General features: G+C 63.5%; 52 protein-coding genes (2 of these 52 only partly in view). 23 read left to right on the forward strand and 29 right to left on the reverse strand.

Annotation, left to right across the window (positions count from 1 at the left end):
• Positions 1-971, forward strand: the final stretch of a protein-coding gene (locus ACODSR_RS01200) for a S9 family peptidase (protein ID WP_489072941.1). Its footprint begins 988 nt before the window's first position; only the last 971 of its 1,959 coding nucleotides appear in the window; the start codon falls outside the window, past its left edge; it ends in the stop codon at positions 969-971.
• A gap of 127 nt (positions 972-1,098) precedes the next feature.
• Here the strand turns inward: ACODSR_RS01200 and wrbA are convergent, their stop codons facing one another.
• Both wrbA and ACODSR_RS01210 read right to left on the reverse strand, forming a co-directional pair.
• On the reverse strand, positions 1,099-1,698 hold the full coding sequence (gene wrbA / locus ACODSR_RS01205; RefSeq protein WP_489072943.1) for an NAD(P)H:quinone oxidoreductase: 600 nt from the start codon (positions 1,696-1,698) through the stop codon (positions 1,099-1,101).
• A gap of 106 nt (positions 1,699-1,804) precedes the next feature.
• Positions 1,805-2,524 (reverse strand): pirin family protein, encoded by a 720-nt coding sequence (locus ACODSR_RS01210; protein WP_489072945.1) that lies wholly within the window; start codon positions 2,522-2,524, stop codon positions 1,805-1,807.
• Positions 2,525-2,630: 106 nt separating this feature from the next.
• On the opposite strand from ACODSR_RS01210, the gene ACODSR_RS01215 reads away from it, so the two are divergent.
• The 3 genes from ACODSR_RS01215 to ACODSR_RS01225 all read left to right on the forward strand — a co-directional run bounded on the left by ACODSR_RS01215 (position 2,631) and on the right by ACODSR_RS01225 (position 5,528).
• Positions 2,631-3,524, forward strand: coding sequence for a LysR family transcriptional regulator (locus ACODSR_RS01215; RefSeq protein WP_489072947.1), 894 nt, complete (start codon positions 2,631-2,633; stop codon positions 3,522-3,524).
• 209 nt (positions 3,525-3,733) lie between these two features.
• Positions 3,734-4,441 (forward strand): response regulator transcription factor CtrA, encoded by a 708-nt coding sequence (ctrA, locus tag ACODSR_RS01220; RefSeq protein ID WP_037488316.1) that lies wholly within the window; start codon positions 3,734-3,736, stop codon positions 4,439-4,441.
• Between the two features lie 136 nt (positions 4,442-4,577).
• Entirely contained in the window at positions 4,578-5,528 is a 951-nt protein-coding gene (locus tag ACODSR_RS01225) for an alpha/beta hydrolase (protein WP_489072949.1), read from the forward strand.
• Positions 5,529-5,633: 105 nt separating this feature from the next.
• Here ACODSR_RS01225 and ACODSR_RS01230 read toward each other — a convergent pair whose 3' ends face one another.
• Both ACODSR_RS01230 and ACODSR_RS01235 read right to left on the reverse strand, forming a co-directional pair.
• A complete protein-coding gene (locus tag ACODSR_RS01230) occupies positions 5,634-6,218 on the reverse strand; it encodes a hypothetical protein (RefSeq protein ID WP_489072951.1) in 585 nt (194 codons plus the stop codon).
• Between the two features lie 100 nt (positions 6,219-6,318).
• The gene (locus ACODSR_RS01235; RefSeq protein ID WP_489072953.1) at positions 6,319-7,596 is read right to left on the reverse strand and encodes a S8 family serine peptidase; all 1,278 of its coding nucleotides are present in this window, start codon (positions 7,594-7,596) and stop codon (positions 6,319-6,321) included.
• An 89-nt stretch (positions 7,597-7,685) separates the two neighbouring features.
• Here ACODSR_RS01235 and ACODSR_RS01240 point away from each other — a divergent pair, with 89 nt between their 5' ends.
• Positions 7,686-8,174, forward strand: a complete 489-nt coding sequence (locus ACODSR_RS01240) for a sigma-70 family RNA polymerase sigma factor (protein WP_489072955.1) — start codon at positions 7,686-7,688, stop codon at positions 8,172-8,174.
• Positions 8,171-8,860 (forward strand): anti-sigma factor family protein, encoded by a 690-nt coding sequence (locus ACODSR_RS01245; protein ID WP_489072956.1) that lies wholly within the window; start codon positions 8,171-8,173, stop codon positions 8,858-8,860. The genes ACODSR_RS01240 and ACODSR_RS01245 overlap by 4 nt, the downstream gene beginning before the upstream one ends.
• 105 nt (positions 8,861-8,965) lie before the next feature.
• On the opposite strand, the gene ACODSR_RS01250 is transcribed toward ACODSR_RS01245, so the two are convergent.
• The 7 genes from ACODSR_RS01250 to ACODSR_RS01280 all read right to left on the reverse strand — a co-directional run bounded on the left by ACODSR_RS01250 (position 8,966) and on the right by ACODSR_RS01280 (position 18,133).
• On the reverse strand, positions 8,966-12,109 hold the full coding sequence (locus ACODSR_RS01250; protein ID WP_489072957.1) for an amidohydrolase family protein: 3,144 nt from the start codon (positions 12,107-12,109) through the stop codon (positions 8,966-8,968).
• Between the two features lie 2 nt (positions 12,110-12,111).
• A complete protein-coding gene (locus tag ACODSR_RS01255; RefSeq protein WP_489072959.1) occupies positions 12,112-14,868 on the reverse strand; it encodes a TonB-dependent receptor plug domain-containing protein in 2,757 nt (918 codons plus the stop codon).
• Between the two features lie 263 nt (positions 14,869-15,131).
• Positions 15,132-15,914 carry a metallophosphoesterase gene (locus ACODSR_RS01260; protein ID WP_489072961.1) on the reverse strand — a complete coding sequence of 261 codons (783 nt, stop codon included), beginning with the start codon at positions 15,912-15,914 and terminating at the stop codon, positions 15,132-15,134.
• 21 nt (positions 15,915-15,935) lie between these two features.
• Positions 15,936-16,490 carry a dCTP deaminase gene (gene dcd, locus ACODSR_RS01265; protein WP_217675064.1) on the reverse strand — a complete coding sequence of 185 codons (555 nt, stop codon included), beginning with the start codon at positions 16,488-16,490 and terminating at the stop codon, positions 15,936-15,938.
• A gap of 7 nt (positions 16,491-16,497) precedes the next feature.
• A complete protein-coding gene (locus ACODSR_RS01270) occupies positions 16,498-16,956 on the reverse strand; it encodes a cytidine deaminase (protein WP_489072963.1) in 459 nt (152 codons plus the stop codon).
• A complete protein-coding gene (locus tag ACODSR_RS01275; protein ID WP_489073154.1) occupies positions 16,953-17,621 on the reverse strand; it encodes a GH25 family lysozyme in 669 nt (222 codons plus the stop codon). Before ACODSR_RS01275 ends, ACODSR_RS01270 begins: the two co-directional genes overlap by 4 nt.
• Positions 17,622-17,650: 29 nt before the next feature.
• Positions 17,651-18,133, reverse strand: a complete 483-nt coding sequence (locus tag ACODSR_RS01280) for a UPF0262 family protein (protein WP_217675067.1) — start codon at positions 18,131-18,133, stop codon at positions 17,651-17,653.
• A 122-nt stretch (positions 18,134-18,255) separates the two neighbouring features.
• Between ACODSR_RS01280 and ACODSR_RS01285 the strand changes: the two genes are divergently transcribed.
• The gene (locus tag ACODSR_RS01285) at positions 18,256-19,743 is read left to right on the forward strand and encodes a replicative DNA helicase (RefSeq protein ID WP_489072965.1); all 1,488 of its coding nucleotides are present in this window, start codon (positions 18,256-18,258) and stop codon (positions 19,741-19,743) included.
• Between the two features lie 154 nt (positions 19,744-19,897).
• On the opposite strand, the gene ACODSR_RS01290 is transcribed toward ACODSR_RS01285, so the two are convergent.
• The 9 genes from ACODSR_RS01290 to ACODSR_RS01330 form a co-directional block, all read right to left on the reverse strand.
• Positions 19,898-21,697, reverse strand: a complete 1,800-nt coding sequence (locus ACODSR_RS01290; protein ID WP_489072967.1) for a DUF885 domain-containing protein — start codon at positions 21,695-21,697, stop codon at positions 19,898-19,900.
• Between the two features lie 36 nt (positions 21,698-21,733).
• On the reverse strand, positions 21,734-22,645 hold the full coding sequence (locus ACODSR_RS01295) for a beta-1,6-N-acetylglucosaminyltransferase (RefSeq protein WP_489072969.1): 912 nt from the start codon (positions 22,643-22,645) through the stop codon (positions 21,734-21,736).
• Positions 22,646-22,996: 351 nt separating this feature from the next.
• Complete coding sequence (locus ACODSR_RS01300) at positions 22,997-23,782, reverse strand: phosphoadenylyl-sulfate reductase (RefSeq protein WP_489072971.1); 786 nt, start codon at positions 23,780-23,782, stop codon at positions 22,997-22,999.
• Complete coding sequence (locus tag ACODSR_RS01305) at positions 23,775-24,215, reverse strand: DUF934 domain-containing protein (RefSeq protein ID WP_489072973.1); 441 nt, start codon at positions 24,213-24,215, stop codon at positions 23,775-23,777. Before ACODSR_RS01305 ends, ACODSR_RS01300 begins: the two co-directional genes overlap by 8 nt.
• Positions 24,216-24,334: 119 nt before the next feature.
• Positions 24,335-25,966 carry a nitrite/sulfite reductase gene (locus ACODSR_RS01310; RefSeq protein WP_489072975.1) on the reverse strand — a complete coding sequence of 544 codons (1,632 nt, stop codon included), beginning with the start codon at positions 25,964-25,966 and terminating at the stop codon, positions 24,335-24,337.
• A gap of 3 nt (positions 25,967-25,969) precedes the next feature.
• Positions 25,970-26,266 (reverse strand): DUF2849 domain-containing protein, encoded by a 297-nt coding sequence (locus ACODSR_RS01315; protein ID WP_294131405.1) that lies wholly within the window; start codon positions 26,264-26,266, stop codon positions 25,970-25,972.
• Complete coding sequence (cobA, locus tag ACODSR_RS01320) at positions 26,263-27,075, reverse strand: uroporphyrinogen-III C-methyltransferase (protein ID WP_489072977.1); 813 nt, start codon at positions 27,073-27,075, stop codon at positions 26,263-26,265. The genes ACODSR_RS01315 and cobA overlap by 4 nt, the downstream gene beginning before the upstream one ends.
• A gap of 75 nt (positions 27,076-27,150) precedes the next feature.
• Positions 27,151-28,584 carry a succinylglutamate-semialdehyde dehydrogenase gene (astD, locus tag ACODSR_RS01325; protein WP_489072979.1) on the reverse strand — a complete coding sequence of 478 codons (1,434 nt, stop codon included), beginning with the start codon at positions 28,582-28,584 and terminating at the stop codon, positions 27,151-27,153.
• Positions 28,585-29,022: 438 nt separating this feature from the next.
• Positions 29,023-30,408 (reverse strand): protein adenylyltransferase SelO family protein, encoded by a 1,386-nt coding sequence (locus tag ACODSR_RS01330; RefSeq protein WP_489072981.1) that lies wholly within the window; start codon positions 30,406-30,408, stop codon positions 29,023-29,025.
• 37 nt (positions 30,409-30,445) lie between these two features.
• On the opposite strand from ACODSR_RS01330, the gene ACODSR_RS01335 reads away from it, so the two are divergent.
• From ACODSR_RS01335 to ACODSR_RS01360, 6 genes are all read left to right on the forward strand, one after another.
• Positions 30,446-31,315 (forward strand): alpha/beta fold hydrolase, encoded by an 870-nt coding sequence (locus ACODSR_RS01335; RefSeq protein ID WP_489072983.1) that lies wholly within the window; start codon positions 30,446-30,448, stop codon positions 31,313-31,315.
• Positions 31,308-32,441: a glycosyltransferase gene (locus ACODSR_RS01340; RefSeq protein WP_489072985.1), complete on the forward strand. Its 1,134-nt coding sequence runs from the start codon at positions 31,308-31,310 to the stop codon at positions 32,439-32,441. Before ACODSR_RS01335 ends, ACODSR_RS01340 begins: the two co-directional genes overlap by 8 nt.
• A 93-nt stretch (positions 32,442-32,534) precedes the next feature.
• Positions 32,535-33,938 carry an NAD(P)H-dependent flavin oxidoreductase gene (locus ACODSR_RS01345; protein WP_489072987.1) on the forward strand — a complete coding sequence of 468 codons (1,404 nt, stop codon included), beginning with the start codon at positions 32,535-32,537 and terminating at the stop codon, positions 33,936-33,938.
• Entirely contained in the window at positions 33,938-34,150 is a 213-nt protein-coding gene (locus tag ACODSR_RS01350) for a DUF2093 domain-containing protein (RefSeq protein WP_489072989.1), read from the forward strand. The genes ACODSR_RS01345 and ACODSR_RS01350 overlap by 1 nt, the downstream gene beginning before the upstream one ends.
• 366 nt (positions 34,151-34,516) lie before the next feature.
• Positions 34,517-34,897, forward strand: a complete 381-nt coding sequence (locus ACODSR_RS01355) for a VOC family protein (protein ID WP_489072991.1) — start codon at positions 34,517-34,519, stop codon at positions 34,895-34,897.
• 206 nt (positions 34,898-35,103) lie between these two features.
• Positions 35,104-35,259, forward strand: a complete 156-nt coding sequence (locus tag ACODSR_RS01360) for a hypothetical protein (RefSeq protein ID WP_489072993.1) — start codon at positions 35,104-35,106, stop codon at positions 35,257-35,259.
• Positions 35,260-35,266: 7 nt separating this feature from the next.
• On the opposite strand, the gene astD (ACODSR_RS01365) is transcribed toward ACODSR_RS01360, so the two are convergent.
• Both astD (ACODSR_RS01365) and ACODSR_RS01370 read right to left on the reverse strand, forming a co-directional pair.
• Positions 35,267-36,667: a succinylglutamate-semialdehyde dehydrogenase gene (gene astD, locus ACODSR_RS01365; RefSeq protein ID WP_489072995.1), complete on the reverse strand. Its 1,401-nt coding sequence runs from the start codon at positions 36,665-36,667 to the stop codon at positions 35,267-35,269.
• 2 nt (positions 36,668-36,669) lie between these two features.
• Positions 36,670-37,686, reverse strand: a complete 1,017-nt coding sequence (locus tag ACODSR_RS01370) for a 2-oxoadipate dioxygenase/decarboxylase family protein (protein WP_489072997.1) — start codon at positions 37,684-37,686, stop codon at positions 36,670-36,672.
• 86 nt (positions 37,687-37,772) lie between these two features.
• On the opposite strand from ACODSR_RS01370, the gene ACODSR_RS01375 reads away from it, so the two are divergent.
• Complete coding sequence (locus ACODSR_RS01375) at positions 37,773-38,672, forward strand: LysR substrate-binding domain-containing protein (protein WP_489072999.1); 900 nt, start codon at positions 37,773-37,775, stop codon at positions 38,670-38,672.
• A gap of 3 nt (positions 38,673-38,675) precedes the next feature.
• Here ACODSR_RS01375 and ACODSR_RS01380 read toward each other — a convergent pair whose 3' ends face one another.
• On the reverse strand, positions 38,676-39,728 hold the full coding sequence (locus ACODSR_RS01380) for an SPOR domain-containing protein (RefSeq protein WP_489073001.1): 1,053 nt from the start codon (positions 39,726-39,728) through the stop codon (positions 38,676-38,678).
• Between the two features lie 199 nt (positions 39,729-39,927).
• On the opposite strand from ACODSR_RS01380, the gene ACODSR_RS01385 reads away from it, so the two are divergent.
• From ACODSR_RS01385 to ACODSR_RS01400, 4 genes are all read left to right on the forward strand, one after another.
• The gene (locus tag ACODSR_RS01385; protein WP_006949984.1) at positions 39,928-40,647 is read left to right on the forward strand and encodes a ParA family protein; all 720 of its coding nucleotides are present in this window, start codon (positions 39,928-39,930) and stop codon (positions 40,645-40,647) included.
• Positions 40,648-40,659: 12 nt separating this feature from the next.
• A complete protein-coding gene (locus tag ACODSR_RS01390) occupies positions 40,660-41,175 on the forward strand; it encodes a hypothetical protein (RefSeq protein ID WP_489073003.1) in 516 nt (171 codons plus the stop codon).
• 19 nt (positions 41,176-41,194) lie between these two features.
• Positions 41,195-42,544 (forward strand): SPOR domain-containing protein, encoded by a 1,350-nt coding sequence (locus ACODSR_RS01395; RefSeq protein WP_489073005.1) that lies wholly within the window; start codon positions 41,195-41,197, stop codon positions 42,542-42,544.
• Positions 42,545-42,697: 153 nt separating this feature from the next.
• Positions 42,698-43,729, forward strand: coding sequence for an NADP-dependent oxidoreductase (locus ACODSR_RS01400; RefSeq protein WP_489073007.1), 1,032 nt, complete (start codon positions 42,698-42,700; stop codon positions 43,727-43,729).
• Positions 43,730-44,019: 290 nt separating this feature from the next.
• Here ACODSR_RS01400 and ACODSR_RS01405 read toward each other — a convergent pair whose 3' ends face one another.
• Positions 44,020-45,198: an aromatic ring-hydroxylating oxygenase subunit alpha gene (locus tag ACODSR_RS01405; RefSeq protein WP_489073009.1), complete on the reverse strand. Its 1,179-nt coding sequence runs from the start codon at positions 45,196-45,198 to the stop codon at positions 44,020-44,022.
• Between the two features lie 189 nt (positions 45,199-45,387).
• On the opposite strand from ACODSR_RS01405, the gene ACODSR_RS01410 reads away from it, so the two are divergent.
• Positions 45,388-46,155, forward strand: coding sequence for an SDR family NAD(P)-dependent oxidoreductase (locus ACODSR_RS01410; protein ID WP_489073011.1), 768 nt, complete (start codon positions 45,388-45,390; stop codon positions 46,153-46,155).
• A gap of 90 nt (positions 46,156-46,245) precedes the next feature.
• On the forward strand, positions 46,246-47,664 hold the full coding sequence (locus ACODSR_RS01415) for an aromatic ring-hydroxylating oxygenase subunit alpha (RefSeq protein WP_489073013.1): 1,419 nt from the start codon (positions 46,246-46,248) through the stop codon (positions 47,662-47,664).
• Between the two features lie 302 nt (positions 47,665-47,966).
• Here ACODSR_RS01415 and ACODSR_RS01420 read toward each other — a convergent pair whose 3' ends face one another.
• Complete coding sequence (locus tag ACODSR_RS01420; protein WP_489073015.1) at positions 47,967-50,237, reverse strand: TonB-dependent receptor; 2,271 nt, start codon at positions 50,235-50,237, stop codon at positions 47,967-47,969.
• Between the two features lie 212 nt (positions 50,238-50,449).
• On the opposite strand from ACODSR_RS01420, the gene ACODSR_RS01425 reads away from it, so the two are divergent.
• The 3 genes from ACODSR_RS01425 to ACODSR_RS01435 are packed head-to-tail and all read left to right on the forward strand — an operon-like array spanning position 50,450 to position 53,728.
• The gene (locus tag ACODSR_RS01425; protein ID WP_489073017.1) at positions 50,450-51,517 is read left to right on the forward strand and encodes a phosphotransferase; all 1,068 of its coding nucleotides are present in this window, start codon (positions 50,450-50,452) and stop codon (positions 51,515-51,517) included.
• A gap of 11 nt (positions 51,518-51,528) precedes the next feature.
• Complete coding sequence (locus ACODSR_RS01430) at positions 51,529-52,689, forward strand: acyl-CoA dehydrogenase family protein (RefSeq protein WP_489073019.1); 1,161 nt, start codon at positions 51,529-51,531, stop codon at positions 52,687-52,689.
• Between the two features lie 43 nt (positions 52,690-52,732).
• Positions 52,733-53,728 (forward strand): NADP-dependent oxidoreductase, encoded by a 996-nt coding sequence (locus ACODSR_RS01435; RefSeq protein WP_489073021.1) that lies wholly within the window; start codon positions 52,733-52,735, stop codon positions 53,726-53,728.
• 35 nt (positions 53,729-53,763) lie between these two features.
• Here the strand turns inward: ACODSR_RS01435 and ACODSR_RS01440 are convergent, their stop codons facing one another.
• The 4 genes in view from ACODSR_RS01440 to ACODSR_RS01455 are tightly spaced (at most 31 nt apart) and all read right to left on the reverse strand, a layout consistent with a single transcriptional unit that may run on beyond the window.
• Positions 53,764-55,206 (reverse strand): dihydrolipoamide acetyltransferase family protein, encoded by a 1,443-nt coding sequence (locus ACODSR_RS01440; RefSeq protein WP_489073023.1) that lies wholly within the window; start codon positions 55,204-55,206, stop codon positions 53,764-53,766.
• 7 nt (positions 55,207-55,213) lie between these two features.
• Complete coding sequence (locus ACODSR_RS01445) at positions 55,214-56,230, reverse strand: alpha-ketoacid dehydrogenase subunit beta (RefSeq protein ID WP_489073025.1); 1,017 nt, start codon at positions 56,228-56,230, stop codon at positions 55,214-55,216.
• Between the two features lie 18 nt (positions 56,231-56,248).
• Entirely contained in the window at positions 56,249-57,211 is a 963-nt protein-coding gene (locus ACODSR_RS01450) for a thiamine pyrophosphate-dependent dehydrogenase E1 component subunit alpha (RefSeq protein ID WP_489073027.1), read from the reverse strand.
• Positions 57,212-57,242: 31 nt separating this feature from the next.
• On the reverse strand, positions 57,243-57,256 hold the end of the coding sequence (locus ACODSR_RS01455) for an acyl-CoA dehydrogenase family protein (RefSeq protein WP_489073029.1). Its footprint extends 1,195 nt past the window's final position; 14 of the gene's 1,209 nt are visible here — the last part of the coding sequence; the start codon falls outside the window, past its right edge; its stop codon occupies positions 57,243-57,245.

Genomic DNA, 57,256 nt, shown 5'->3' on the forward strand with positions numbered 1-57,256 from the left:
CCATCGCGTCGTCACTGGTCGCATCGCTGGGCAAGGCGCTGGGTGGCAAGGCCATCCATATTGGCGACATGAGCAGTGATGGGCAGAAAGTTCTGGTGTGGGCAGGCAGCGATGTCGATCCCGGCCAATATTATCTGTTTGACCGCACGGCGCGCAAATTGTCACCACTGATGCCCGATCGGCCCGAACTGGCGGATCGCCAGCTGGCGACGATGCAGTCCGTGAGTTTCAAGGCAGGCGATGGCGTTATGATCCCGGCCTATCTGACACTGCCACCTGGCAAGGAAACGGCCAAGGGTTTGCCAGCGATCGTGCTGCCCCATGGTGGCCCGGAGGCGCGCGATGAATGGGGCTTTGACTGGATGGTCCAATATTATGCCGCGCGCGGCTTTGCCGTCATCCAGCCGCAATTTCGTGGATCGGCGGGCTTTGGTGAGCAATGGCTGATGCAAAATGGCTATCGGTCCTGGCGCAAGGCGATCAACGATGTGGTCGATGCCGGGCGCTGGCTGGTGGCGCAGGGCATTGCCAATCCGGTAAAGCTGACCATCGCTGGCTGGTCCTATGGTGGCTATGCAGCGCTTCAGGCGCAGGTGATTGATCCTGACCTGTTCAAGGCGGTGGTTGCGATTGCGCCGGTTACCGACTTTGGCGATCGGCTCCGGCGCGCGCAGTTTGACAGCAGCTATCTGGTGCAGCAACAGCGGATGGGCACCGGGCCGGAAGCCGAGGAAGCGTCCCCCTCCAGCCATGCCGCGCAATTTCGCGCGCCCGTCCTGATGTTCCACGGCACGGCTGACGGCAATGTCGACATCAGTCAGGCGAAGATCATGCAGGGCAAGCTGGAAGGCGCGGGCAAGCGTAGCCGTCTCGTCATCTATGACGGGTTGGCGCACAGCCTGAACGACAGTGATGCTCGCGCGGACATGCTCCAGCAAAGCGCGGACTTCCTGCTCGCGGCGGGGAAGTAGCCACGTAAAAAAGGAGGCTGGCGCACAGTCCCGGCGCGCCAGCCTCCTGCGGCTTGCCTTAACCTTTGGTACGACCCGGAGGCTCGGCAGGCTGCAATCTCTAGACGATTTGGTCAGCCGATAACCGTCAGCCGTGCAGCTTGATCGCGGTTTCGGCGATGCGGCGGCCCTGATAGCGGGCGCCGTCCAGTTCCTCTTGCGACGGCTGGCGGCTGCCATCGCCATCTGCCAGCGTGGTCGCGCCATAGGGCGATCCGCCGCGCACCTTGTCTACGCCCATCTGCCCCTGGAAACCATAGTCCAGACCCACGATGGTCATGCCGAAATGCAGCAGGTTGGTGATGATCGAAAAGAGCGTGGTTTCCTGCCCGCCATGCTGGCTGGCGGTCGAGGTGAAGGCACCGCCGACCTTGCCATTCAATGCGCCGCGCGCCCACAGGCCACCGGCCTGATCGAGGAAGGCGGCCATCTGGCTGGACATACGGCCAAAGCGGGTGCCGGTGCCGATGACGATCGCGTCATAGTCCGCCAGTTCTGCGACGGTCGCGACAGGTGCGTCCTGATCCAGCTTGAAATCGGCGTTCTTCGCGACTTCGAGCGGCGCGGTTTCGGGTACGCGCTTGATATCGACCTGCGCGCCAGCCGCGACTGCGCCTTCGGCAACGGCCTTGGCCATCGTTTCGATATGACCATAGGAGGAATAATAAAGAACCAGAACCTTAGCCATGATGCGTCTCCTTGAAGGAAGGGAAAAGGGGGTGCCGCCCGCGCCAGGGGAGGGGGGAGTGCGCGGGCGGCGGCCGACCCGTCCGGGGGAGGGACGGGCCGGTAACTTAGATGCTGTCGACCAGGACGATTTCGGCGTCCTCGATCGCGGTGATCGTGATCGGCTGGCCGCCGATGATGGCTGCGCCATCGCGTGCCTCGAACGTCTCACCATCGATGCTGATCCGTCCCGTGGCGGGCACGAGATAGAGGTGGCGGCCGTCGGCGCTGTCATAGGTCACGCTGTCGCCCGCCCTGATCGTGCCACCCAGCAGGCGGGCGTCGGCGCGGATGCGCAGGGCTTCTGCGTCCTCGTCATAGCCGCTTGCCAGCACGACCAGCTTGCCCGACCGGTCACCGCGTGGAAACGGCTTGGCGCCCCAGCTTGGACTGCCGCCGCGTGCGCGCGGGATGACCCAGATCTGGAACAAAGTGGTGGTCTCATCCTCCAGATTATATTCCGCATGACGGATGCCGGTGCCGGCCGACATGACCTGAACATCGCCCGCCTCGGTGCGGCCCTGATTGCCCAGGCTGTCCTTGTGGGTGATCGCGCCGGTGCGGACATAGGTGATGATTTCCATGTCGGCATGGGGGTGGGGCGGAAAGCCTGAACGCGGGCCGATTTCATCGTCATTCCATACGCGGATCGCGCCCCAGTTCATGCGGTCCTCGTCATGATAATCGGCGAACGAAAAATGGTGGCGTGCGTTCAACCAGCCATGGTCGGCATGACCCAGCGACGCGAAGGGGCGGCGCTCGATACGGCTTGCGGTGTGCGTGTTCATATCCTTGCCTTTCCAAATATCGACCGGACATTCCGGCTTGCTTTCCGCTAATCTAGTCATCAGGATCGTTTCCGAAACACGCGGCATTGAAACGGATTGTTTCCCCATGCGACTACCCGATTTTGAGGCCTGGGCGATGTTTGCCGCCGTGGTCGAACATCGCAGCTTTACCGATGCCGCCAAGGCGCTGAGCGTCTCTAAAGCCACCGTGTCAAAAGCGGTGACCCGGCTGGAGGAGCATCTCGACACCAGCCTGTTCAACCGCACCAGCCGCCGTCTGGCGCTGACCGAAAGCGGCAAAAGGCTGGCCGATCATGCCTATCGGATATTGGCCGAAGGGCAGGCGGCGGAGGAAGCCGCGCGGGAAGAAACCGCTGACCTGTCCGGCGTTGTCCGGCTCGGCGCGCCGATGAGCTTTGGCCTGCAACGCATCGCTCCGCTGATCGCCCGCTTCACCCAGGAGCATCCGCTGGTCGACATCGACCTGCATCTGTCCGACGCGCATATCGACCTGATCGAGATGGGTCTGGACGCCACCATCCGTATCGCCGACATGCCCGACAGTTCGCTGCGGGCGCGTCGTCTGGCCGATGTGCATATCCATCTCGTCGCGTCGCCCGCCTATCTGGCGGCACGGGGAAGGCCGGTGCATCCATCGGATCTCAGCGGCCATGACTGTTTATGCTATTCCAACGTCACGACGCCCGACGTGTGGCGCTTTACAGGGCCGGGGCAGCAAAATGTGGTGGTGCAGGTTCGATCGCGACTGACGGTCAACAGCGGGGACGCGATGTTGCCTGCGTTGCGCGCGGGGGTCGGTATTGCCCGGTTGCCCGATTTTATCGTCGGCGAAGCGCTGGCCAGTGGCGAACTGGAAGAGGTGTTGGTGGACTGGCGCGCGCCGCCCTTTGGCCTCCACCTTGTGACGCCGCCATCGCGGCTGCGCCCCGCCCGCGTCGATGCGCTGCTGGATTTCATCACCCGGCATCATGGGTGTTGAAAGCTCGTTTCGCAGGTGAATCTTTCTTGACTCGCCAGGAATCATTTCGGCCTCAACTCTTTGTAAACAGATTCGTTTTTAGGCGACTCGTGGATTTCTGCGGGTTAGCGAAAAATTAACCTTTGTCCTTCAGAAGTTTTTTGGTTAATGAATTGATGCGGACGCCGTTCTGGTGGGGTGAACGGACCTGCGACACAAAGGGGCTTCACATGCGCGTGCTGCTGATTGAGGATGAACCGACCACCGCCAAGGCGATTGAGCTGATGCTCACGACCGAAGGTTTCAATGTCTATACGACCGACCTGGGCGAGGAAGGTCTCGATCTCGGCAAGCTGTATGATTACGACATCATCTGCCTGGATCTCAACCTGCCTGACATGCACGGTTACGACGTGCTGAAAAAGCTCCGCGCTGCCAAGGTGCAGACCCCGGTGCTGATCCTGTCGGGCATAGCCGAGATGGATAGCAAGGTCCGCTCCTTCGGCTTTGGCGCCGATGATTATGTGACCAAGCCCTTCCATCGCGAAGAGCTGATCGCCCGTATCCATGCCGTGGTGCGCCGGTCCAAGGGCCATTCGCAATCGGTCATCCGCACCGGCAAGCTGGCGGTCAATCTGGACGCCAAGACGGTGGAAGTGGACGGCAATCGCGTCCACCTGACCGGCAAGGAATATGCCATGCTGGAGCTGCTGTCGCTCCGCAAAGGCACGACCCTGACCAAGGAAATGTTCCTCAACCATCTCTATGGCGGGATGGACGAGCCGGAACTCAAGATCATCGACGTGTTCATCTGCAAGCTGCGCAAGAAACTGGCGCTGGCGTGCAGCGGGGACAATTATATCGAAACCGTCTGGGGCCGCGGCTATGTGCTGCGCGACCCGGAAGAGGCGCTGGAAGAACAGGCCAAGGTCGCCTGACGCTTCGCGTCACACGCGCTTACCAGGGGGTGGAAAGGCCGATGATCCGTCAGGATCGTCGGCCTTTTCCGTTGTGGCGGGCCAAGGGCTGGCATAGGATAATGTTCGACAAGGATACAAATCTCCAGGAGAGACCATGACGACCCGCCATCTGATCGACCCGGAAATCGCGCCGGTGCTGGATATGCTGCCGGAACTGCAACTGAGCCACGAAGCGCTCCCGGCCATTCGAGCGAGCACCGCATCGCCGGTGGATTATCCGGGTCCGGTGGCTGTCCCCGACATCCGCATCATCCCCGCCCGTGTCGGCGCGCCCGATGTGCAACTCCATCTCTTCAATGCCGATCCTGCCCGGCCGGGTCGTCCCGCCATCCTGCATATCCATGGCGGTGGCATGATATTTGGATCGGCGGAGATGGCCAGTCGCTCGATCGGGCCGATGGCAGAGGCGATGGGCTTCGTCGCCGCCTCGGTCGATTATCGGCTGGCGCCCGAAACCGCGTTTCCGGGGCCGCAGGAGGATTGTTATGCCGCGCTCGACTGGCTGGTGGCACAGGCCGATACGCTGGGCATCGACCCGCAACGGATTGTGGTGATGGGTGAAAGCGCAGGCGGCGGACTGGCGGCGGCGCTGGCGTTGATGGCGCGGGACCGGGGCGACATCGCGCTGGCGGGGCAGATTCTCATCTATCCCATGCTCGACCATCGCACAGGCGGGCCGGACTGCCGCTGGCAATCGGCCAGCACGGGCGAATTCATCTGGACGCGCGCCTCCAACCAGTTTGGCTGGGGCGCATTGCGTGGCGACTATCGCTGTGACGACGCGCGCAAGGGGTGGTTCTCGCCCGCTCTGGCGGACGATCTGGCGGGCCTGCCGCCGACCTATGTGGCAGTGGGTGCGCTCGATCTGTTCCTGGACGAGGATCTGGATTTTGTGCGGCGGCTGGCCGGGGCAGGGGTGCCGGTGGAATGTCATGTTTATCCGGGCGCTATCCACGCCTTTGACATGATGGCGACCGCGCGGGTCGCGCAACGCGCCCAGCGTGATTTGTCCAATGCGATCGGGCGGATGCTTGTCCTCGACTGATGCAAAACGGGCCGACGATCCGGTCTGGATCGTCGGCCCGGTCAGGCGGCGGGGCGGGATGCGGTGGCTTGGAACGTGGCCGCCGCCCCCTTTTCCCCTGCGGGGTCAATCTTCCGCCTGACTTTCGGGAGCGGCACCGGTCGAACCGGCACCTTGTCCACCCCCAGAAACCTGGCCGCTGGCGTCGATCGATGCTGCGCCGTTCACAGCACCAGCGGCGCTGCCTACGGCCGATCCAGCCCGGTCCTTCGTTGCACTGACGGCGCCGCTTGCCCGATCCCGTACTGCGCCGACGCCGCTATCGGCCCGGTCACGCACATTGCCGACGGCATTGCGCGCATCGCCGGTGCCGAGCGTATCGACCGCCAGGCTGCCGCCCGCCGATCCGCTGGCCGAACCTGAAGCGCTGCCGCTGCGGCTCTTGTCCCTGCGGGTCAGCGAACCGCTGGCACCGCCATCGGCGCGGCCATTGCCCGATCCGCTCGCGCCGACCCGGCCATTGTCCAGGTCAATGCTGCGGTCGAGGCCAAGGCCACCGCTGCCTGACCCGCCCAGCGCGCCACCAAGGCTGCCGACCGATCCACCGAGCAGACCGCCACCGGCGCCGCTGCCGCCCAGCAACTGGGCCGAAGCGGGAACTGCGGTCAGCGTTGCGATACAGGCCGCCACGATCATGAACTTGCTCTTCATCGCTCATCTCCTTGTTGATTGTCGATGCAATGCAGGGAGAACGGGAGGGCGATGGCGTTTCATCCCGCGTGGGCGAGAAAAAATCGTAACCGACTAAAAATCAGTCATTATTTCTGCATGTGGCACAGATGATACCCCGGCCGAAGCCGCGTGCCTTGCCCTTTGGCGCTTCTGCTTCAGCCCGCAGCGCGGTCAGGCTACCCCGCACCAGCAACCGCCCGGCGACCAGCGGCGCGGCAAAGCTGGTGCCGCGCACCGCGCCCTTGCCGCCATCGCTTCGCGCCGCACTCATATCCGCTCCAGGCGCGGCGAAATCGACATGGGCGGCGCGCCCAGCTTCGGGCAATAGTCGCCCGCGCCCGTCAATCCCTGTGACCGCGATCACCCCGGCATAGGATGCGGGATAGGCGGGGGGTGCGGCCGGGCCGTCATTGCCGACGGCGGCTACCACGGTGACGCCCTTGTCGCGCGCCAGTCGGATCGCGCCTGCCAGCAGCGGATTGTCCGGCCCGACCAGACTGACCGTCACGACCGGTACGCCACGCGCCGCCATCCATCCCAGCGCTCGCACGATCGCAAAGGCGCCGCCGCCAACCGGATCGTCGCCATAGACGTCCGCGACCAGCAAAGCTGCGCCCGGTGCCGCGCCGCGCACGATGCCGGTCCCGCTGATGAGCGAGGCGACCGCTGTGCCATGGGCGCTGGCCCTTGGCGCCCCACGGGCAAAGCCGCGCTGTTCGACCGGCCCGCTCAGCGCCGGATGTCGCGCCACCCCGCCGTCGATCAACCCCGCCGCGCCGCGACCGACCGTGCCACTGCTCGCCAGCCCGCCCGCTGGCGCACCACTGGCCGTTCCGCCGGGAAAATAGAGATTGTCCGCACTCGCCTGCGCCGTTGGGGCGATCCGCCGCACATCCCTGAGCGCCCGCGCCAGGCTGCGGCCGTGCGGCACTTGTAGCCGCGCGATGCTGAGGTCCAGCCCCTCCACCGCCTCGCTCTGCACGCCAAAGCCTGCCGCCCTCAGCGCGTCCAGACTGGCGGCATCCGCACCCGTCAGCAAGATCAAGCCGCGCCGCGCCGGCTCGCGCCGGTCGTCCAGCTCAACCATATCACCATGCCGCCGGAGCAGATCGCCGATCCGCGCCGCCCGCACCGCCACCAGCCGATCGGCCAGCCGTGCCGGGGAAAGGCGCTCCAGCCCGCTGCCTTCGATGGCACCTCCGACCCGGTCCAGCACCTCCGGCACGACCTGGCCTACCGGACCGCCCAGCAATTGCGCCTGCGCGCCCGGCGCGATCAGCATCAGCCCGGCGATCATCCATGGGCGGGTCAGTCTCATGTCGTTGTCACCGGTCCTTTCGGGTGCATAATGATCCATCGCACAAATATTTCCGTTTTTTCTTGGGCTGTGGGATGAAACGACCGGGCAGGCTCGTTTCATCCCCGGAACATGCGATTGGAGGCCCGATGTCGTTCGAGCATGATGTGCTGGCGATCCTGCCCAGGCTGCGGCGCTTTGCCGCCAGCCTGTCGCGCGATCGTGCCGATGGCGACGATCTGTGCCAGGCCGCGCTGGAGCGGGCGCTCAAGGCGCGCGACCAGTGGCAGCCGGGCACCCGCCTCGACAGCTGGATATATCGGATCATGCGCAACCTGTGGATCGATGAAGCCCGCGCGCGTCAGCGTGCCGCCAAAACCTTTGCTCCGGCAGAAGCGGGCGAGCATGTCGGCCATGCCGGGGACCGCGATATAGAGGCGCATGTCCATCTGTCCGACGTCGACCGGGCGATGCAGGCGCTGCCCGACGAACAGCGCGAGGCCATTGCGCTCGTGCTGGTGGAGGGGCTGTCCTACAAGGAAGCCGCCGCCGTGCTGGGCGTGCCGATGGGGACGCTGACGTCGCGGCTGGTGCGCGGGCGCGGGGCGCTCATTGAACTGATGGGGGAAGCGGCATGACCGACATTGACGAAGCCATGCTGATCGCGCTGGTCGATGGCGAACTGGACGAAGTGACCCTCCGCCGCGTGGATCGCGCCGTGGCGGACGACCCGGCGCTGGCGGAACGGCTGGCGATGCACCGCCGGTTGCGGGATCGGCTGGCGGGCCATTACGCGCCGATCGCGCAGGAGCCGGTGCCGGGGGCGATGCGTGCGGTGCTGGAGGAGAGTGCGAAGGTGGTGCCGCTGATCCGCTCGACGCCGCGCTGGCGCGGTTGGGCTGTGGGCGGGGCAATCGCCGCCAGTCTGGTCCTGGGCCTCAGCATTGGTCGCCTGACCGGCGGAGAGGGCGGGCCGATCAGCCTGCACGATGGCGTGATGGTCGCGCAAGGGGAGTTGGCGCAGGCGCTCGACACCCAGTTGGCGTCGGCGCAGGGCGACGCGGCGATCCGTATCGGCCTGACCTTTCAGCGCAAGGGCGGCGGCTGGTGCCGCAGCTTCGACGGCGCGGTCGCAGGCGTCGCCTGCCGCGATGGCGATCGCTGGCAGGTGCAGCAGGCGCTGCCGGGGGCTGGACAGGAGGGTGCCTATCGTCAGGCTTCGTCCGCCGACGCGCGGGTCATGGCGACGGTTGACGCACTGATTGAGGGGGAGCCTATGGATGCAGCGGGGGAGGCGGCGGCGCGAGGGAAGGGGTGGCGTTAAGAACCATAACCCGTTCGCCCTGAGCCTGTCGAAGGGCTGTACTTCTTCAGAAAAAGGACAAGGCTTCGACAAGCTCAGCCCGAACGGAGTTTCAGTTCGCCCTGTTTAGACATGCGCCACCGCATGGCCTGCGCAACAGGCTGCGCGGCTCGCTTCCACATAGTCCGCATCATGCCACCAGATATGCTGGTGCGCGTCGGCCAGCATCGGCAGCACCGGGGTCACGTCCGCCTGCGGTTTCGCGCTCACGAACGGGGCCATCAGTGCGTCAGGCGTATGGACCATGCCGTTCGCCACCACCTGCCGGACATTGGCGACGGCGCTGACATCCTGTAAGGGATCGCCGTCCACCAAAATCAGGTCGGCGAGCATTCCGCGCGCGATCCGGCCGATTGGTTCGTTCAGAAATTCGCCCGACCAGCGCGTCGTCATCATCAGGGCGTCGAGCGGGGACACGCCGAACTTGACCATGCCGCGCAGGTTGAGGTGCAGGCTGATCGCGGTCAGGTCTATGGGGGCGTCGGTGCCGGACAAAGGGTGCCATCCTGCCGCCAGCATCTGCTTGATCTGCGCGACCTGCCGCTCCAGCGACGCCAGCATCACCGGGCCGCCTTCGCCCGACATCGCTTTCACCCGTCCGGTCAGCTTGGCGAATTCCCACGACGGATAGAGGGTCGTGATCCGTGGGTCGCGGGTGAAGCTGTCATCCAGCCCCAGCAGCGCGGTGGCGGCGAACAGGGTTGGCGTCCGCCCGGCCTTGGCGGCTGAGAACAGGTCATTGACGTCATGATAGCCGCCGCCCAGCGCGGTGACCGTGCGCGAATAGCCGTAGCGGTTGGTCGCGCCGGTATGTTCCATGCAATCCATGCCGCTATGGAGCGCGGGATAATGATAATGGGACGACAGGTGCATCCCCATGCGGTGGGAGGCGTCGACCACTTCCTTTTGCGTATCGTGGCGCAGGCGGACATAGGTTTTGACCATGTCATAATCGAGCAGTCGCGCCCGCTCCAGTTCCAGGGCCATCTGCCCCGGCTCGGTCACCGGACGCATGAAATTATAGAAGATGCGCCCGCCGTCTATGGCTTCGCCGGTGGCATAATGGCGCGCGGCGATGCGCTTGCCGCTCTGGATCGCCTCGCGATCCTCCACCATATGATAGGCGGGGCATCCGGGCGATCGGGTCGCGGTGATGCCCATAGCCAGCCACAGCCGCCCCATCCGGTCGCCATAGCCATAGCCCGCCATCTGCCGGTGGGTGTGCATGTCGATGAGGCCGGGCATCAGCGTCAGGTCCGGCGCGTCGATGAAGCGGGCGTTGGCGTCGGACGGCGCGTTTCCACCGTGCGGCGCGACCGCGGTGATGACATTTCCGTCGATCACGACGTCCACGCCGCTCTTGTAGGTCGGGGACAGGGCGTCCCAGACCCGGCCAGCCCTGATGACGGTGCGACCCGAAGGCTTGGCATTGGCCCATGTCAGGCGGCACGGCACCGTCTGCGGTTTCCCGCCGGCGACCGGCACGAGCCGCAATTTGCCGCCGCTCAGGTACAGGAGCGTGCGCGAATCCCCGCTCCAGCTTGGTGCGTCGGCCAGGTCCGTGCTGACCTGCCGTGGCGCTCCGGTGAAGCTGCCATCGGGCGCGACCGGCGCTACCCATAGGGTGCTGGCGAATATGAACGCCATCGCCTTGCCATCGGGCGACCAGACCGGCCCGTCATGGCCGCGAGTCCCCAGCGACTTGCCATCGAACACCGGGCGGTACGTGCCTTTGCCTGTGGCCAGATCGACCGACAAGATTTGGCTCGATCCCTCGCGATAGCGGCCCGTCACCGGCTTGAACGCGGCATAGGCGATGGTCTGGCCATCCGGGCCGAAACTGGGCCGCCCCGGTTCCCAGATCGCATCGAAGCGCTTGCGCACGGTGCCGGTCGCGACATCGACGGTGTGGAGCGCGCCCTCCTGATCCAGAAAGGCGATCAGCGTCCCGTCCTGCGACCAGCTGCCCCAGGCGACGGCCTTGTCAGGGATGTTGGTGAGTTGGCGTTCCTTGCCCGTGCTGACGTCATGCAGCCACAGGTCGAGCGTCCCGCCCCGGTCGCAGCTATAGGCGATGGTGCGGCCATCGGGCGACCAGGCCGGGTCGCATTTGTGGAACGCATCGCCCACGATGATCCGGGGCGCGCCGCCGACGGGCATCAGATAAAGGTCGTTGAGCGCGGCAAAGACGATCTGCTTGCCATCGGGCGAGAGCATGGGCGCGGCGATGCCGACGACGGGCTTTGGCGTGGTGGATGTGAAATCGCGCGCCTTTTTGGTATAATCCGGCGTCGTTACCGGCACTTGCGTCTTGAACGGCACGACAGTCGCCTCGCCATCGCGCCACCGGCGCAGCTTGCCGCCGGAGCCATAGAGGATCGCGCCGTCGGCGGTGAAAGCGGGGCGGAAGGGATAGAGATCCTCCCCCGCAACGACATCCTTGCCATCCACCACCAGCGTCACCGATCCGGGCTGGACGCGGGTATAGGCGATGCGACCGTCCGGCGCGAAAGCCGGGGCCATGATCGCCGACGGGTTGAAGCGGTCTGGGGAGGGCGGCACCGATGCGACGTCGCTGACCGCGCCTGTAGCAATGTCAATCGCGACCAGCTTCGTGCCGCCCGCGACATAGGCGATGCGCTGGCCGTCCGGCGACCAGCAGGGTTCGCTGTCATTGGTCGTGCCTTTGGACAGCGGCGTCACCCGCCCTGACGCCACGTCCAGCAGATAGATGGCATAGCGCCCGTCCGCCCGGTCGCTGGAAAAGGCGATGCTTTTGCCATCGGGCGACCAGCGCGGTTCGCGATCGTCGAGCAGCCCGTCCGTATGCTGGCGCATGTCGCCGCCATCGGCTGCGACCGACCAGATGTGGAAATGGCCGCTGCGATAGGATTGGAAGGCGATGCGCGTCCCGTCGGGCGACCAGTCGGGCTGGGCGAGATCGTCAAAATCCCCAGTCAGCCGTTTGAGCGGCCCGCCTGCGACCGGCATGGTCCATAATATGCCAAGCAGGTCGAAGGCGATCCGGCTGCCGTCGGGCGACAGGGTCAGCGCGACATTGGTGGCGTCCTCGACGCTCACCATCGTCTCCTTGCCTGCTGCCGGGGCGCTGCCCGATTGCGCCACCGACGCCGCGCTGCCCGCCGCAAACAAGCCGATCCCGCCCGTCGCGATCGCCTCGCGACGGCTGACGCCCGATCTGATCGTCATGCTTAGAACTCCAGATTCAGGCGGCCATAGTAAAAGCCGCCGCTGATGCCGTAAGGGGCATAAGTATTATAAAGGAATCCGACGAACTGGTTTACCGGCTTCAACTTGTTGGGATAGGTGTTGAGCAGATTGTTCGCGCCGACCGACAATTTGACGCCCTTGGTCAGTTTGTAACCGATTTCGAGATCGACGATGACCTTGGGCTTCAGCTTTTCATCGACAAAGTCGCGGAAGCAGACATCGCTCACGACATTGACCGCGCAGGCGGTGAACTCGGCAGTGTGGAACGCCGTTGCGTTTGCACGCTGCGTGATCTTGCCAAAGCGTGTCGCGCGCAGGTTCATGTTGAAATCATCCTTTTCCCACAGGATGTTGGCGATGAACTTGTTGCGCGGCGTGCCTTCGGTCAGATCGCCCTGCTTGGTGCGGCCGATCAGCGCGAGGCCTGATGCGGCGATCGGTCCGGGAACAGGGTCGATCTGGGTGAAGATGGTCTTGTTGAAATTTGCCGAAAGGCTGATCGTGGCGAGGCCCATATCGCCCAGCCCGGCGCGATAGGTGCCAACGATGTCGAGACCGCGTGTCCGGGTGTCGGCGGCGTTGGAGAAGAGAAGCCCACCGGCAATCCCGTAAATGCCCGCCGCTTCCAGCGCGTTGATGACGACCGGACCGCTCAATGTCTCGCTCAGCAGGATGCGATCCTTGATCTTGACCTGATAGGCATCGACCGTGATGTTGAGGTTCGGCGCGGGTGTCAGAACGATGCCGGCCGAAAAGTTGACCGACTTTTCAGGCTTGAGCGGCACCGCGCCAAGTGCCTTGGCCGCCGCGCCCTCGACCGGTAGCGCCTGCACCGGCAACAGGACGCTGACACCGTTCTGGACCACGCCGATGGTCGAGGATGACGCATAATGCTGCTGTTGCAAGGTCGGTGCGCGGAAGCCGGTGCTGGCGGTGCCACGGATGGCGAAACCGCGCATCGGTTCGATGCGGATCGACGCCTTGCCGGTATCGGTGGTGCCGAAATCGGTATAATCCTCGTGCCGCCCGGCAAGGCCGAATTCCAGCCCCTCGACGATCTTGCCTTCCACATTGGCATAGGCGCTCCAGTTGCTGCGGCTCCAACTCCCTGCACCTTCGGGAACGAATCCGGTCACGCCTTGCGCGCCGACACCGGTGCGTTGCCGCCCTGCAAGCCAGGCACCGGGCGGCGACACATATTTGCCGTCAATATAGGATTCTGGATCGCCCGCCCCGATCATGAATTTGTTTTTCTTATACTCGGCGCCCACCGCCAGCGAGAGCGGTCCGGCCAGACCGACATCGAACTCCTTGGAGAGGTCGAGATTGTTGGTCCATTCGTCGAACCGGATCTTGCCCAGATAGAAGTTGGTCGGGCTGGCCGTACCCATGGAGGGGTTGAGCGATGTCGTCTGCTTATATTTGACCTCGTCCTGCGAATAGGTGGAACTGATGTCAAACCTTACACCGCCGCCCAGTTCGCCCCGCAGGCCCAGCGCATATTGGAAATCTTCGTCATAGACATGGATGCGCGGGATATAGCCTTCCGGGTAGATTTCGATGATATTGTTGAGCGCGGCGGGGGTGCGATAGGTTAGCCAGCCTGCCGCGTGGCGTTTGGAATAGGTGCCAAAGCTATAGGCCTCCAGGCTGCCGCCTACCGGCATCATCGCGTCATAGCTGATATTGCCGCCGATGACTTCGGGCTGACCTGCCTTGCCGCGATACCGGTTCAGATTGGGATCATTATTTCGTGGGTCGCCGGTGGGATAATAAGTACCGGCGATGGGCGATCCTTTGACCAGCGTTCCGGCCTGCAACACGCCGTCTGCCGCCAGATGGATATAGCCGCCGTCCGGGCCGACCGCGAAGCCATTGTCGATCTGCCACCGGCCCTGTTCGCCGCCATTGTCCGCGGTACTGCCCAGCGTGAGCGCCGCGCCGCCCGCAGTGTCGTTTTTCAGGATGATGTTGACCACGCCTGCGATAGCGTCGGAACCATATTGCGCCGATGCGCCGTCACGCAGCACTTCGATCCGCTGGATCGCATTGCCGGGGATAAGGTCAAGGTCCGGCGGTGACTGGCCGTTCTGGACCGATCCGTTGATGAACAGGGTTGCCGAATTATGCCGCCGCTTGCCGTTGACCAGCACCAGCAACTGGTCGCCGCCCAGGCCGCGCAGCGACAGGGTGCGCACGGCCCAACTGGCCCCCGCGCCATTGTTCGACACGTTGATCGAGGGGACCAGCGTTCCGAGCAGGTCGCGGACGGACTGCTTGCCGCTCGATTCCAGATCCTTGATCCCCAACACGTCGATCGGCGCGAGGCTTTCGGCGACGGTGCGGTTGGTCGTGCGCGTGCCGGTGACGATGATCGGCGTTGAATCCTCGATCGGTTCGGGGGCAGGCGCTAGCGCTGCCGGGGCGACGCTGCCCGCGACGCTCGCCTGCGCGAACTGGAGCGAGAGAGGGCTGCGTCGCGCGACGCTGCGGTTGGCGGGGGCGGCCAGCGCGATGACGCCGACACCGGCCTGTTCCATCTTCAGGTCCGTACCCGCCAGCAGCCGCGCCAGCGCGTCCTGGGTTGACAGCCAGCCCAGAATCCGGCGGCTGCGGATCGCCGCCACCTCATCATAAGGGAACAGGATGCGCACGCCCGACTGGGTCGAAAGCTGGCGCAGCGCGCCGCTGAGCGGCTGGACGTGAATGTCGAACTTGTGGCGCTGGCTCAGCGCCAAATCCTGTTTTGCAGCTGCGAAGGCTTGGGAAGAAGGTACAAGGCAAGACGCCAGGCAAAGCCCGGTTAACGCATGAATAGCACGCATGATATGTTCCCCTGGATGGCAGCATTTGGGCCGCTCTGTCCCCTTGAAACGAAGCAAAGGTGCCAATCCGCTATGCTTTTCCCTGGGTCACAACCATGGAATGTTTCTCAACAGCTTATGACTGATGCAGGCGCTATTTGGCGATGCTGCAACGCAAAAGATTATAGCAGGCCAACTCAGTCGTTGGTCTGGAGAAACCAGCGCTCCGTGCCTTGCAGGCCAATCGCGGTCAGTCGCCCGGAATAATAGGCGCCCGTGTCTATGCCGATCCGGTTAGGCTGCAAATCGACATCATCCGTGATGCTGTGGCCATGCACGATCATCTTGGGATGCGCGCCACCATGATCCAGAAATTCGCGCCTGATCCAGCGCAGGTCCGCGCCGTTTTGCGCCTCGATCGGCACCCCCGGCCTGATCCCGGCATGGACGAACAGATAATCGTCCATTTCGACCTGATCGGGCAGGGCGTCGAGAAAGTCGACATGCTCGCGCGGCACATGGTTCAGCATCCATGTCGCAATCTCTTCATCGGTCATGACATGAAACAAGATCGGGTCCAGTCCGTAACTGGCCAGCGTGGCGGCGCCCTCCATCCGGCGAAAGACCGGCACCGCCCGCACTTCGCCCCGTGCCGCCAGAACGAAAATTTCCTCATGATTGCCCTTCAGGCAGCGCACATCGCCGCCCGACGCGACCATGGCCATCACCCGGTCGATCACCTGCCGCGAGGATGGACCGCGATCGACCAGATCGCCCAGCAGGACGATGTGCGGGGGCATGGCGCCCCGCTCGGCATCATCGCGTGCGATCAATATCAGCAGGGCGTCGAGCAGGTTGGCGCGGCCATGCACATCGCCAATCGCATAGACGCGGCGGTCGCCCACGCTCGGCGGGGGCGATGCCTCAGTCGGCGTCCCGCGCGCCAGCCCTGTCGCTAGCCATGTCCGCAACCATTTCATGGGTCACAGTCTGGCACGTCGTCACAGGCGCGGCAACGTCACGCCCTGTTGCCCCATATATTTCCCCGCCCGGTCGGCATAGCTGACCTCGCACGGCTCATTCCCTTTGAGGAACAGGAACTGGCACGCGCCTTCATTGGCGTAGATTTTGGCGGGCAGGGGGGTGGTGTTGGAAAATTCCAGCGTCACATGCCCCTCCCAGCCCGGCTCCAGCGGGGTGACGTTGACGATGATGCCACAGCGGGCATAGGTCGATTTGCCAAGGCAGATGACCAGCACGTCGCGCGGCACCCGGAAATATTCGACCGTCCGGGCCAGCGCGAAGCTGTTGGGCGGGATGATGCAGCAGTCGGTCTTGCGATCGACAAAGCTGTTGGTGTCGAAATTTTTGGGATCGACGATGGTGCTGTCGATATTGGTGAAGATCTTGAACTCGTCCGCCACCCGCGCGTCATAGCCATAGGAGGACAGACCGTAGCTGATACAATTGTCGCGCCGCTGGCTCTCCACGAACGGCTCGATCATGGCATTGGTCAGCGCCTGTTCGCGAATCCACTTATCCGACAATATCGACATGGGATGTTCAGTTCTTCCTGACAGGAGTGATGCCCAGGTCGGCGGGACCAAAGGCATGGGGCAGCAACGCTGCGACTGTATGTTCGACGATCTGCGCGCCATCGGGCGTGGCGCAATAAATGGCCAGCGGGCGTCCGGCCATCTGTTCGGCTTCGTTCATGACCTGACGGCAGCGACCGCAGGGGGTGACGATCGCCGCGCCCGCGCCGTCCATCGCCCCGCCGACCACGGCGATCGCGGCGACATCTGCGAAACGCCCCTGCGCATTGACGGTCGCCAGCGCGACCGTTTCGGCGCAGAGCGACAGGCCGTAGCTCGCATTCTCGAAATTGCAGCCGGTGACGATGCTGCCATCGGTCAGCCGCACCGCCGCGCCCACGGCAAAGCGGCTATAGGGCGCATGAGCATGGACCATCACCGCGCGCGCTGCCGTCACCAGTTCCGCAATCTCTGCCTCGCGCGTCATGGCGCCACCACATCCCATCTGACCGGACCGTTGATCCCGTCGATATGCCGCATGTCGCTGGCTGTCCACATCACCCAGCGCCGCGTAGCATAATCGGGCGGAAAGAAATTGCCGTCCAGCCACAGCGTCCGGTTGATGCCGGAGCCAATGTCATAGCGTTTGTCGAAATCCTCGCTCACGTTGAGCAGCACCGTCTTGCCCGCATGGCTTTCGACGAGATTGACCAGCGTGTTCAGCTCCGACAGCAACAGGTCGCGGCCCGGTCGTGCGGTGCAGGCCGGGTCGAACGCCAGCCGGATGACCGGGGGCAGGGCGGCATTGTCGCGCGGTACTGTGGTCATGAAGCGGGTCGCCTGATCGCTGGCGAGGCGGCACAGGCTGAATTCCAGCATCGCGCCATAACGCATCCCGGCGGTGCGTACCCCGCGCCAGTTGGCGGCGAAAGCGGGGTCGCGCCAGTCGGCACCCTTGGCCGCGCGGATATAGGCGAAGTCCGCCCCCTGCGCTGCCAGCGTACCCCAGTCGATCGGGCCATTGTCGGAACTCACGCTCAGCCCCTGCACCGGATAGTCGCCGCGGTCCGGCGCCCAGTTGCGGGCATAGACGAACAGCGCCAGCGCCAGCGCCGCGATCAGCGCCAGCGCCAGCCCGACGCGGACCAGCAATCCCCCCAAAGTCAGCCGCCCGATTGTCCCTACCCCTTGATATGCAATACGCAGATCAGCGTGAACAGGCGGCGGGCGGTGTCGAAATCGACCGCGATCTTGCCCTCCAGCCGCTCGCGCAGCATTTCCGCCGCGTCATTGTGGATGCCGCGCCGGGCCATGTCGACCGTCTCGATCTGCGCGGGCGAGGCATTGCTGATCGCCTGATAATAGCTGTCGCAGATGGCAAAATATTCGCGGATCGGCCGGCGGAAGCGGCCCAGGCCCAGGATGACGGCTTCAAGGGCGCTGTCATCCTCGCGGTTGATTTCTATCACCAGCCGCCCGTCCTCGACCCGCAGCACGACCTTGTAGGGGCCGGCATAGCCGTCGGCATGAACGCGCTGTGGCGCGAACATATTATCCTCCAGCAGGTCGAAGATCGCGATGCGCCGTTCCTGTTCGACGTCGGCATTGCGCCACAGGATCGTCCGCTCGTCGAGCTTGATGTCTATGATGCGCGGGTCGGCCATATTGCGATCAGCCTCAGTGCGGCGGCGGCCCGCGAAATGCAAGCGGGAGTTATCCACAGCTACCCATCGTCGTTTCGACCTTGGGCCTTGCACACGAACGGCGGGCGGAGGATTAGTGAGCCATGGTCGAACTGGTGAAAATGAATCCCGCCGCCGAAACCGGCGCGCCTGAACTCCCTCGCAATGTGGAGGCGGAAGCGGCACTGCTCGGTGCGCTGATGATCGACAACCGGCTGGCGGAGGATGTCCAGCTCAAGATCAAGGCGGAGCATTTTTTCGAGCCGATGCATGGCCGCATCTATGACGCGATCATGAAGCTGCTGGATCGCGACATGGTCGCCAATCCGGTGACGCTCAAACCGATGCTGGACCAGGACCCGGCGCTCAAGGAATTGGGCGGGGCGGGCTATCTGGCGCAACTGACCGGCAATGGTGCGGCGCTGATCGGCGCGCGGGACTTCGCGTCGCAGATTTACGATCTCGCTTTGCTGCGACAGCTTGTAAGCGTTGGCCGGGAACTGGTTGAAAACGCGATGGATACAAGCGAGGATGTCAATCCCCGCGAACAGATAGAGGCAGCCGAAGTCGCGCTCTATAAAGTGTCCGAAGGGGAGGGGGAAAGCGGATCGGTCAAGAGCTTCCTCGCCGCCTCCACCGCCGCCGTGCAGGTCGCGGAACGTGCGCTCAATAGCGGCGGCCATGTGTCGGGGATCACCACCGGGATCAACAGCCTGAATGCCAAGATCGGCGGTCTGCACAATTCCGACTTGATGATCCTGGCCGGGCGTCCGGGCATGGGCAAGACCTCGCTCGCCACCAACATCGCCTATAATGCCGCGTCCCGCTGGCTGCGCGACAATGCCGACGGTATTCCGCCGGAAAAGAATATGGGGGCCAAGACCGCCTTCTTCAGCCTTGAAATGTCCGCCGATCAGCTGGCGACCCGCGTGCTGGCCGAGCAATCGGGCATCAGCGGCGAAGCGCTGCGCATGGGCAAGATCAGCCGCGCCGATTTTCAGAACCTGTCCCGCGCCGCGCGCGAGTTGCAGGAACTGCCGCTTTTCATCGACGATACGCCGGGCCTGACCATCGCCGCCCTGCGCACCCGCGCCCGCCGGTTGAAGCGCCGCCATGATGTTGGCTTCATCGTCGTCGATTATCTCCAGCTGTTACAGGGGACGGGACGCGGCAACGAAAATCGCGTCAACGAGATTTCCGAAATTTCCCGTGGTCTCAAGACTTTGGCGAAGGAGCTTCATGTGCCGGTGCTGGCCCTGTCGCAGCTCAGCCGCGCGGTCGAACAGCGGGAGGACAAGAGGCCGCAACTGTCGGATCTGCGCGAATCCGGCTCGATCGAGCAGGACGCGGATATGGTCTGGTTCGTGTTCCGCGAAGATTATTATGAAGCGGCCAAGGAACCCAAGGTCGAGGATGAAGCCGCCTATGCCGTCTGGCGCGAAAATATGGACCGCATCTATGGCCTGGCCGAAGTCATCGTCGCCAAGCAGCGTCATGGCTCTACCGGCCGCATCCGCATGAAATTCGACGCCCGGATTACGCGCTTCTCCGACGTGGCGGACGATAGCTATCAGGATCTGGAATATGAGTAAGAAATTCCTCCCCTGCAAGGTTCGGCAGAGGCACGTGACTCTGCCGAAGGGGACCGTTTGCGTAGCAAATGGTGGAGGGGTGTCGCCCTCTCAATAGGGTGACACCCCTCCGTCAGGGCTTCGCCCTGCCACCTCCCCCATAGGGGGAGGATTGCTAAACGCCCATCTTCGCCCGCGCCGCCACCCGCGCTTCCAGCATCGACAGCGGCATTGCGCCTTCCTCAAGAATGGCGTGGAACTGCTTGATATCGAAGCGATCACCCATCGCAGCCTGCGCTGCCGTGCGCGCCTTGCTCCATACGCCATGGCCGACCTTGTAGCTGGTGGCCTGTCCCGGCTGGGTGCAGTAACGCTCAACCTCCCGCTGGCAACGCGCCTGGGTGAACCCCGTCTTTTCAACCATATAGGCCGTGGCCTTCTCACGGCTCCACTGCTTTGAGTGAATGCCGGTGTCGACCACCAGCCGCGCCGCGCGGAACAGGAAGGACTGGAGGTAGCCCGCCCGGTCGAGCGGCGTCGCATAGCCCTTCAGCTCGTCCGACAATTGCTCGGCATAGAGCGCCCAGCCTTCGCTATAGGCGCTCATGAACGCGGTCTTGCGCAGCATGGGAATGTCGCCCGCCGTCTGCGCGGTCGAAATCTGGAGGTGATGCCCCGGCACGCCTTCATGATAGTTGAGCGCGGGCAGCGTATATTTGGGCCAGTCGCCGATCGCCTTCAAATTGATGAAGAAGATGGCCGGGCGCGACCCGTCCAGCGCCGCGCGATTATAATAGCCGTTCGACGCGCCATCCTGAATCTCGACCGGCACCGCGCGGATTTCCAAAGGCGTGTCGGGGATGGTCGCGAAAGCCTGCGGCAATTTCGCCTGCATCAGCTTGGCTTCGGCATTGAGCGCGGCGATCAGGTCGGCGCGTCCCTCCGCTGTGTCGGGATAGACTTGCGACGGATCGGCATTCAGCGCGGCCAGCCGTTCGCCGATCGTCCCCTTGGTATAGCCCGCCCCTTGCAGGATCGTATCGAGCTGCGCGCTGATGTCGGCAACCTGCTCCACCCCCATCGCGTGAATGTCCGCCGCCGACAGGTCGGTCGTGGTCGCGCTCTTGAGCGCGGCGGCATAAATCTCCTCGCCACGCGGGGTGCGCCATACGCCATCGCCCGCTGCCGTCTTGCCGCGCAGCCCCTCGATCATCGCGATCTGCGTGTCGAGCGCGGGGTAGATGCTCTTCTCAACAATCGCCGCCGCCGGACCCTGCCAGTCGCCTGCTATCCCCTTGGCCGCCGCGCGCTTGACCAGCGACTGGACCAGGCTGCTGCTGGCGGCAGGCTGATCGCGCAGCTTCTTCATCTGCCCTAGCGTCAGATCGAGCGACCAGCCCGGTGCCAGATAGCCGCGCGCCGCCTCGTCCCGCTGCATCGCGCTGTCGGTGCGCAGGTTGCGGGCAAAAGCCTCCAGCCGCGCCAGATAGGCGTCGCCGTCTGCCGCCACATTGATGGTGTGGGCGGTATTCATGAAATCGGGCGTCGAAAAATAGCTGCCGCCCTGCTGGAAGATGCGATAGGGCCGCACCGCGCTGTTCAGGCCGAACGTCGCCGGGGCTACCGTCTGCTGCCCCAGCGCATAGAGGATGACGTCAAGGTTCAGCCGCTGCGGGTCGGACAGGCTGGCCGTCTTGAACCCCTCCAGTTCCTTGATCGCCGCCTGTGTCGTCGCAAGCCGCTTCATCATCGCCGACTTGCTGTTATCGTCCAGCTGGCTCTTGGCCCCGGCCCGTGCGCCCTTGTCCAGCCCAAGGCTGGTGACGAAGCCGGGCGACAGGTCCAGTTGCCGTTCGAAAATGGCGGTGAAGGCGGCCGACAAGCGCGCATCGTCGCTGCCCTGCGCGAAGGCGCGGGGGGCAGCGACGGCGATGGCAACGGCACCGGAGGACAGCAGAAAATCGCGACGGTCCATGGCAGGGATTCCCTTATCTTTGAATAAGGGAGACTCTTAAGCCGCTGATGCGATCCGTCCAGAGGCTTGTAATATTGTTGCGTGCGGTTCGGCCTTCTTGGGCAGGACCATGGCGGCGGGCGTCAGCAGATGCGCCTCCAGCAGGTCCAATATATGGCTATCCTCCTGCGCATCGAATTTGCGCGCGAACAGGTCCGGGCTGAGCGTCAGCCTGAGCGCGTCGCGGGTCACGAATGTCCGGGGGCGCAGCTTTATGTCGCCATCGGGAATCCAGTCGATCGTGCGCAGATCATCATTGACCTGTTTGTCATGGGCAAAGGCGTTCATCATCACCGTCTGGAAAAAGCCTTCGTCGGCAATCAGCGTGCGGCGGTAGAAATTCTTGAATTTCAGCGCAGCGGGATCGCGGCGGACAAAGGCGCAGAAGTCACGGGTGACCGCCTTCCACTGGGTGCCGATACAGGGGGTGATCCCGGCCATGCGGCGGCGCGGGATGCCGGTGCGCACGATGCGGTTGAACGCTTCGATGAAATAATGGCTCAGCCGGTTCATCGTGTCCGGGCGGACCGCCTGTTGCGGCACGGCGCGGATGAACTCGGTCCCGTCATGCGCGGCCAGATAGTCGGCGATATAGGCTTGTGACTTCAGCGGAAAATCCTGCCCGCTTAAGTTGATGAAATAGCGCCAGTCTGTGCCCATCTCCAGCAACTTTTCTATGCCGCGCAGTTCGGCATCAACCAGACTATATCCGCCCCACAGCATCTTGCGCGACGGCAGCATCGCGACATTGGCATAGGGGTTGAGGAAGGCGGCAACATCCGCCTGCATCGCCGCACCCGACCGATGATCGACATGGATCAGATAATGATTGCCCGGCACATAGATGGCGCGGAACATCCGCTTGAACTGTTCGGGGAAGCGGTGGACGAGGATGAGATAGGCGATCATGCGGGGCACACTCCATCAGACGCGCATCGGTCGGGTGACTGATGCGGTGCAGGTGTTTCCAGCCTTTTGGAAAATCATCGAAGCGAGAGGTTCGACCAGCACAAGGGGTTCAGGTCGAAGCGAGGCCGCCCCGGCCACATGCCGAGAACGGCATATGGGGATGATGCACCGCGATTCTTAGGGGTGCGCGTAAATGAGGGGGAGCGTCCCCCCACCCTTTCCAGAGCCGGACGTTATTCACTTCCTCCGTTCGTTTCGAGCGAAGTCGAGAAACTGCGCGCTACTGTTTCTCGACTTCGCTCGAAACGAACGGAGGTTGAGGTTCAATCTGAAACAAGGCCAATGCCGCCGTCAGAACACCGGCATGTTCGCCGGATCTTCGGGGTCTACCACCGGGATCGGCGTGACGGGCGAATGGATGCCGCATTCCACCTTGTCCCAACCCCGCCAGCGGCCTGCGCGCGGGTCCTCGCCCGGCTGCACCTTGGACGTGCAGGGTTCGCAGCCGATCGACAGATAGCCCTGGGCCTCCAGAGGGTGCCGGGGCAGGGCGTGCTGCGCGAAATAGGCTTCCAGATCATCCTTGGTCCAGTCACCCAGCGGATTGATCTTGAGCCGCCCGTCCTCGACCTCGAAGCGGGGCAGATTCTGCCGCGTCACCGACTGGAACGCCTTGCGCCCGGAAATCCAGGCGTCGAGGCCGTCCTTGGCGCGCTTCAACGGCTCGACCTTGCGAATGTCGCAGCAGCCATCGGGATCATAGGACCAGCGCAGGCCGGTCTCGTCCTTCTGCGCGATCACTTCGGCGATCGGCGTCACGGTGCGGCTGTCGGTAAAGCCGAAAGCGTCGATCAGCGTGTCGCGATAGGTCAGGGTTTCGGCGAACATTTTGAGCGTATCGACGAATATCACCGGCACGGTCGGGTCCGCCTGCGCCACCAGATGCAGCAGCACCGCGCTTTCGGTGCCGAAGGAAGAGACGACCGCGACATTGCCGGCCAGCCCTTCGGCAAAGACGGTCTTGAGCATATCCAGCGTGCCCACATCTTCAAACCGCGCGTTGAGCGCGTCCGCGTCACCCTGCGTAAAGGCAGGGCGGGCGTCGATGATGTCGAGCGTGCGGGCAGCTTCAGCCATTTTCTGTCTCCGGGTGCCGCTTGGCCCAAATGGGGGCGCGGCCATCGATCGTCTTTTGATAGACGTCGTCATAACGAGTAAGCGCGCGATCGAGGGCGGCATCGTCCAGCGCCTTGGCGGGATGGAAGCTGTCAAAACCGCAGCGGCGCATGGCCACGATCTGGTCGACCAGCACGTCGCCCACCGCGCGCAATTCGCCGGTATAGCCCGCCTCTCGCACGATCCGCGCCGCCGAATAGCCGCGCCCGTCGCCAAAACCGGGAAAATTCACCTCAATCAGCGAAATGCGATCCAGATAGGGCAGCAATTCGCGCGCATCTTCGCCCGGCTCGATGCGGACGGCGGTGGCGTTGGACTGGCCGGTGAAGGATTCGACCGTGACGGCGGGTTCCTGCGCAGATTCGCCGTCGCGGAAGGAGAGAAATTCAACCATCTTAAAAATTCCGTTCGGGCTGAGCGAAGTCGAAGCCTTTGCCTGAGCGAAGCGAAGGCGCTTCACTCCGTTCAGCGGAACCCTTCGACAGGCTCAGGGCGAACGGCTGTTGTTTGCACTCAACCATAGATCGCCTCCTTAAAGGGCTTCATGCCGATGCGGCGATAGGTGTCCAGGAAGCGTTCGCCGCTCTCCCGCTCGGCGAGGTAGATGTCGGTGACCTTCTCGATCGCATCGACCACGCCATCCTCCGAAAAGCCCGGCCCCGTGATCTGGCCCAGCGAGGCGTCCTCCGCGCCCGATCCGCCCAGCAGCAGCTGGAAATTTTCGACGCCGCGCCGGTCCACGCCCAAAATGCCGATATGCCCGGCATGATGATGGCCGCAGGCATTGATGCAGCCCGAAATTTTGAGCTTCAACTCGCCAATCTCCGCCTGTCGCTCCGCAGCGGCAAAGCGCGCCGCGATCTTCTGTGCGAGCGGGATCGACCGCGCATTGGCGAGCGCGCAATAGTCGAGACCGGGGCAGGCGATGATGTCGGTGATCAGGTCCAGATTGGCCTCCGCCAGACCCGCCGCGACCAGCTTCTGCCAGATGGCGTAGAGGTCCGCCTTCTTCACATGCGGCAGCACCAGATTCTGCGCATGGGTGACGCGCAGTTCGTCGAAGGAATATGTCTCGGCCAGGTCCGCGACCAGACCGATCTGTTCCGCCGACGCATCGCCGGGGATGCCGTCGATCGGTTTCAGGCTGATATTGACGATCGCATAGCCGGGTGCCTTGTGGGCCGCGACCTGCCGGTCCACCCACAGCGCAAAGGCCGGGTTGCTGCGGTCGATCTCGTCGCTCAGGCCGCTTTCATAGGCGGGCGCGGCGAAGAAGGCGCGGATGCGGGCCAGTTCCTCGACCGGCGGATTGAGGCCCAGTTCACGCATATGCGCAAACTCTTCCTCGACCTGCCGCTTATATTCCTCGACGCCGATTTCATGGATCAGGATCTTGATCCGCGCCTTATATTTATTGTCGCGGCGACCATAGCGATTATAGACGCGCAGGCAGGCTTCCAGATAAGAGATGATCTCATCTTCAGCCACGAAGTCCCTGATAAGCGGCGCGACCATCGGCGTCCGGCCCATGCCGCCACCGGCATAGACTTCAGCGCCGACCACACCGTCCCGCTCGACCAGTTTCAGGCCAATGTCATGCAGCCGCATCGCCGCGCGATCATCGTCGGACGCGATCACCGCAATCTTGAACTTGCGCGGCAGATAGGTGAATTCCGGGTGGAAGCTCGACCATTGGCGCAGCAATTCGGCCCAGGGGCGGGGGTCCGCCACTTCGTCGGCGGAAACGCCTGCATATTGGTCGGAACTGATATTGCGGATGCAATTGCCGCTGGTCTGGATGGCGTGCATCTCCACCGTCGCCAGTTCGGCGAGAATGTCGGGCGCATCGGCCAGCTTGATCCAGTTATATTGCAGGTTCTGGCGCGTGGTGAAGTGGCCATAGCCCTTGTCATATTTGCCCGCAATTTCGCCGAGCTTGCGCATCTGCTTGCCGCTCAGCGTGCCATAGGGGATGGCGACGCGCAGCATATAGGCGTGCAGCTGGAGATAGAGGCCGTTCATCAGCCGCAGCGGCTTGAACTGGTCCTCGGTCAGAGCCCCTGCCAGGCGGCGCTGGGTCTGGTCGCGAAATTCCTCGACGCGGGCGTCGACGATGGCCTGGTCATAGCTGTCATAACGATACATGGTTCAGATCACCCACTTGCCGATGTCGGCTTCGGTTGGTTGTTCGACTAGGTCGGGCCGCACGGTCGGGCCGAAGGCGCGGATGCGGTCCTTGATATGGGCCGGGCGCACGCCATCCTCGCCAAGGGTCGCGTCGATCACATAGGCACCCACGACCCGCAGCGCGGCTTCTTCGGCGCGCGCGAGATCATCGCCATGCGCGCCGACATCGGCCGCATCGCCCACCTGGCGCGACCAGCCATCGCCCGCCCACCAGATGACGTCGCCCGATGCCAGATCATTACCCGTCAATATCTTCACGAACGCATCTCCGCCCCATATTCCTGTCTTTGCGCCCATCCCGCCAGCACTTCCTGTGCCAGCGCGTAGCGCGCTACCTCTCCCACGACGATCAATGCCGGGCTGACCACCGCCTCACGCGCCACCATGTCGCCAAGGTCCGCGAGCAGGGTGCGCAGCGAGCGCATGTCCGCCCGCGTGCCATTTTCCAGCACCGCGACCGGCAAGGCAGGCGATACGCCGTCGGCAATCAGCTTGTCGGCAATCTGCGCAGCCGTCGCCACGCCCATATAGATGACGAGCGTGCGATCCTTGCCCGCCAGCCCCGACCAGTCCTGTTCGGTCAATCCCTTGCACTGGCCCGCCACGAACGTCACCGCGCTCGATGCGTCGCGATGGGTCAGCGGCAGTTGTGCCTGCGCCGCTGCGCCGATGGCGGCGCTGACGCCCGGCACGATTTCCACCGGCACGCCCGCCGCGCGGCACGCTTCCATTTCCTCGCCGCCGCGCCCGAAAATGAACGGATCGCCGCCCTTGAGCCGGACGACCGACTCGCCCGCCAGCGCAAAGCGCACCAGCAGCGCGTTGATCGCTTCCTGTGGCATCGAATGGCGGCTGCGCTGCTTGGCGACGCTGATCAACTCCGCTTGCGGCGATGCCAGCGCCAGAATATCGTCCGACACCAGCCCGTCATGCACGATCAGCCGCGCGTCACGGATCAGCCGCACGGCCTTGATCGTCAGCAATTCCGGGTCGCCCGGTCCCGCGCCGACCAGATGGACGGTGGCGGGTACAACAGGATCAGATACAGGGTCAGCCATGCTTGCCATGTGGACAAGGTGCAGGCGAAGTTCAATTCAGAATGGGTATGCCGGGGATTAGGAAATCTTGTCCGGTGCGGGGCTTCAATCGCCCATCGCGCTCACATCGATGTCTTTCAACCCCACGCCAATCGACGCGCGCGGTTGCTCGATTTCTGCCGACACCACCGGATAGGCGCAATAATCGGCGGCATAATAGGCGCTTGGCCGGTGATTGCCCGAAATGCCGACGCCACCGAACGGCGCGGAGGAAGATGCGCCGTTGGTCGGGCGATTCCAGTTGATGACGCCCGCGCGGACATTGGCCCAGAACTGGTTATACTGATCGGGCGTCCCGCCAATCAGCGAGGCGGACAGGCCGTAGCGCGTATTGTTGGCCTCCGCGATCGCATCGCCAAATTCAGCCACGCGGATGACCTGGAGCAGCGGCCCGAACAGTTCGACATCGGGCCGTTCCGTCATGGCGGTGACGTCGATAATCGCGGGGCTGACGAAGGGCAGGCCCTTTTTGGGGCGCACCATATGTTTGATCGGCTTGCCGCCATTGCTCATCAGCCACAGGAAACTTTCGGTCAGCCCGTCGGCGGTCGGATTGTCGATCACCGGACCCATATAGGGCGTGGGGTCAGCATGGGGATGATCGACGATCAGCCGATCTGCCAGTTTCTTGACCTCCGCGATGAAGGTGTCGGCGATGCTCTCCTTGACGATCAGGCGGCTGGCGGCAGTGCAGCGCTGCCCGCTCGACAGGAAGGCGGACTGCACCACCAGCACGGCGGCGGCGTTGATTTCGGGCGTGTCCCACACGACGATCGGGTTGTTGCCGCCCATTTCCAGCGCCAATATCTTCGATGGCTGCGCGGCGAATTGCCGGTTGATCGCAATGCCGGTCTGCGCGGACCCCGTAAACAAGATGCCGCCGACATCGGGATGCGCCGCCAGCGCCTTGCCCGCGTCCGGCCCGCCCAGCAGCAGCCGCATCGCCTCGATCGGCACGCCGGCCTCATGATAGAGCTTCACCAGCATCTCGCCCACGGCAGGTGTCTTTTCCGACGGCTTGAACACTACCGCATTGCCCGCCAGCAGGGCCGGGACGATATGGCCATTGGGCAGATGGGCAGGGAAATTATACGGACCCAGCACCGCCATCACGCCATGGGGCTTGTGCCGCACCGATTGCCGCGCGCCCAGCGCCGCCTCCAGCCGTTTCTGCCCGGTGCGTTCGGAATAGGCGGCGACCGAAATGTCGACCTTGGCCATCACGCCCGCCACTTCGGCATGGGCGTCCCACAGCGGCTTGCCAGTTTCGCGCGCGATGAGGTCCGCCAGCGCATCCTCGTTCCGCCGCACGACATTGACGAAGCGCCGCAGCGTTTCGATCCGGTAGGCGATCGGTTGTGCCGCCCATCGCGGCCACGCCGCCCGCGCCCGCGCCACCTCCGCCTCCACATCCCCCGCCTCGCCCTGCCAGAGCAGGACGCCGGTGGCGGGTTCATGGGATGTCAGGGTTGCGACCATGGCGCTGATATGACGGAAAAAGGTTAAGGAAGGAAGGGGGCGGGGGCGGGAAGCAAAAATCGGGAATTTTCTCTAGCCGTCATTCCCGCGAAAGCGGGAACCCATGTCTCGTCACACAATTGGACCGCGGGATGCACGATGGGTCCCCGCTTTCGTGGGGTTGACGGAATGCGGGACGGCGGAAGGGCCGGTTACGGGACATCATGCATTGAAACCGGACGAAATCCTTTCAGCTTGATATCCAAATAGCGATGATGATGAGGCAAGGGATGACGATCACAAGCGCAAATCCGACCCGTGGAGGGAGCATAGAACCTATAAATCCGGCGATGAAATCAAGCATTGTCGCATGATGGCTTCACTACGCAGTGCCCGCAATTGGCAATATCAAAAGCACCGCGAAATGTCGCAAAATGATCGTCCATCGCCAACCCAACGTCACGTTACCCCATGCGCCGCCCCCATCCGCCTTACCGCCGCGACCTTCGCGTGCAGCGGCCCCCAATCATCGCCCTCCGCAATCGCGGCCCAGATCGCCTCAACCTCGTCAATATGCATCGAACAGGGCGCGTCGTAAGCCCAATAGTCATGATCCCGCGCGCCCGGTACAGCCTCAAACCCCGCCACAGCCTCGCGAAACGCGCCCCACGCCGCATCGCTATAATCCGCGCCTTCGCGCTGCACACCGCCACGCCAGTCATGGAAAAACCGATCAATCCCGGTCCCGGTCGTCACCATCCCCCGCACCGCCGCCTCGACCATCGCGTTCTTGGCTTCACCCGGCACCACCCCCAGCCGCCAGCAAAAGCGCTTCGCCATCGCCTCGCCATAAAGCGCCGGAAACCGCTCCAGTTGCGCGATCAGCAGCTCCGCCTCGACCAGCGCGCGCAGCGACACGGCCAGTTGCGCGACGTCCCAATGGATCGCCTCGGCCTGCCGCCCGAACGCATAGAGTCCCTGATGATCGAAATAGGCGGCGGTAAAACCCGCGTCCCATAGGGGCGTGAAGCGCCATGGCCCATAGTCGAAACTCTCGCCGGTCACATTGATATTGTCGCTGTTCAGCACGCCATGGACGAACCCGGCGACCATATAGCTGGCCGCAAGATCGGCGGTCCGCTCGACCACCCGGCCCAACAGTTGCGCGGGTGGATTGTCGCCCGGCACTTCACCATAGAGCCGCGTTAGCGCATAATCGGTCAGTCGTTCCAGCAGCACCTTATCCTCATAAAAGGCCGCCCGCTGGAAGCTACCAATGCGGATATGCGAATGGGACAGGCGCACCATCGCCGCCCCGCGCGTGGGTGACGGCTCGTCATTGCGCTCCAGCGCCTCGCCCGTCTCGATGATCGAGAAGGTGCGGGAGGTTGGCACGCCCAGCGCCTCCAGCATTTCGGTCGCCAATATCTCGCGCACCCCGCCTTTCAGTGTCAGCCGCCCGTCGCCAAAGCGGCTGTAGGGCGTCTGGCCGCTGCCCTTGGTGCCCAGGTCCATCAACCGCCCCGCATCGTCGCGCAGTTGCGCGAACAGGAATCCGCGCCCGTCGCCAATGTCGGGATTATAATGGCGGAACTGGTGGCCATGATATTTGAGCGCCAGCGGCCGGGGCAGTGACCCGTCGAGCGGCGCGAACCGCCCGAAATGCGCGATCCATTGGTCATCGCTCAGCGCGTCCAGTCCCACCGTGGCCGCCGCCCGGTCGTTGCGGAAGCGCAGGATCGTTTGCGGAAAGTCCGCCGCGCTCACCGGATCGGCGATGTCGGGCATCAGCGTATCGATTTCGCTGGCGGGGCTATATTTGGCGGCTTGCGGGATATGGCTCATAAGGCGATATGGGGGAGCGACACCTAAAGGATCAAGCTTGGTCGACTATAGCGACGCATATTGGTGGTCCCCTGACGGGCTGCGGCTGCATTACCGGGATTATGCCGGGGGGCATGATGGCCGTCCGCCGCTGCTGTGCCTGCCGGGCCTGACCCGCAATGCGCGCGATTTCGAGCCGCTGGCCGCGCGGTTTGCCGGGGACTGGCGGCTGATCTGCCCGGACATGCGGGGGCGCGCGACAAGCGCCCAGGCCAAAGACCCGATGACCTATGTGCCGCTCACTTATTTGCAGGATATCAGCCGGTTACTGGCCGACCTTGCCATCACGCGATTCGTCGCGGTCGGCACGTCGCTCGGCGGACTCATCACCATGCTGGTTGCAGCCACCCACCGCGAATGGCTGGCGGGCGCGCTGCTCAATGATGTCGGCCCGGCGCTGGACGAAGCGGGCCTGGCGCGCATCCGCACCTATGTCGGCGTCAACCAGTCGCACCCCAGCTGGGTTCACGCCGCCCGCGCGCTGGAGGATGCTAATCGCGACGTCTATCCCGCCTATGGCCTGGAACAATGGCTGGCCATGGCCAAGCGCCTCTATCGCCTTAATAGCGCGGGGCGGATCGTGCTGGATTATGACATGCGCATCGCCGAACCGATCCGCGCCATGGGGAGCGAGGCGGGTGTCGATATGTGGCCGGTGATGGCGGCCTTTCGCGATATTCCGACGCTGCTGCTGCGCGGCGAACGATCCGACCTGCTGAGCGCAGAGACGGCGCAGCGTATGGTGGCCGACATCGGCGCAAAGGCGGAACTGGTGACCGTGCCGGGTGTCGGCCATGCCCCCGCGCTGGACGAGCCGGAAAGCATTGTCGCGATCGACCGGTTGCTGGCCCGCGTCCTGCATGGCTGACAGTCAGCCGCACATACTCCACGTCCATGGCAGCTTCACCCTGGGCGGCAAGGAAGCGCGCGCCATCCGGCTGATGAACATCTGGGGCGACAAGGCGCGCCACAGCATCGTCAGCGCCGCGCCGGACGCGCTGAGCGCCCGCGCGGCGATCGATCCGGCGGTGCGCGTCGACTTTCCCTTGTCACCCCCGTTTGCCGGTCGTCCGGGGGTGGGACGCTTTCGCGATATATCTAACTTCTTGAAAAAATATGATTTAATTCTGACTTATAATTGGGGCGCGATGGACGCTGCGATGGCGCACAGACTGTCCAGCTCAGTGTCGGCCATGCCTCCGCTCATCCATCATGAGGATGGTTTCAACGCCGATGAAGCCACCGGTCTCAAGCCCCAGCGCAACCTCTACCGCCGCGTCGCCCTCGGTCGCGCCAGCGCGCTGGTCGTCCCGTCCGTCCGGCTGGAGGGTATCGCCCGGCAGGTCTGGAAACAGCCTGCCGCCAAGGTCCATCTGATCCGCAACGGCATCGACACCGCCCGCTATGCCGACCCGCCAGCGCCCGACGCGATCCCCGGCCTGCGCCGGTCGCCCGGCAAGCTGCTGGTCGGCACGCTGGCGGGACTGCGCCCGGTCAAGAATATCCCCCGGCTGGTCCGCGCGGTCGCCGCGCACAAGGATCGGCTGCAACTGGTGGTGGTGGGGGAGGGGCCGGAACGCGACGCCATCTTGGCGCAAGCCGCGGCCCAAGGTCTCGACGATCTCCACATGGCCGGTTTCATGGACCGGCCCTGGCGCTTCGTCGGCCTGTTCGACATTTTTGCGCTCTCCTCCGACAGCGAACAATTCCCCATCTCGCTGGTGGAGGCGATGGCAGCGGGCGTCCCGGTCGCTTCGATGGATGTGGGCGACGTCATCAATATGGTCGCGCCGGAGAATCGCGCTTTCGTTGTACCGGACGAGGCAGGCCTTGCCGCAGCGCTTGGCACGCTCGCCGCCGACCCTGACCTGCGCGCCCGGTTGGGGGCTGCCAACCGCGATCGCGCCGTCCGCGACTATGCCGAACAGGCGATGGTCGATGCTTATGCCAAGCTGTACGGGGAGGCACTGGCCAGCCCCGACATTTTGCGCTAAGGCGCGCGGAAATTCGTCAATCACTGCAAAGGCTGCTATAGCAGTGGCCTTTGCCCGGTCGGGTCCGGTGTCGCTTTTTCGCGGGAGATGTCGTTGTTCAAGGGGTTGAAGCCTATCGTCTATGGTGGCCGCGAAGTCTGGCCGCTGGTCGAAGGCGGCAAGGGCGTTGCGGTGTCCAACCATGCCAGTTCGGGCGCCTGGGCGGCGGCTGGCGGCATTGGTACGGTGTCGGCGGTCAATGCCGACAGCTATGACAGTTTCGGCAATGTCATCCCCCAAATCTATCATGGTCGCACCCGCCGCGATCGCCATGAGGAACTGGTCGCCTACGCGATTGACGGCGCGGTCGAACAGGTGAAGCGCGCCTATGAGATTGCCGGTGGCAAGGGCGCGATCAACATCAACGTCCTGTGGGAAATGGGCGGAGCGCAGCGCGTGCTTCACGGCGTGCTGGAAAGGACCAAAGGCATGGTCGCGGGCGTCACCTGCGGCGCAGGTATGCCCTACAAGCTGTCCGAAATCGCGGCATCCTATAATGTCAGCTATTTGCCGATCGTGTCGTCGGGCCGCGCCTTCCGTGCGCTGTGGAAGCGCGCCTATTCCAAGGCGGCGGAATGGTTGGCGGCAGTCGTCTATGAAGATCCCTGGCTGGCCGGGGGGCATAACGGCCTGTCAAACGCCGAAGACCCCAAAATGCCGCAAGATCCTTATCCGCGCGTCCGCGATCTGCGCGCAACCATGCGCGAAGGCGGCATTTCAGATGATGTGCCGATCGTCATGGCGGGCGGCGTCTGGGCGCTCAAGGACTGGAACGACTGGATCGACAATCCCGAATTGGGGTCGATCATGTTCCAGTTCGGCACCCGCCCGCTATTGACGCAGGAAAGCCCTATCCCGCAGGCGTGGAAGGCGTTGCTGACTGAGCTGAACCCCGGCGACATTCTGCTCCACCGTTTTTCGCCCACCGGCTTCTACAGCTCGGCGGTGCGCAATCCCTTCCTGCGCAGCCTGGAAGCGCGTTCGGAACGGCAGATCGCGTTCAGCACCGAACAGGCGGGCGATCATACCCACCAGCTCGACGTGGGCGTGAAGGGCAAGCATTTCTGGGTAACGCTGGGTGACCTCAACCGCGCCCGCGAATGGTTCGGGCAGGGCTTCACCTCCGCGCTCAAGACGCCGGACAATACGCTCGTGTTCGTCGGCGACGAAGAGCGGGCAGTGATCCGCAAGGACCAGACCGACTGCATGGGGTGCCTCAGCCAATGCGCCTTCTCCAGCTGGATGGACAGCGAGACCAATTCGACCGGTCGCTTGGCCGATCCGCGCAGCTTCTGCATCCAGAAGGCATTGCAGGAAGCCGTCCATGGCGGCGATTTGGACCAGAATTTGGTGTTTGCCGGTCATGGCGCTTATAAATTCAAGCAGGACCCTTTCTACTCCAACGGCTTTGTCCCGACCGTCAAGCAACTGGTCGACCGCATCCTGACGGGCGACTGATGGCGGACATTCAGGGGCTGGCGGTGCTGCATTATGACACGCCGCATTTTGATGTCGTGCGACCGGGGCAGTTCGTCCTGTGCGCGGTATCGGGCGCGCGTGTCGATCTGGACGATTTGAAATATTGGAGCGCGGAATTTCAGGAAGCGTATCGCGGGCCGCAGGAGGCAACCGATTCTTTCCTGCGGCATCGCGGCCCGGCTTTTCGCTAATCCTGTCGAACGTTTGACCAAAGATGGCGTTCAAGGGTCGCAAAATGCGGCTTATCGCAGGTTTGGGCGGCTCCATCGCAATTTTGCTGTTTCCGCACGGTAAAAACTGATGTAATCTTTCCTTCGAGGCGACGAAGATCGCCCTTGTTGGAAGGATGTTTTTTGATGTCTCGTATCGACGTCTTTGGTGATCGTATCTGCATCGTGTCGAGCCTGCTGATCGTCGGCTGGTTCCTCTACAGCACGATCTTCTGACACCGACGCGCTTTGGCGACGCAGGCCGGGCTGGTGTGACTGGCCCTTTTCGTTTGTCCGGCGCATGGTGATATTCGGCGCATCTCTGATCCCCACCAAAAAGGCAGTTTCATGTTCAGTCACATCATGGTTGGTGCCGACGATATCGATCGCGCCAAAATCTTTTACGATGCGCTATTTCACGCCATGGGTGGCAAACCGTCCTTCACTGACGATCTGGGCCGCCTGATCTACATGCATAATGGCGGCATGTTCCTCGTCACCAAGCCGATTGACGGCCAGTCCGCCAGTTGCGCCAATGGTGGAACGATCGGCTTTGCAATGACCTCCCCTGAACAGGCGGACGCCTGGCACGCCGCGGGTGTCGCGGCAGGCGGCACGACCTGCGAAGACCCGCCGGGCATTCGCGAAGCCAGCTTTGGCAAACTGTATCTGGCCTATTTGCGCGACCCGTCGGGGAACAAGCTCTGCGCGCTACACCGCTACGGTTGACCACGAAGCACCAGCTAAAGCCCGCCTGGCATAACCCCCAAGCAAAGCTATTTCGACATTCCCAACCCAGTCGCTAGATAAAGTTGCAAGCATCATGCTTCGCGGCTTTTGAAGGATCAGCTTGCTCCGCGTCACCAACGGCTAAAGCGCACGGTGCCAAAGCGTCCACGCCCGGTTTCGTGTTCCCTTGATGAAAGGAGAAAACGATGACCCATAAAGCCACCCGTTCCCGCCAGTCCCGTACCGCCGAAACCGCGCCGCGCGTCCCCATCCCCCATAGCAGCTGGTCGCGGATCGACCGATCGCGCGGCGGCAGCGCCCTGATCGCACCCGATGATTTCTGGGCGCGGCTGGGGCTGTGATCCCAGCTCAGTCCAGCCCGATGACCGCAACCGCCTGCACCCCGTCCGCCTCGAAACTGGCGATCGGATAAGCGCAATAATCGGCGGCATAATAGGCGCTGGGCCGGTGATTGCCGGACGCGCCAAGGCCGCCAAAGGGCATGTTGCCCGCTGCGCCCGTGGTCGGCCGGTTGCGGTTGACCACGCCAGCGCGGCCTTCCTCCACCATCCGGTCCCAAAGCGCTGCATCCTGCGAAATCAGCCCGGCGGACAGGCCAAAGGCGGTGGCGTTGGCGACCTGTATCGCCGCATCGAAATCCGGCACCCGGATCACCGACAGCAAGGGCGCGAAAATCTCTGCATCGGGACCATCCACACCGGTCATGTCGATGAGGCCGGGGGTGACGAAAGCGGCACTGCGCCCCTCGATTCCCGCAAATGGCCGGATCACTTGTGCACCGCGCGCGATCAGGTCGCTGACCGCGCGATGCGCGGTAGCGGCGGCCTGATCCGACACCAAAGGTCCCATGAAGGCGTCGCCCGGTTCATTCCATGCCGCGATCGGCAGTCGCGCCGCCAGTGCATCGACGGCTGCCACGATCTGGTCACCTACTATGCCTTCAGGCACGATCAGCCGCCTGGCGCAGGAGCAACGCTGGCCGGTGGTGATGAAGGCGGAATTGATGATGATCGAGGCCGCTTCGTCCGGGCTGTCCCAGGCGATCAGCGGATTATTGCCGCCCAGTTCCAGTGCCATGATGACATGCGGCCGGTCCACCAGCGCGCGTCTCAGGGCAGCGCCCGCACCAGCCGATCCAGTAAAGAGCAGCCCGTCAATATCGCCCGCCACCAGTGCCTCGCCTGTCGCCCGGCCACCCTGCACCACGCTCAGCAACCCGTCCGGCAATCCTGCCGCGGCCCAGGCGTCCGCCATTGCTGCGCCGGTGGCTGGCGCGATTTCCGATGGTTTGAACACCACCGCATTGCCCGCGATCAGGGCGGGGACGATATGGCCGTTGGGCAGATGGCCTGGGAAATTATACGGTCCCAGCACCGCCATCACGCCATGGCCGCGATGGCGCAGCACCGCCCGGCCAAAGGGCATGTCGGCGGATTTTCCCCCGGTGCGTTCGGCATGGGCGGCGACAGAGACCTCGACCTTGGCGATCATCGACCCGATTTCTGCGTCGCTTTCCCAGAGCAGTTTTCCCGTCTCGCGCGAAATCAGTTCGGCCAGAGCCGCGCGTCGCTCACTCAGCACCAGCGCATAGCGCCGCGCGATTGCGATACGGTCCTCCACCGCCAGCGCGCGCCAGCCGGGCAGCGCGGCCCGCGCCGTTGCAATCGCCCGGTTACAGGCATCGGCATCGGCAACTGGTCCTTCCCACACCAGTTCGCGAGAGGCAGGGTCGAAGGATTGCAGCACCATGTTCATGCCCCCGCGCTGGTCATCGCGAAAATGCCGGTCGCATTGCCAGTGTCGAACGCCAGGTCCAGCCTGCCCGTCGCCGGATCAATGTCCCGGCTGATAAATTCGTAGAAGGAGCCGGGCACGTCGCGCAATTCGCCATCGGCGAACAGCCGTTCCACGCTGTCGGCGCGGAAAGCGGTCTGGCGCACCCGGCCTGTCGCTGAAATCTCCAGCCTTTCCTTGATCGGCTGGCCGTCCGCTTTCAGCCGCTCCGCCAGTGCGGCGACATCGGCCACCCGGTCGGTCGCGTGGTTGAAGGCATTACCCTCGGTTGCGATCCAGGCCGCCTCATTGGAGCGGGACAGGAGCGTCTGATAATCGGCAAAGCTTGGCATCTCATGCTGCCGGTCGAACGCCGCGACGATCCCCGGCAGTGCGGTTCCAGCTTCGTTCAGCGTCACCGCTTCACCGGCACCAAAACGTGCCAATACCGTTTGCTCAGCCTCACCCAATGGATCGCGTGATGTGCCGAACACTCGCGCCGCCACTGCGCCAAATTCGTCGTCGAACCGGTCGACATGCAGTTCGGACAGGAAGAATTGCGGGATTGCCTCCGGCCTGTCGGCATGAACATAGGCGCGCCCGGTCATGCGCAGCCGATCGAGCGGATAGATGGCCGCCATTTGATAGCCCAACGGCAGCAATATGCGGGTAAAGGCATCCTCGCCGCTCGGCAACGCGCCGGTAGGCCCGTGCGGCAGGCGTATCGTCCGCAAGGCGCCATGGTCGAACGTCACCCGACCGCCGCGCTCGATCGTATCGGCAACATAGGCCGCGCCGCTTTGCACCCGTTTCAGCAGGTCATCGAACAGCGCGATATTCATCGCCATCGCAAAGGCCGCGCGCGATACCGTGGGGCCACGCTCCGCCAGCAAGGCAGGGTCGATCGCCAGCGCGTTCAGCACCCGCCGCCCCGCCGTTTCGCCCAGCGTCGCCAGCGTCAGCGCAACGACATGGCTATCATTCTCATTCGACATAATTAGCTCCCGGTGACAGGCGCATTATCTCAGCCTATGCAGGATTTTCCAAATGGTGACCTGTCATCTGTTGATGCGAGACGCGAATGAACGACCATCGCAAATGGCTACCTTCCATGACCGCGCTGACCAGTTTCGAGGCGGCGGTGCGCCATGGCGGCTTTTCGCGTGCGGGCGAAGAGATCGGCCTCACCCAGAGCGCGGTCAGTCGCCAGATCGCGCAGCTGGAGGCGTGGCTGCAAACCCCGTTGTTCGACCGGGTGGGACGGCGCGTGCGGCTGAACGAGGCGGGTCGCGCCTATGCCGACGAACTGCTGCCCGCACTGGACCGCATCCGCCGCGCTACCTCCCGCATGGCGACGCGGCGATCGCCCACGGCGCTAAAGATCGCGACCCTGCCCAGTTTCGGGATGCGCTGGCTCGCCCTGCGATTGCCGCATCTGAGCGCCCTGCACCCGCAACTGGTGGTGGATTTCGCCGCCCGGTCGCAGCCTTTCGATTTCGCGCAGGAAGAATTTGACGCGGCCATCCATTTCGGCACGCCGCAGGAATGGCCGGGCGCGACGATGGATTTTCTGTTTCGCGAGGAAGCCGTGCCGGTCTGTGCGCCAGAGTGGCTGGGCGCGCATCCGTTGCGGCAGCCCGCCGATCTGCTGATGGCCCCCTTGCTCAGCCAGAGTTCGCGGCGTGATGCCTGGTCACGCTGGTTCGCGGCGGCAGGGGTGGAGGCCGGGACGCTGCCACCCGGTCCCGCCTTTGAACATTTCCTGATGCTGGCACAGGCGGCTGCGGCGGGGGCAGGGGTGGCGCTGATCCCCAGCTTCCTGATCCGGCCGGAACTGGATGCAGGAACCCTCGTCATCCCGTTCGCCCGGCCATTGTCGAGCGATCAGGCCTATTATCTCGCCCGCCCGCTGGACGCATCCGCGCATCCGGCGCTCAGCCAGTTTCGTGACTGGATAGTGGATCAGGCCAGGGCGGCCTGATCGTCACATCTTCTTGGGAATACAGTCTGCACCAGCCGCCTTGATCCGGCTGCACAGACGGCTGGCGGCGTCGCTGCTGGCGACCGGTCCGGCCTGCAAGCGCGTCACCGCGCCTGCCTTGACCAGATAGGGTTGATAGGCGGACAGGCCGCTGACCTTGCCAGTCAACTGACCCCACAGGCTGCGCGCGCGGCCTTCCTCGCCAAATGCACCCAGTTGGACGCGCCATCCGCCCGATGTGGCGGGGGCAGGGACGGCGCTGGCGGGACGGGGCGCTGGCGCGGTTGGCTTAGGCTTGGCGACCGCGATCTGCGGCGCGGGCTTGGCTACAGCAACCTGCGGCGCAGGTTTAGGCTTGATCGGAACAGGCTTGGGGGCAGGCGGCGCGGTCACCGGTTGGCCGATCGTCGATGGCGGCAACTCGGTCGTCCGCACACTGGACGGCGTGGGGCGAACCGGTGCGGGATTGGCCGACGCCAGCGCGCCGCCCTTTTCCGACTGTTCCAGTGTCGCTGCCAGTGCCAGACCCTGCTTGCGCTGATCTTCGGGAATATATTTGTCCATCTGCTCCAGGCTGGTCGTCGCCTGCGCCAGGCCAGACGTGGACGCGCGGGTCATCAGCGCATAGGCGCGCACCCAGTCCTTGCCGATCAGGTCGCCGTTGAACAACGCGGTGCCGACAATATATTGCGCACGCGGCTCACCCCGCACGGAAGCGCGCTGGAGATAGGGCAAGGCCCCCGCCCGGTCGCCCTGCTGGAACATCAACAGGCCCAGATTATCCTCTGCCCGCAAATGCCCCTGCGTCGCAGCCTTGCGATACCAGTCCATCGCGGCATTGAGGTCCGGCTGAACGCCGCGGCCCAGCTTATAGGCCTGGCCCAGATTGAACTGCGCGTCGGGATCGCCATTTTGCGCCAGCGGCCGCCATTCGCCGATCGCCTTGGCATAATCGCCCTGCTGCCAGGCATCGACCCCTGTCTTTACGTCGGCCAACACTGGTGCCGCGATGCCCATCATGGCGCCGACAGCCACAGCTCCCCAGATACGCTTCATATGCACATGCTCCTGCGCCAATAGATTTGCATCGGCTATGATGAAACAAGGTTAACGTCTGATTAGCATAAGCACATCATGCTTGAAACGCGCTTAACCCTGTTGACACTTCGTCAATCAAACTTCCCCGCTCATTAACCGAATTTTAGGCGCGGTTATGGCAATCCCAGACGGAACTGGATTTTCTGGGGGGATTTGCGTGCGGATTTTGGCTTTGGCATCGCAGAAGGGCGGATCGGGCAAGACCACCTTGTCGGGCCATCTGGCCGTGCAGGCGCAGATTGCCGGGGCCGGTCCTGTCGTGCTGATCGACATAGATCCGCAAGGGTCGCTGGCCGACTGGTGGAACGAGCGGGAGGCGGAATTGCCCGCTTTCGCGCAAACGACCGTCGCGCGGCTCGCCGCCGATCTGGAAATCCTGCGGCAGCAAGGCTTCAAGCTTGCCGTTATCGACACGCCGCCTGCCATCACCATGGCAATCCAAAGCGTCATTTCCGTGGCCGAATTGATCGTCGTGCCGACCCGCCCCAGCCCGCACGACCTGCGCGCCGTGGGCGCGACCGTCGATCTGTGCGAACGCGCGGGCAAGCCGCTGATCTTCGTGGTGAACGGCGCAACGCCCAAGGCACGGATCACGTCGGAAGCCGCCGTCGCCCTGTCGCAACATGGCACGGTCGCGCCGATCACGCTGCACCACCGCACCGATTTTGCCGCCTCGATGATCGACGGTCGCACCGTGATGGAGGTCGATCCCAAGGGACGGTCGGCGGCGGAGGTCGTGGCGCTGTGGTCGTACATCTCCGACCGGCTCGAAAAGAATTTCCGCCGCACGGTCTTTTCCGTGCCCCAGGGCAGCGTCGGCACCGTCGCAACCCGTCCGGTCGGCGGGGGCTTCGGTCGCCGCGTGATCGGCCAGTAAGGGGAACGCATCATGGCTGAACCCAAACCCCTCGCATCGCTCACCTCTGGCCTGCTCGCCCGCAAAGGCGCGGCGCAGCCCGCCATGCGTCGTCCGATGCTTGGCTTTGGCCGTGCTGCGGGCGTTGCCGTGCAGCAGGATGATCTGGGCTGGAACGACATGGGCTTCGACGTGGAGCCTGCGCCATTGCCGGTGGACGAACTGCCCGTCGCGATCGGCCTGACGCCGATGCCGACAACTCTGCCTATCCCGGCACCGGTGCCGCCGGTCGTTATCGAGCGTGAGGAATTGGCCGAACGCATCGCGGGCAAGCCAGCGCCGATCAAGGCAAAGGCCACGGCCAGCCGCAAGGCGGCCTTCACGCTGCGGATCGACGCGGATCGTCATCTCAAACTGCGGCTCGCCTGCGCCATTACCGGCCGTTCGGCACAGCAGATCGTCACCGAATCTCTCGACAATTTTCTCAACGGCCTGCCGGAAATTGACCGGCTGACACAGCAGTTGCCGCACATGCGCGGCAACCAGTGATTGAAGGGTGGGTAGGACTATGAAGCGCAACACATTTGCAAAGGCGGCGATTTCATCGCTGCTCGTCGCCACCACCATGGTTGGCTGTACCGGGGCGGCCTTCCGTCCTTCCGCCTCGGCTGTCCAGCAAAAGGGCAACCCGACCAAGCTTGCCATCGCCGCTGAAAAGGCGCTGGCCGATCGCGACGGCGGCAAGGCGATCGCGGCGGCTGAGGCCGCCGTGCAACTTGCGCCGCAGAACGCTGCCTATCGCCAGATGCTGGGCCGGGCCTATGTGCTGGCCGGGCGCTTTGCATCGGCTGAAGCCGCGCTGACCGACGCCATGACGCTGGGCAATAACGACGCGCGCACCATTGTCAGCCTGGCGCTGGTGCAGGTGGCGCAGGGCCGGGCGGACTCCGCGCGCAGCCTGTTGCTGGCTCATGCCGATACCGTGCCTGCTGGCGATTATGGTCTGGCGATGGCGATGGCCGGTGACGCGCCCGAAGGCGTGCGCATCCTGTCCGAAGCGATCCATGATCCGTCCGCCACCGCACGCACCCGTCAGAATCTCGCCTATGCCTATGCGCTGGCCGGCCGCTGGAAGGATGCGCGGATGATCGTGGGCATGGACCTTGATCCGCTCGCCGCGAACAAGCGTATTTCCGACTGGGCGCAGATTGCCGAACCTTCGGCCGCGCCGCAGCGTGTTGCTGCGCTGATGGGCGTGACGATCGATGCGGCCGATGCTGGCCAGCCGGTCGCTCTGGCGCTTGCGCCAGCTGCCGCCGCGCCGGTCGAAATGGCTGCCGCGCCGTCCGACCCAGCGCCGCTGCCCGCAGCGCAGGCGGAAGTGCCCGTGCAGACCGCCTCCGTCGAACCAGTCGCTGCACCGGTTGCCGAACCCGTGCCGGTAGCGCAGCCCGCGCCGGTCCGCGTCGCTACCCGCGACTTCATTGTTGAGGATCACCGGGCAAAGCCGGTCGTGGCAAAGACCCGTGCCAGGGCGCAGACCGCCGCCGCGTCTGCGCCGGTCGCCCGGATGCAGCAGGTCGCCTTCATCAAGCCGGTCAGCAACGGTGCCAGCAACTGGGTTGTCCAGTTAGGTGCCTATGACACGGCGGCGATCGCCAAGGAAAAATGGATGAGCATGGCGGGCCGCAACAGCACGCTTGCGGCTTTCCCGGTTCTCACCAGCCAGGCGACGGTCAAGGGCAAGCCCTTCCACCGCCTCGCCATCAGCGGTTTTGCCAGTCGCGCCGACGCGATGACCGCCTGCCGCACCATCCAGTCGCAGCGCGGCCAGTGCTTCGTGCGCGAAGGCGCGCCGGGCGCGACGCCGCAGCGTTGGGCGATCGCGACCAAGGGCCGCCAGTACGCTTCGCGCTGAAAATCCTCTCCCATAGCGCGACCTTGAAGCGCGCGAGGCCGTTGGCTTCGCGCGCTTTTTCTTGTCCGGTTGGGCCAGACTGTGGCTTTCGCCAGTGTCATGCGCCTCGTGGGCGGAGCATAGCGGTCGGTATAGCCTGTGGAGAGAAATACCGTGATCAACCGCCAGATAGTCCTTGCCTCGCGCCCCCACGGTGTCCCTGTCCCAGAGAATTTCGCGCTGGTCGATAATCCGGTGCGGGCGCTGGAAGATGGCGAAATCCTGATCCAGAATGAGGTATTCGCCATCGACCCTGCCGTGCGCGGCATGCTGGATGCCAATGATGACAGCTATCTGCCCGCCGTGGCGATTGGCGGTCTTATCCCGACCATGGTGCTGGGCCGTGTCATCCAGTCGCGCAATCCGGCGTTCAAGGAGGGCGATTATGGCCGCGGCTTTGTCGGCTGGGAGGAATATTCGATCCTGAACCCGGCCAATTTCGCGATCGAAAATGTCCATGTCGATCCTAGCGTGCCGTTGACCGCCTATATGGGTGCGCTGGGTTGGTCGGGTATCACCGCTTATGTTGGCCTGAAGCGCATCGGCGAGATGAAGGCGGGCGACACGGTGGTGATGAGCGCGGCGGCTGGCGCGGTCGGCAGCGTGGGATGCCAGATCGCGAAACTGTCGGGCTGTCGATCGGTCGGCATCGTCGGTTCGCCGGACAAGGCGGCATTGGTCACCGGCACTTTCGGCATCGATGCGGCGATCGACTATCGGGCGGAGGCGGATCTGGACGCGGCGATCAAGGCGGCCTGTCCCGACGGGGTCGGCGTCTATTTCGACAATGTCGGCGGCCACATCCTCGACGCGATGCTGCCCAATATGGCGGCGTTCGGACGGATCGTGACCTGCGGCATGATGGCCAATTACAATAATCACAATGATCCCTATCCGATCCGCAACCTGTGGCAGGTGCTGGTCAACCGCATCACGATGCGCGGCTTCCTGGCTTATGAACATCTCGACATGCTGGCGGAGGCAGAGGCGCAACTGGGCGGCTGGATCAGGTCAGGTGCCTTGATCGCGCAGGAAAATGTCACCACGGGTATCGAAAATACACCGAGCGCTTTCATCAACCTGATGTCGGGCAAGACCACGGGCAAGACGGTGGTGCGGCTGAACGAGGATGTGACGACGCTGTAATATCAAGACATCATGCTTGCGTCTCATCGCCATTTCCTGGCGGTGAGGGTTTACGCTGGCGGTAGCACGCCCGCACCCGACGTTCCCAGCAAGGGCAGGGCTATCGCTAATTTACCCTCGTCATGCTGAACTTGTTTCAGCATCCATCGTGCCCCACATGCCTTCGCTTGTGACGAGAAATGGATGCTGAAATGAATTCAGCATGACGTAGAGGGGTTACGAAAGGGCATCTGCAATTCCTCCACCCTCAATGGGGAGGGGCCTGACAGGTCACAGTGTAGACGCCCGCCTCACAATTCAGGCGGCGCCTCGTTCGGGTCGGCCCGCTGGAGATAGTCCACATATTTGTGGAAATACTGGTTGCCGCGCTCGTTGCGGCCGAAGATCACCGAGGGAATCGCGCCGGACTCCAGCCCCTTCTGCACTTGCAATCCAACGCCATAATCCTCGTCATTCACGACGTCGCGCAGCCAGTCCATCATCCCTTCGATGCTGGCCGCATCCGCTTCATCCTTTGGCGGCTGGCGGCGGATGAACATCAGGTTGGTGGTGTTGCTGCCGGGCGTGTCGCCAGGGATGAGTTGCGCGACCTGGGTGATTTCGGGCGCGAAAAAGATGCTGATATTGGGGAAGATGGTGCGGACGAAGTCATAGCCTTCATTCTCATGTTCGCCCCAGTCTGCACGCGGGATCGCGCCCAGCGCTTCCTTGATCCGCACCTGTGGATAGCCCACGCGCATATGCGGGCCGAAGGCGGTGAAATTCATGATGTTGCTGAAACTGCGCGGATGGATGGTGGTCGGGTGCGCGGCGGCGAAATGATAGCCCTCCAGATAGCCGTCATAGGCGATCTTCCAGTTCGGCCCGTAAATCCGTCGCGACCCGCAATAATGCCAGCTGCCCAGATCATAGGCTTCAAGATCATCGAGCATCCCGCCAAGATGCGCGGTGATGTCGAACTCCAGCCCCGGCGTCAGGCATATCCAGATGATCCCGCCCGCTTCGGCGACGGGCAGTGCCGTCAGGCCGCGCTCTTCCTTGCACACGGGACCGAATTTTTGCGGCTCGGCCACGCCGATCAGCTTGCCGTCATTACCATAGGTCCAGGCATGATAGGGACAGGAAAAGCGCTTGGCATTGCCATGGCCTTCGGGTTTCAGGATCATGCCGCGATGGGAGCAGACGTTCAGCATCGCTGCGACCGTGCCGTCGCTCTTGCGGGTGATGAGGACCGGTTTGCCCATCAGGTCCATCGCCTTGTAATCGCCCGGATTGGGCATTTCGGCGGTCAGAGCGGCCAGCAGCGGCATCTTCATGAAGATTTCCGCCTTCTCCCGCGCGCAATAGGCGGGGTCAGTATAGGCGGATGCTGGCACCTCCATGGTGTCCGGGGCGCTGTCAGTCGTGCCGGTCTCGACATATTCCAGCATCTTTTCGGCTTCCTGGCCGATGACGTCATGATAGCCCATGCACAACCCTCTCTATCGTTCGCCGCTATGGCTTTGCCCGCATCATAGCGCGCGCGTGACCAAGCCGGAACTCGATAAGGTCATAGGTAGCGCGCGCCTGTGCAACGGGGACTCTGACTAGCGCTAGTTGCACCGCGCCGCACAGGCGTCACTCTGCGGTGCAAACTATCGGATGAGGATTTCTGGCGCATGATGATCGACCTTAAGGGCAAGGTGGCGGTAGTGACGGGGGCTGCGTCGGCGAACGGGCTGGGCTTTGCCGCCGCGCTCAAAATGGCGGGGCAGGGGGCCAGCCTGTTCCTGACCGACCTGGATGGCACCGCCGTCGCCGCCCGCGCCGAAGAATTGCGCGCGCAGGGGGTTCCGGCCCAATCGATGGCGCAGGATGTCACTGACGAAGCGGGCTGGACGGCGCTGATCGACGCGGTGATCGCGGCGTTCGGCAAGATCGACATTCTCGTCAACAATGCGGGCATCGCCGTACTGCGCGCGATGAGCGAGATGACCTCCGCCGACTGGCACAAACAGATTTCGGTCAATCTGGATAGCGTCTATCTGGGCACCAAGGTGGCGGTCGATCAGATGCGGGCGCAGGGTCATGGCGGGTCGATCGTCAACCTGTCTTCGGTCGCGGGACTGGTCGGGGTGCAAGGCACGGCTGCCTATGCCGCCAGCAAGGGCGGGGTGCGGATGTTTTCCAAATCGGTGGCGCTGGAAACCGCGCGCGACAATATCCGCGTCAACACCGTCCATCCCGGCATGATCTGGACCGATATGCAGAAGGTCGCGATTGCCGATAACAAGGACGTGTTCGACCAGATCGTCGCGGCCATACCGATGGGCCGGATGGGCGAGCCGTCCGACATCGGGTCGATGGTCGCCTTTCTGGCATCGGACGATGCGCGCTACATCACCGGCTGCGAATTTGTCGTCGACGGGGGGATGGTCGCGCAATGACCACGACGTTATGTTTGAACGAACGACCAAGGTTTCAACGTGCGGCTAGACCCGGACAGCAGAGCAGGCGGAATGGCAGGAGAGAGATTAATGGCTGAAAGCGACCCCCGGATCAAAGGCGCGCCCTTGCCGCGCTGCCCCGGCACCAGCGTCCGCGACCTGATGCTGGCGGACACAAACCCTGTGCCGGAATTTCTCTATACCGATGAATATGAGAATCTGGGGTCGGAGCCGATCCCGGCCAGCCGCTACACCAGCCCGGAATTTTTCGAGGCGGAAAATCGCAAAATGTGGCCGCGCACCTGGCAATTTGCTGCGCGGGACGAGGAATTGCCGGAGGCGGGCGACCATGTCGTCTATGAAAATGTCGGCAAATCCTTCCTGTTGATCCGGCAGGAGGATGGGTCGATTCGCGCCTTTGCCAATGTCTGTCTGCATCGCGGGCGCAAGCTCAAGACGCAGGACGGTTGGTCAGCCGAACTGCAATGCCCCTTCCATGGCTTTACCTGGAATAATGACGGGTCGGTCAAGAAAATTCCCTGCCGCTGGGACTTCGCGCACCTCAAAGAAGAGGAGATGGCGCTGCCGGAAATCAGCGTGGGGCGCTGGGGCGGCTATATCTTCATCCGCGAAGCCGCTGACGGCCCGACGCTGGAGGAATTTCTGGCTCCCATGCCGGAGCATTTCCAGCGCTGGCGACATGAGGAATGCGCGACCGCCATGTGGGTGGGCAAGGTGGTTCCGGCCAACTGGAAGGTGGTGATGGAGGCTTTCATGGAAAGCTGGCACACCGTCGTCACCCATCCGCAATTGCTGCCTTTCACGGGCGACGCCAATTCGATGTACAATATCTATGGCGACTATGTGAACCTGACGGTCACGCCGTTCGGCACCATGTCTCCCCATGTCGATCCGGCGGGCAAGGCGGAGCAGTGGATCGTCGACGAATTCGTCAAATATAATGGCCGATCGTCCGATAATTATGAGGATAAGGAAGCAGCGGCAGGCGGCTACAACGTCCAGGTGCCCGAAGGCGTGACCGCTCGTGCGGCGTTGGGCGCGTCGCTGCGCGATACGACCAGCGCGATGTTCGGTCATGACGTCAGTTTCGCGTCGGACGCGGAAATGATGGACGCGCTGCTCTATAATGTCTTCCCCAATTTCAGCCCCTGGGCCGGGTTCCAGCCCAACATCGTCTATCGCTGGCGCCCCTGGCACGATGTCGACCATTGCCTGATGGAAGTGCGCGTCCTTACCCGCGTCCCGCCGGGGCAGGCGCACCCCAAGGCACCGCCAATGAAGTTTCTGTCGGTCGACCAGAAATGGACCGAAGCGCCGGAGCTGGGGATATTGGGCGATGTGTTCGAACAGGATATGGAAAACCTGCCCTATGTTCAGACGGGCCTTAAAGCCTCGCTCAACGGCAAGGTGCAACTGGCCAATTATCAGGAAATCCAGATCCGCCAGTTCCAGAACACGATCATGAAATATCTGAACGACGAACTCTGATCGGGGGTTGAATAAAAGGGAGGGCGTCGGAGCGTTGGCTCCGGCGCCTTTTTTTGGCGGTTTTCGGATCGTAGAAGATTTCAAAATCCTCCCCTGCAAGGGGAGGGGGACCGCCAGCTTGCTGGTGGTGGAGGGGTGTGACCCTATCGATAGGGCGACACCCCTCCGTCTGACCTTCGGCCAGCCACCCCCTACAAGGGGAGGATGGGCGTTGTTCAACAGACAGTATCGTATTTGCAAAGGACACAAGAAAAGGCCGGGGATCATCTCCCCGGCCTCTACTTTTGCGCCTCGCGGCTATTTCAGAACTTCACCCCCAGCGTCGCGCCATAGGTGCGGGGTTCGCGCGCGGTGCCGAAGGACCAGAGGCCACCGACGGTGAAGCCATGAGTCGGCCCGCGATCATTGGCCAGGTTCCGGCCAAAGACCGTCAGCCGTGCTTCCGTGCCGCCCAGTTCGAACTTGGTGGTCAGGCTGGCGTCGACCAGACCCTGCTTGTCGGTCCGTACCCGCGGGTCATTGCCGGTGACGGTGATCGGTCCGGTGCTGAGATTGCCCGACAGGCCGCCGATAGAGATTTGCTGATCATAGCGACCGATATAGCGATAGCTCAGGTTCGCGATCACCTCGCCAAAGCTGGTCGGGACGCTATAGTCGGCCCCCAGTGAGGCGGTCATGTTCGGGTTGTAGATCAGGTCATTGCCCGAATAATCATAGGGAACGACCGCACCGGTCACCGGCGAGATACCGCCGACGATGAAGCCCTTGAACTTGGAGTCGAGCAGACCGAGCGAACCGGTGATCGTGAGTTGCGACGTTGGCCGTGCGGTGAAATCGAATTCCAGCCCCTTGATCTTGGCCGACCCGACGTTCGACGTGATCGTCTCGTTACCGGTGGCGCAGGTCGGGCAGTTGAGCGTGTTGTTCTGATGCAGATCCTTGTAGCTGGAATAGAAGGCCGCGACGTTGAACTGCACCTTGCGGTCAAACAGGTCGAACTTGCCGCCGACTTCAAAGCTGTCGACCACTTCGGGCTGATAGGCGACACCGGCGCTGGCGGCGGTGCCGGCGCGCGGCGAGAAGCCGCCCGACCGGTAGCCCTGCGACCAACTGCCATAGAACATGACGTCGTCATTGGGGCGGAAATCGACGCCGACCTTGGGCGTGAATTTCTTGAACGTGTCGGCACCGCGACCGATCTCAACTCCGCCAAAGCTGTTGTCGAGCGCCTTCTTGTCGCGGGTGAAGCGACCGCCAAAGGACAGGCGCCACTGGTCGGCAAAGGCCCAGTTGAAGTCGCCGAACACGGCGATCGACTTGGTTTTGCCGTTCACCGACTGCGGGTTGGTGTCGAAGATCAGCGGATCGACCGTCGGCGCGAAGCCGAACACGCGGCTATGCTGGGTCAGATGATATTTGGAGCTGAAATAATAGAGACCCACGACATAATCGAAACTGTCGCTGAACTTGCCGGCCGCGCGCAATTCCTGGCTCCACTGTTCGTAGCGCTGTTGGCGACGGACATAATAGAGGTCGGTGGATGATCCGTCGAAATCCTGCGTCTGGTTTTCGCGCGACTTGCGCCAGCCTGTAACCGAGGTCAGCTTCACGCCGCCCAGGTCGTAGTTCATCTCCAGCGTCGCGGCGGGTGCGGAATAGTTGGAGACGTTGGGCAGGCCGAACACGGTGTAGAGGTCGGTCGTATTATTGCGGTTGCACTCATTGGCCGGAATGAATCCGCAGAAGAGCTCGCTGCTGTTGGTCAGGTTGGAGACGACCGGATCGAATTTCTGAATCTGCTTTTCCAGCGTGAACAGCGCATCGAAATCGCTGCCTTGTGGGGCGATCAGGACCGATCCGCCGAAATTCTCGTTATTGGCAAAGCCGCGCCGGTCGCCGGTCTGCGACTGGCGATACCAGCCATCGGTTTCATTGTGGAAATGGAAGAATTTGGCACCCACGCTGCCGTCGCCCGACAGTGGCACGTTGACGACCGCGCGGGTCGCGAGCGTGTTGAACTTGCCGTAGGAGACTTCCACCTTGCCGCCGATTTCACCGGTCGGGCGGGTGCGGCGGATGTTGATGACACCGCCGATCGTGTTCCGCCCGAACAAGGTGCCCTGCGGCCCGCGCAGCACTTCGATCTGCTCAATGTCGAAAAAGTCGAAAAATTGCCCGGTGCTGGTGCCGATGAATACGCCATCGACGACGACGCCCACGGTGGGTTCCTGGGACTTTTCGACGTCGGCATAGGTCAGCCCGCGAATGGCGAGGTTGGCGGCTGCCGCGCCACTATTCTGGTTGGTGATCAGCAGGTTGGGAACGCCGCCGGTCAGATCGCCGATATTCACCGCCGCCTTGTTTTCCAGCATCGCCGCATTGACCGCCGTGATCGCGACGGGCGTGTCCTGGAGGCTTTCCTCGCGGCGGCGTGCGGTGACGATGATCGCGTTGGGATCGGCGGCACCGGCATCCGCCTGCGGTGCCTGTTCCTGCGCCATGGCAGGCGCGGCCCACAGCATCGCTCCACCCAGAGCCAGCATGACCGGTCGCATGATTAGATTCTGTCGCATATACTCTCCCTGATATTCGGACGCTTATGTTGCGCTTGCTGAAAGCAACGCCGGATGCGCCTTCGTTCCGATTGTGACGAATGCGCCAATATCGTCTTTTTGCTAACTGCGATTTTCGAGAGGTCGGCCTGCACCTGAAACAAAGCACAGGGGACAAAAACCGCCGGGCATCGCATGGCAGCCATCATAGCGGTGCGAGAGGGAACAAAGCCGTGAGCGTTGACCGACAGGATAAATTCGGTGGCACCGGCGCGGTGCGCGCAGGGCATGGCTTTGACAGCGCGGCGCTCGACCGCTGGATGCAGGCCCATGTGGCGGGTTATGCCGGGCCGCTGACCGTCGAACAGTTTAACGGTGGCCAGTCCAACCCGACCTATCGGCTGGTCACGCCGACCCGCGCCTATGTGCTGCGGCGCAAGCCACCGGGGCAATTGCTGCCGGGCGCTCATGCCGTGGAGCGCGAATATCGGGTGCTGGCGGCGCTGGGACAGGCGGACTTTCCCGTCGCCCCGGTCCATGGTCTGTGCGAGGATGCCGCCGTCATCGGCACGCCCTTCTATGTCATGGACATGGTCGAAGGGCGCATCTTCTGGGACTCCACCCTGCCGTCGCTGACAGCATCCGAACGTCCGGCCTATTTCGACGCGATGAACAGTGCCATCGCGCAATTGCATGGCATCGACTTTCAGGCGATCGGCCTTGGCGACTATGGCAAGCCGGGCAATTATTTCGCGCGGCAGATCGCCCGCTGGTCGCGCCAATATCGCGAGGATGAGGCGGCGGGGCGGCTGCCGGACATGGACTGGTTGGCCGACTGGCTGCCGGGCCAGATACCGGAAGGCGACGAAACCAGCATCGTTCATGGCGATTTTCGCGCCGACAATATGATCTGGCACCCGGTCGAACCGCGCATATTGGCAGTGCTGGACTGGGAATTGTCGACGCTGGGCCATCCGCTTGCCGATTTTACCTATCATCTGATGATGTATCATCTGCCGCCGCACATCATCGGCGGCTTCAAGGGCGCGGACCTTGGCGCGCTCAATATCCCGTCACAGGCGGATTATGTCGCGGCCTATTGCGCCCGCACGGGGCGCGACGGCATCGCCAACCTGTCCTTCTACCTCGCCTTCAACATGTTCCGCTTCGCCGCGATCATCCACGGCATCAAGGGGCGGCTGGCGCGTGGCACGGCATCATCGCCCGAAGCGCAGTCATTGGTCGAAACCCTGCCTGAACTGGCGGCCATCGCCCGCGCGACGGCGCAATCTGAAAATTGAGAGGAAATTCCATGTTCAGCACCGATCGCGCGCAGGCCATCGCCGACAGGGTCGAAGCTTTTGTCCGCACGGTCGTCGTCCCCTATGAGGGCGACCCGCGCTGCGGCTTTCATGGTCCGAGCGACGATCTGGTGATGGAATTGCGGGAAAAGGCGCGCGCGGCTGGCGTTTTGACCCCCCATGTCCTGCCCGACGGATCGCACCTGACCCAGCGCGAGACGGCGACCGTCCTTATCCAGTCCGGCCTCTCGCCGCTTGGTCCGCTGGCCTGCAACACCATGGCCCCGGACGAGGGCAATATGTATCTGCTGGGCAAGGTCGGCACGGCGCAGCAGAAGGCGCATTTCCTCAAGCCCCTGCTGGAAGGCCGCGGTCGTTCCGCTTTCTTCATGACCGAACCGGCGGCCGATGGCGGCGCGGGGTCCGACCCGGCAATGATGCAGACGACCTGCCATCAAGACGGCAATCACTGGGTCATCAATGGCCGCAAGGCGTTCATCACCGGGGCGCAGGGGGCGATGGTCGGGATCGTCATGGCCAAATCGACCGACGGCGCCTGTATGTTCCTGGTCGATCTGCCTGATCCCGCCATCCGTATCGATCGCGTGCTGGACACGATCGACAGTTCCATGCCCGGCGGCCACGCCGTCGTCACCATCGACAATCTGCGTGTGCCTGCCGACCAGATGCTGGGACAAAGCGGTGAGGGCTTCAAATATGCCCAGGTCCGCCTCAGCCCGGCGCGCCTGTCCCATTGTATGCGATGGCTGGGCGCCTGTATCCGCGCGCAGGAGATTGCATCCGCCTATGCCTGCCGCCGCATGGCCTTTGGCAAGCCGCTGGTTGACCATGAAGGCGTGGGCTTCATGCTGGCGGAAAATCTCATCGACCTCCAGCAATGCGAACTGATGATCGACTGGTGCGCCGGGGTGCTGGATACAGGCGCGCTTGGCACGGTCGAAAGCTCGATGGCCAAGGTGGCGGTGTCCGAAGCGCTGATGCGGGTGGCGGACAAATGCGTCCAGGTGATGGGCGGTACTGGCGTGACCGGCGACACCATCGTCGAGCAGGTGTTCCGCGAAATCCGTGCCTTCCGCATCTATGACGGCCCGACCGAAGTCCATAAATGGAGCCTGGCCAAGAAGATCAAGCGCGACCACCGCCAACATTGATCGCCGCCGCGACAACAACGCCGACAGACAAGAGGAAGGCAGGATGGACATGCGGCAATGGATTTTGGCGGATCGCCCGGTCGGACGCGCGCTGGTGGACGGCGATTTCGCGCTGGTCGATGCGCCGATGCCGGTGCCGCAGGAAGGGCAGATGCTGCTTGCCGTCCGCTGGCTGGGATTTGAACCGGCGCAAAAGGGCTGGATGGAAAATTTCGGCGGCTATGTCGCGCCGATCGAGCTGGGCGACGTCATGCGCGGCATGGGCGTGGCGGAAGTGGTCGAAAGCCGGGGCGGGCGCTGGCCGGTCGGCACGATGGTCGCCGGGATGACCGGCTGGACCGAATATCTGGTGAGCGATGGGGAAGGATTCGACATCTGCCATCCCGACCTGCCACCCCATGCAATGCTGGGCGTGCTGGGCATCCCTGGCCTGACCGCATGGCATGGATTTTACGAGATCGGCTGCCCGGTCGCGGGCGATGTCGTGGTCGTGTCCGGCGCGGCAGGTGCGACCGGATCGGTCGCCGGGCAACTCGCCAAGGTCGCGGGCTGCCATGTCATCGGCATAGCGGGCGGACCGGACAAATGCGCCTGGCTGGTGCAGGAAGCCGGGTTTGACGCGGCGATCGACTATCGTGAAGGCAAGGTCGCAGAGCAACTCAAGGCTCTGGCCCCCAAGGGTTGCGACATCGTTTATGACAATGTCGGCGGCGCGGTGCTGGATGCGATGCTTGCCCGCCTCGCCATTGGCGCGCGGGTGGTGCTGTGCGGCGGGATCAGCCGCTACGAGCAGGGTGGGCAGATTGCCGGGCCGGGCAACTATTTCAATCTGGTGCTGCGACGCGCGCGGATGGAGGGGTTCATCATCCTCGACCAGCAGGCCCATTGGCCCGCGATGCGCGACCGGCTTGCCGCGCTGGTGCTGGCCGACAGGTTGCGCTGGCAGGTGGATGAGCAGCAGGGGTTTGAGGCAGCGCCTGCCGCGCTCGCCCGCCTGTTCACCGGTGCCAATAGGGGCAAGCAGATCGTCAGGCTCTGAACGAGAAGGGGGCCGCTCCCACGGCCCCCGACCCCTTATCCCACGAGCAGCGCGGGTTCCTCGATCAGGCCTTTGAGTGTCTGCATGAAAGCTGCGCCCACCGCGCCATCGATCGCGCGATGGTCGCACGACAGCGAGAGTTGAACGATGGTGGCAAAGGCCAGCGCGTTGCCGATCTCGATCGGCTGGCGTGTGCCAGCACCCACCGCCAGGATCGCGCCCTGCGGCGGGTTGATGATCGCATCGAACTGGTCGATGCCGAACATGCCGAGGTTGCTGACCGAGAAACTGCCGCCCTGAAACTCGTCCGGCTGCAACCGCCCGGTTCGCGCCTTTTCCGCCAGCGCCTTCACTTCGCGTGAGATTGCAGCAACCGACAGCGTGTCGGCGCCCTTCACGATGGGCGTGATCAGTCCCTTGTCGGTCGCGACGGCCACTGCAATGTCCGCGCTGCCGAAGCGATGGATCTCGTCGCCATGCACCTGCACATTGACGTCAGGGTGACGCGCCAGCGCCAGCGCGCAGGCGCGCACGATATAGTCGTTGATGCTGGGCGCTTCGCCGGTCGCCGCCTTCGCCTGCGCACGCAAGCCCAGGATCGCGTCGATCCTGACAGCGGTGCGCAGGTAGAAATGCGGGATGGTCGATTTGCTGTGGCTCAGCGCTTTTGCGATCGCCTTGCGCATTGGCGACATTTTGACGATCTCCGCCGTGCCGGGGGCAGGACGGGCAAAGGCGATCGGTGCGGATGGTGCCGCTTGGGCTACTGCCACCGGCTTCACCAGCGCCAGCACGTCCGCCTTGCCGATCCGCCCCTTTGGCCCCGTGCCGGTCACGCCGGTCAGGTCCACGCCATGCTGCACCGCCAGCCGTTTCGCCAGCGGACTGGCAAACACATGACCCAGCGTCTCGCCCACCGGCGTCAGGTCCACTGGCGCGCCACCGCCAATAGCGACCGGCGGCAGGCTGGCCTGCTGCACATCCTGAAAGGTGATACGCCCGTCCGGGCCGGACCCGGTGATCGCGCTGATATCCACGCCCTGCGCTTGCGCAAAGGCGCGCGCCGCCGGGCTGATCCGCGCGTCGGCGGCGATGGCGACCTTGACCGGCGCAGGTGCTGCCGGGGCGGGCGCAGGGGGCGGTGGCGCACCGCCCGCCTTCGACGCGACCTTGCTGTCGGCAGGCCTGAACCCGGCGACGAAGGCATCGACGTCAGCCGCACTGACGGCATCGTCTGGCCCCGCCAGTACGGCGATCAGTTCGCCAACCGGATAGGTGCCGCCGGTCTGGGCTATCAGGCGCGGGAACATCCCGTCGGCCTCTGCCTCGACCTCATTGGTGATCTTGTCGGTTTCGATGAGTGCGAGCAGGTCGCCCTTTTTGAATGGCACGCCCTCGGCAACCATCCATTCGGCAACGACGCCCTCGGTCATCTCTATGCCCCATTTGGGCATCGCAAATGCGCGCAGATTGGCCATGATGTGCTTATCCCCGCCGGTAGGACATGAGCTTCACCGCGCTCGCCACGATCTTGTCGGGCGAGGGCAGATAGGCGGATTCAAGTTCGCGTGCGAATGGCACCGGGCTGTGCGGCGCGGTGACCATGTCGATCGGCGCTTTCAATGATGCGAACGCCTTTTGCGCGACCAGCGCCGAGAGGTCGGTCGCGAAGGAACAGCGCGGCGGCGCTTCATCGACGATCAGCAGCCGTCCGGTCCGCTCAACACTGTCGAGGATCGCTTCCTCGTCCAGCGGGCTGGTGGTGCGCAGGTCGAGTATGTCGCACCCGATGCCATCCTGCGCCAGTTGTGCTGCGGCTTTCTCGGCAAAGCCCACCATCATGCCGGTGGCCAATATGGTGATGTCATCACCCTGAGTCACCTGCCGGGCGTGGCCGAAGGGGATGGTATAGTCCCCGTCCGGCACCTCGCCCTTCACGCCATAGAGCGCCTTATGCTCAAGAAAGATCACCGGGTCATCGTCGCGGATCGCCTGGGTCAGCAGCCCCTTGGCATCGGCGGGGGTGGAGGGCATCACGACCTTCAGCCCCGGCATGGCGGTGACGAACTGGTGGATCACCTGGCTATGCTGGGGCGCTGCGTTGAAGCCGGCACCATAGGGCATACGGATGACGAGCGGGCAGGTCGTCTTGCCGCCGAACATATAGCGGAACTTGGCGACCTGATTCCAGATCTGGTCCATGCACACGCCGATGAAGTCGGCGAACATGATCTCCGCGATCGCCCGCTTTCCCGTCAGTGCCGCGCCCGCCGCCGCGCCGATGATGGCGCTTTCGGAAATCGGCGTGTCGATCACCCGGTCAGCGCCATATTTGGCCCATAGCCCGCCCGATGTGCCCCAGATACCACCGATGGCTTCCGGCCCGCCAGGCGCGCCATTGCCGCCGACAATATCCTCGCCCAGCATGATCAGGCTGTCGTCGCGCGCCATTTCCGCATCGATCGTGTCGCGAATGACGTCGCGGATCATTTTGATTGCCATATGTCGATCCTCCTGGCGTCAGTAGCTGATATAGACGTCTTGCAGGACATCCTGCGGCGTCGGCCGGTCGGCCAGCTTGGCCTCCGCCACCGCCCGGTCGATCAGCTCGGTGACTTCTGCGTCGACCTTGTCCAGTTCGGCCCCTTCCAGCAGCTTGGCCTCCGTCACCCTGGTGCGGAATGTCTTGAGGCAGTCGCGTTCTTCGCGGATTCGGTCCAGTTCACCCGGCCCGCGATAGCGCTGCGGATCACCCTCGAAATGGCCGTAGAAGCGCTCGCAATCCAGCTCGATCGAGGCCGGGCCATTGCCCGCCTTGCAATAGTCGATCAGCTCGCGCATCGCGTCATATACGCTGAAAAAGTCGATGCCATTGGCCTTGATCGCCTTCATCCCGAATGCTGCCGACCGGACCGTCATGCTTTCAGCGCCGACGGCATAGGCTTCGCCGGTATGTTCGGAATAATGGTTATTCTCGAACACGAAGATGACCGGCAGTTTCAGCACCACCGCCATGTTCATCGCCTCGAACGTCGTACCCTGGTTGCAGGCGCCGTCGCCGGAAAAGGCGATCGAGACGGTGCCGTTGCTCTTGGCCGTAATGCCTGCGCCCACCGCGATCGGCGCGCCTGCGCCGACAATGCCGTTTGCGCCCAGCATCCCGACATTCATGTCGGCAATGTGCATAGATCCGCCCTTGCCCTTGCACAGGCCGTCGCGCGACCCGTAAATCTCCTTCATCATCGCGATGACGTCACACCCTTTGGCGATGCAATGGCCATGGCCGCGATGGGTGGAGATGATATAGTCGGTCGGCCCCAGATGTTCGCACACCCCCACGGCGCAGGCCTCCTGCCCCGCATAGAGATGGGTGAAGCCGGCAATCTCGCCCAGCGCGATTTCGTCGTGCAGGCGCTCCTCGAACAGGCGGATCGTCTTCATTTGACGATAGGCCCGGATCAGTGCCTCGCGGCTCAATTGCATATCGTCTCTCCCGATCGATTGATTCTGCCGGTCACAGCCCCAGAA

It is taken from the genome of Sphingobium sp. FG125 (assembly GCF_057809795.1).

Excerpts from the sequence above, each read along its gene's own strand:
- wrbA (WP_489072943.1), bottom strand. The coding sequence starts at position 1,698 with ATGGCTAAGGTTCTGGTTCTTTATTATTCCTCCTATGGTCATATCGAA.
- ACODSR_RS01210 (WP_489072945.1), bottom strand. The coding sequence starts at position 2,524 with ATGAACACGCACACCGCAAGCCGTATCGAGCGCCGCCCCTTCGCGTCG.
- ACODSR_RS01215 (WP_489072947.1), top strand. The coding sequence starts at position 2,631 with ATGCGACTACCCGATTTTGAGGCCTGGGCGATGTTTGCCGCCGTGGTC.
- ctrA (WP_037488316.1), top strand. The coding sequence starts at position 3,734 with ATGCGCGTGCTGCTGATTGAGGATGAACCGACCACCGCCAAGGCGATT.
- ACODSR_RS01225 (WP_489072949.1), top strand. The coding sequence starts at position 4,578 with ATGACGACCCGCCATCTGATCGACCCGGAAATCGCGCCGGTGCTGGAT.
- ACODSR_RS01230 (WP_489072951.1), bottom strand. The coding sequence starts at position 6,218 with ATGAAGAGCAAGTTCATGATCGTGGCGGCCTGTATCGCAACGCTGACC.
- ACODSR_RS01235 (WP_489072953.1), bottom strand. The coding sequence starts at position 7,596 with ATGGATCATTATGCACCCGAAAGGACCGGTGACAACGACATGAGACTG.
- ACODSR_RS01240 (WP_489072955.1), top strand. The coding sequence starts at position 7,686 with ATGTCGTTCGAGCATGATGTGCTGGCGATCCTGCCCAGGCTGCGGCGC.
- ACODSR_RS01245 (WP_489072956.1), top strand. The coding sequence starts at position 8,171 with ATGACCGACATTGACGAAGCCATGCTGATCGCGCTGGTCGATGGCGAA.
- ACODSR_RS01250 (WP_489072957.1), bottom strand. The coding sequence starts at position 12,109 with ATGACGATCAGATCGGGCGTCAGCCGTCGCGAGGCGATCGCGACGGGC.
- ACODSR_RS01260 (WP_489072961.1), bottom strand. The coding sequence starts at position 15,914 with ATGAAATGGTTGCGGACATGGCTAGCGACAGGGCTGGCGCGCGGGACG.
- dcd (WP_217675064.1), bottom strand. The coding sequence starts at position 16,490 with ATGTCGATATTGTCGGATAAGTGGATTCGCGAACAGGCGCTGACCAAT.
- ACODSR_RS01270 (WP_489072963.1), bottom strand. The coding sequence starts at position 16,956 with ATGACGCGCGAGGCAGAGATTGCGGAACTGGTGACGGCAGCGCGCGCG.
- ACODSR_RS01280 (WP_217675067.1), bottom strand. The coding sequence starts at position 18,133 with ATGGCCGACCCGCGCATCATAGACATCAAGCTCGACGAGCGGACGATC.
- ACODSR_RS01285 (WP_489072965.1), top strand. The coding sequence starts at position 18,256 with ATGGTCGAACTGGTGAAAATGAATCCCGCCGCCGAAACCGGCGCGCCT.
- ACODSR_RS01290 (WP_489072967.1), bottom strand. The coding sequence starts at position 21,697 with ATGGACCGTCGCGATTTTCTGCTGTCCTCCGGTGCCGTTGCCATCGCC.
- ACODSR_RS01295 (WP_489072969.1), bottom strand. The coding sequence starts at position 22,645 with ATGATCGCCTATCTCATCCTCGTCCACCGCTTCCCCGAACAGTTCAAG.
- ACODSR_RS01300 (WP_489072971.1), bottom strand. The coding sequence starts at position 23,782 with ATGGCTGAAGCTGCCCGCACGCTCGACATCATCGACGCCCGCCCTGCC.
- ACODSR_RS01305 (WP_489072973.1), bottom strand. The coding sequence starts at position 24,215 with ATGGTTGAATTTCTCTCCTTCCGCGACGGCGAATCTGCGCAGGAACCC.
- ACODSR_RS01310 (WP_489072975.1), bottom strand. The coding sequence starts at position 25,966 with ATGTATCGTTATGACAGCTATGACCAGGCCATCGTCGACGCCCGCGTC.
- cobA (WP_489072977.1), bottom strand. The coding sequence starts at position 27,075 with ATGGCAAGCATGGCTGACCCTGTATCTGATCCTGTTGTACCCGCCACC.
- astD (WP_489072979.1), bottom strand. The coding sequence starts at position 28,584 with ATGGTCGCAACCCTGACATCCCATGAACCCGCCACCGGCGTCCTGCTC.
- ACODSR_RS01330 (WP_489072981.1), bottom strand. The coding sequence starts at position 30,408 with ATGAGCCATATCCCGCAAGCCGCCAAATATAGCCCCGCCAGCGAAATC.
- ACODSR_RS01340 (WP_489072985.1), top strand. The coding sequence starts at position 31,308 with ATGGCTGACAGTCAGCCGCACATACTCCACGTCCATGGCAGCTTCACC.
- ACODSR_RS01350 (WP_489072989.1), top strand. The coding sequence starts at position 33,938 with ATGGCGGACATTCAGGGGCTGGCGGTGCTGCATTATGACACGCCGCAT.
- ACODSR_RS01355 (WP_489072991.1), top strand. The coding sequence starts at position 34,517 with ATGTTCAGTCACATCATGGTTGGTGCCGACGATATCGATCGCGCCAAA.
- ACODSR_RS01360 (WP_489072993.1), top strand. The coding sequence starts at position 35,104 with ATGACCCATAAAGCCACCCGTTCCCGCCAGTCCCGTACCGCCGAAACC.
- astD (WP_489072995.1), bottom strand. The coding sequence starts at position 36,667 with ATGGTGCTGCAATCCTTCGACCCTGCCTCTCGCGAACTGGTGTGGGAA.
- ACODSR_RS01370 (WP_489072997.1), bottom strand. The coding sequence starts at position 37,686 with ATGTCGAATGAGAATGATAGCCATGTCGTTGCGCTGACGCTGGCGACG.
- ACODSR_RS01375 (WP_489072999.1), top strand. The coding sequence starts at position 37,773 with ATGAACGACCATCGCAAATGGCTACCTTCCATGACCGCGCTGACCAGT.
- ACODSR_RS01380 (WP_489073001.1), bottom strand. The coding sequence starts at position 39,728 with ATGAAGCGTATCTGGGGAGCTGTGGCTGTCGGCGCCATGATGGGCATC.
- ACODSR_RS01390 (WP_489073003.1), top strand. The coding sequence starts at position 40,660 with ATGGCTGAACCCAAACCCCTCGCATCGCTCACCTCTGGCCTGCTCGCC.
- ACODSR_RS01395 (WP_489073005.1), top strand. The coding sequence starts at position 41,195 with ATGAAGCGCAACACATTTGCAAAGGCGGCGATTTCATCGCTGCTCGTC.
- ACODSR_RS01405 (WP_489073009.1), bottom strand. The coding sequence starts at position 45,198 with ATGGGCTATCATGACGTCATCGGCCAGGAAGCCGAAAAGATGCTGGAA.
- ACODSR_RS01410 (WP_489073011.1), top strand. The coding sequence starts at position 45,388 with ATGATGATCGACCTTAAGGGCAAGGTGGCGGTAGTGACGGGGGCTGCG.
- ACODSR_RS01415 (WP_489073013.1), top strand. The coding sequence starts at position 46,246 with ATGGCTGAAAGCGACCCCCGGATCAAAGGCGCGCCCTTGCCGCGCTGC.
- ACODSR_RS01420 (WP_489073015.1), bottom strand. The coding sequence starts at position 50,237 with ATGCGACAGAATCTAATCATGCGACCGGTCATGCTGGCTCTGGGTGGA.
- ACODSR_RS01430 (WP_489073019.1), top strand. The coding sequence starts at position 51,529 with ATGTTCAGCACCGATCGCGCGCAGGCCATCGCCGACAGGGTCGAAGCT.
- ACODSR_RS01435 (WP_489073021.1), top strand. The coding sequence starts at position 52,733 with ATGGACATGCGGCAATGGATTTTGGCGGATCGCCCGGTCGGACGCGCG.
- ACODSR_RS01440 (WP_489073023.1), bottom strand. The coding sequence starts at position 55,206 with ATGGCCAATCTGCGCGCATTTGCGATGCCCAAATGGGGCATAGAGATG.
- ACODSR_RS01445 (WP_489073025.1), bottom strand. The coding sequence starts at position 56,230 with ATGGCAATCAAAATGATCCGCGACGTCATTCGCGACACGATCGATGCG.
- ACODSR_RS01450 (WP_489073027.1), bottom strand. The coding sequence starts at position 57,211 with ATGCAATTGAGCCGCGAGGCACTGATCCGGGCCTATCGTCAAATGAAG.